Source organism: Micromonospora sp. LZ37, from assembly GCF_059359015.1.
The window spans coordinates 1-55487 of record NZ_JCADBL010000016.1 but is presented as its reverse complement, the minus strand read 5'-3'; the positions used below and the strand labels follow the sequence as shown (position 1 = coordinate 55487).

The following is a 55487-nucleotide window of genomic DNA, read 5'->3' as shown; positions in this document are numbered from 1 at the left end:
TGGACGCCGTGTTCTCCGTACCCGAGCCGCGCAACGAGCCGGTACGCAACTACGAGCCGGGCAGCGCCGACCGGGAGCGGCTCCAGAAGCGGCTGACCGAGCTGGCCGCCGAGCGGATCGACCTGCCGATGACGATCGCCGGCGAGCAGCGGATGGCCGGCGGTGAGTCGATCAACGTGGTCCAGCCGCACAAGCACGCCCACGTGCTCGGCGTCACCGGCCACGCCAACCACGCCGACGCCCGCGCGGCGGTCAAGGCCGCCAAGGACGCCGCCCCGATGTGGCAGGCGCTGCCCTTCGAGGAGCGCGCGGCGATCTTCCTGCGCGCCGCCGAGCTGCTCGCCGGCCCGTGGCGGGACACCCTGAACGCCGCCACCATGCTGGGCCAGTCGAAGACCGTCATCCAGGCGGAGATCGACTCGGCCTGTGAGTTCATCGACTTCCTCCGGTTCAACGTGCACTTCGCCCGGCAGCTGCTGGAGGCGCAGCCGATTTCGTCGGCGGGGGTGTGGAACCGGTTCGACCACCGCCCGCTAGAGGGCTTCGTCTACGCCGTCACGCCGTTCAACTTCACCGCCATCGCCGGCAACCTGCCCTCGGCACCGGCTCTGCTCGGCAACACGGTGGTCTGGAAGCCGGGCCCGACCCAGCAGTTCGCCGCGCACTTCACCATGCGGCTCTTCGAGGCGGCCGGCCTGCCGCCCGGCGTGATCAACATGGTCACCGGGCGTGGCGAGGACGTCTCCGACGTGGTGCTCGCCGACCCGGACCTGGCCGGCATCCACTTCACCGGCTCCACCAAGGTCTTCCAGCACCTGTGGCGGACCGTCGGCGAGAACATCGCCTCCTACCGGGGCTACCCGCGGCTGGTGGGCGAGACCGGCGGCAAGGACTTCGTGGTCGCGCACTCCAGCGCCGACGTCGACGCCCTGCACACCGCGCTGATCCGGGGCGCCTACGAGTACCAGGGCCAGAAGTGCTCGGCCGCCTCGCGGGCGTACGTCCCGCGCTCGCTCTGGGAGGGTGGGCTGCGCGACCGGCTGGCCGCCACCACCGACTCGCTGACCTACGGCGACGTCACCGACTTCGGCAACTTCGGCGGCGCGGTGATCGACGACAAGGCGTTCAGCCGGCACACCGCCGCGCTGGAGCTGATCAACGACGACGACACCTGCCGGGTCCTCGCCGGCGGGACGGCCGACGACTCGGTCGGCTACTTCGTCCGGCCGACCCTGTTCGAGTGCACCGACGCCGCGCACGAGACGTTCACCACCGAGTACTTCGGCCCGATCCTGGGGGTGCACGTCTTCGACGACGCCCGCTTCGACGACGTGGTCCACCAGGCCGAGTCGATCGCCCCGTACGCGCTGACCGGTTCGATCTTCGCCAACGACCGTCGGGTGGTCGAGGCGGTGGCCGAGAAGATGCGCTACGCGGCCGGCAACTTCTACATCAACGACAAGCCGACCGGCGCGGTGGTCGGGCAGCAGCCCTTCGGCGGCGCCCGGGCCAGCGGCACCAACGACAAGGCCGGCTCCTGGCACAACCTGGTCCGCTGGATGTCCCCGCGGACGCTCAAGGAGACCTTCGTCCCGCCGACCGACCACACCTACCCCCACATGGGCTGACGGGCGCGCTCCGGGCCCCTGCCGACGAGGCGGGGGCCCGGGCCGCCGGTGGTCCGTCCCGGGCGGCGGCGCCCCGTCGGGTCGGCTGTGCGGGCCGGTTGGTCGAGCCGTCCGGCGCGCGGGACCCGCCGGACGGTGACCAGGCATCGACGCTCCTGGCACCACTGTCGTCGGCCGACAGTGCACATTGGAAATCCTGCCGGGTGGCAAATCCGGATTTCCTGGACGCTGCGACGGCAAAGTGGCAGCTTAGAGGGCATGGCGGAATCCGGAGTCAACCCCACCGCGGCGGCCCTCCTGGGCCTGCTGCACGAGGGCCCGATGACAGGCGGCCAGTTGATGGCCGCCGCCGAGCGCCGACTGGCGCCGTACTGGTCGATGACGCGCAGCCAGGTCTACCGCGAGTTGCCGGTGCTGGCCGAGCGGGGTTTCGTGCGGCTGGGCAAGCCCGGGCCGCGGATGAGCCAGCCGTACGCGATCACCGCGTCCGGGAAGCGGACGTTCTCCCGCTGGCTGGCGGAGGAGCCGGGGCGGGACACCATCCGCAACCCGATCGCCCTGCGGATCGCCTTCGGCAGCCTGCACTCGGCCAGTCAGCTCAAGAACCTCCAGGCCTCGGCGAACGAGTACCACACCGAGGCCCTGGCGCGGGTGCGGGAGCAGGTCAAGAACGCCAAGAAGGAAGGCGACCCGTACGACGCCAGCGCGCTGGAGTTCGCCGTGGCGTACCACAAGGCCGCCCTGTCCTGGCTGAAATCCGCCCCGGTGGGTTGATCCCGGGCCCTCGGGGAGACTTCTTGGCTCGTGACTGCGGGGCTCGCAAGCTCACTCCTCGCCCTCGCTGAGATTCTTGGCTCGTGACTGCGGGGCTCGCAAGCTCACTCCTCGCCCTCGCAGTACGCTTGTCTGTCGTGACTGCTGCCGATTACGCCGAACAGCTCAAGGACCTCGACGCGACCCTCAAGAACATCGAGGCCGTCCTCAATCTGGACCGGCTGCACGAGGAGAAGGCCCGGCTCGAGGAGCAGGCCTCCGCGCCCGACCTCTGGGACGACCAGGCGAAGGCGCAGCAGGTGACCTCGCAGCTGTCGTACGTCAACGGTGAGATCAGCAAGCTGGGCAGCCTGCGCTCCCGCCTCGACGACGCCGGGGTCCTGCTGGAGCTGGCCGAGGCCGAGTCCGACCCGGGGGTGCTGACCGAGGTCGAGACCGAGATCGCCGGCCTGACCAAGGCCATCCAGGAGATGGAGGTCCGCACCCTGCTCTCCGGCGAGTACGACTCCCGGGAGGCGCTGGTCGCCATCCGGGCCGGCGCCGGGGGCGTGGACGCGGCGGACTTCGCCGAGATGCTGCTGCGGATGTACCTGCGCTGGGCGGAGCGGCACGGCTACCCCACCGAGGTCTACGAGACCTCGTACGCGGAGGAGGCCGGTCTCAAGTCCGCCACCTTCACCGTCAAGGTCCCGTACGCCTACGGCACGCTCAGCGTCGAGTCGGGCACCCACCGGCTGGTCCGGATCAGCCCCTTCGACAACCAGGGGCGCCGGCAGACCAGCTTCGCCGGGGTCGAGGTGCTGCCGGTGGTGGAGCAGACCGACAGCATCGAGATCCCCGAGAACGAGATGCGGATCGACGTCTACCGCTCGTCCGGCCCGGGTGGACAGAGCGTCAACACCACCGACTCGGCGGTGCGGATCACCCACATCCCGACCGGCATCGTGGTGACCTGCCAGAACGAGAAGTCCCAGCTGCAGAACAAGGCCTCCGCGCTGCGGGTGCTCCAGGCCCGGCTGCTGGAGCGCAAGCGCCAGGAGGAGCAGGCCAAGATGGCGGGCCTGAAGACCGACGCCGCCGGCTCGTGGGGCGACCAGATGCGCTCCTACGTCCTGCACCCGTATCAGATGGTGAAGGATCTCCGAACCGAGCAGGAGACCGGCAATCCGTCCTCGGTCTTCGACGGCGAGTTGGACAGCTTCATCGAGGCCGGCATCCGCTGGCGTAAGCAGCAGCAGCTCGCCAACGACGCTGCGTGATCGATTGTGGGCGGAGCGCGTCGTCGGTCCTCCGGTGACCGGGGGAATCGACGACGCGCCTCGCTCAGGTGGGGCGTGGGACTTGGCTCAGCGGTTACACCGCGTAGACTCACCACCCGTGATTCAGCTTGAGCAAGTGACGAAGACGTACCCGAAGGCGTCCCGGCCTTCGCTCGACAACGTGTCCGTCTCGATCGAGAAGGGCGAGTTCGTCTTCTTCATCGGTCCATCCGGCTCCGGCAAGTCCACGATCATCAAGATGCTGCTGCACGAGGTCAGCCCCAACAAGGGCCGGGTCGTCGTGAACGGCAAGGACGTCACCTCGATGCGCTCCTGGAAGCGACCCCACTTCCGGCGTTCGATCGGCTGCGTCTTCCAGGACTTCCGGCTGCTGCCCAACCGCACCGCGTACGAGAACGTGGCGTTCGCCCTCGAGGTGATCGGCAAGACCAAGGCGGTCGCCCGCCGGGTCGTGCCGGAGGTGCTGGAGCTGGTCGGGCTCGGTGGCAAGGAGCACCGCTACCCGCACGAGCTCTCCGGTGGTGAGCAGCAGCGGGTCGCCGTCGCCCGGGCGTTCGTGAACCGCCCGCTGATCCTGCTGGCGGACGAGCCGACCGGAAACCTGGACCCGGACACCTCGATCGAGATCATGCGCCTGCTGGACCGGATCAACCGCACCGGCACGACCGTCGTGATGGTCACGCACGATTCCAACATCGTGAACCAGATGCGCCGCCGCGTCGTCGAGATCGAGAGCGGCCGCATCGTGCGCGACCAGGCCCGCGGCGTCTACGGGTGAGCCGGCGCTCCGCCCCTGCCGTACACCCTGACGAACACCTCATGCCGGAGAGCCGGAGGAACACCCGATGCGGATGAAATACGTCCTGTCCGAGGTACTGGTCGGACTGTGGCGCAACGTCACGATGACCATCGCGATGATCATCACGATGGCGGTGTCGCTGACCATGCTCGGCGCCAGTGGCCTGCTGTACCAGCAGGTCGGCGACATGAAGGACCTCTACTACGAGAACGTCCAGGTCTCCATCTTCCTGGCGACCGACGTCAGCGCCGAGCAGCGTGACGGCCTGGACGCCAAGTTGAAGGGCGACCCCCTGGTCAAGGAGGTCGTGTACGTCAACAAGGACGAGGCGTACAAGCGCTTCCAGGAGATGTACCAGGACGCCCCCGACCTGGTGAACGCCGTCAAGGCCGACCAGCTGCCCGAGTCGTTCCGGATCAAGCTGGTCAATCCCGAGCAGTACCGGGACATCTACAACCAGTACAAGGACACCGAGGGGGTCGACGAGATCGTCGACCAGAGCAAGCTGCTCGACCAGATCTTCAACGTCCTGACCGCGATCCAGAACATCGCGCTGGGTGCCGCCACCGTGATGGCCTTCGCCGCGCTGCTGCTGGTCGCCAACACCATCCAGGTCGCCGCGTACAGCAAGCGGCGTGAGGTGGCGGTCATGAAGCTGGTCGGCGCGTCGAACTGGTTCATCCAGGCGCCGTTCGTGCTGGAGGCCGTGGTCGCCGGTCTGATCGGCTCCCTGCTGGGCCTGGTGGCCCTGATCGGCGCGAAGACGTTCCTGTTCAGCGGGTCGCTGAAGGCCCTGGAGGGGCTGCTCTCGCCGATCGAGTGGTCGGACATCTTCCTGGTGTTCCCGCTGATGGCCGGGGTGGGCTGCCTGATCAGCGCGATCACCGCGTGGATCACGCTTCGCTTCTACCTGCGGGTCTAGTCACGTCGGCTCTCCGCGAGGGCCCTTCCGCGCCAGGAATAAACGGCGCGGGAGGGCCCTTGTCGTTCGGGTAGCATGATCTCCGCCCCGGGCCGGTGACACCGGCTGCGGGTCACACGGAAGGGGGTGGCGCCGATGCCACGGGAAAAGGGTCGCAAGGTGGTCGCCTCCAACAAGAAGGCGCGTCACGACTACGCCATCCTCGACACGTACGAGGCGGGCATGGCGTTGACCGGCACCGAGGTGAAGTCGCTGCGGGCCGGGCGGGCCTCACTGGTCGACGCGTTCGCCCAGGAGCGCGACGGCGAGCTGTACCTGCACGGGATGCACATTCCCGAGTACACCCAGGGCACCTGGACCAACCACGAGCCCCGGCGTACCCGCAAGCTGCTGCTCAAGCGGCTGGAGATCGACCGGCTGATCGGCAAGACCCGCGAGGGTGGCCTCACCATGGTCCCGTTGCAGGTCTACTTCTCCGACGGCTGGGCCAAGGTGGAAATCGCCCTGGCCAAGGGTAAGAAGTCTTACGACAAGCGCCAGGACCTGGCCAAGCGGGACGCGGACCGGGAGATCGCCCGGGTCTCCGGCCGGCGCGGCAAGGGCATGGACGACTGATTTGTCGCATACGTCCTGGTCGGCGCGCCGGCCGGGGGCTCGGGATGAAACCCGTTGCGGCAGGCGTTAGGCTTGTCAGTGCCGCCACAAGGCGGCCCGTCGAGGGGGTGACTGGTTTCGACTTCGTACGCAGCGACAGGGGAAGCGAGCCGAGGAAGCCGACGTCGTCTCGAGAATCGGTCGTCGGAAACCAATAAGCGCCAAGAACAATCGCGCTGACTTCGCTCTCGCCGCCTGAGGCGAGTAGTGAGTCTGTCGGCCTGGGAGCGCCTTCGACCCAGTTAGCCGGCATCAGCTAGAAGGCTGGCCAACCGGACCCGGTCGCGGGGTCCGTGCGGCGAGATCAATCAGCGACTGGGCCCGTCACACCAACTTGCTCGCGTGAGCGGTGGGGCCGAGTAGAGGCACAGCGAGCTGCGCTCGGAGAAGCCCTGACAAACCGGCGAAGGACCCGGGTTCGATTCCCGGCACCTCCACCACCTCGAACTGTGCGCCCCGGTCCACCTGGACCGGGGCGCACAGTGGTTTCCGGCCCCACGTCCGGCCCCGTTGATGCTGGTGGGACCGCTGATGCCAGTGGGGCGAATGAGCCGTCGGCAGCCCCTGGACAGCGACCACCGACGGGTTCACCATCGCTGTACGCGGTAGCTCAGCAGCGCGGGAGGTGCCCATGGCCACCGGTCCGATCCAGCAGCCGTCCGTCGTCCCACCGACGGTCCGCCCGCCCAGGGCCCGCCGGCCCGGCCCCTCGGGCGACCTGTACGCCCTGGTCCGGGCGCTCGCCGTGCCGCCCGGAGAGCCGCGCTGGCGCGAGCGGGTCATCGTCCACCTCACCCCGGTGCGCCGGGGCTTCGCCGAGCACGTCCGGGTCACCGAGGGGCCGGCCGGCCTCTACGCCGAGGTGCTCGCCCAGGCGCCCCGGCTGCACCGCGGCGTACGGCTGCTCACCCGGGAGCACGCGGCCATCATCGCGGCGCTCGCCGACCTGCGGCACGCCGCCGAGGCACCGGGGGTGTGCGCCGAGGAACTGCGCCGGCGCACCGACGAGCTGCTGCGGGCCCTGGCCCGGCACCGGCAGCGCGGCGCGGACCTGCTCTGGCAGGCGTACCAGACCGACCTCGGCGGGGAGACCTGACCGGACGCCGGGAACCGGCCGGCGGTGAGCGGCGTCCAACTGGCATGCGTCGACTCATCGCTCTGCTGGGCCTGCCCCTCGTGCTGATCGCTGCCGGCTGCGCACCCGCCGGTTCCGGCCGGGTCGCGTCCGGGGACGGCGCCGACCACCGCTGGGAGGGCTTCGAGCAGCGGGCCGTGGAGGTGGCCGAGGGCTGGCGCCCCGCCGCCGTCTGGTCGACGGGGTACGTGCCGCTGGAGGCGGCGACGGTGCTGGTCGGCGATCCGGGGTTCAGCGCCGAGACCGAGCAGGCATTCCTGGCCGGGTGGTACCGGGACCAGGTCGGGCTGCCGACCGCCCGGCCGGCCGACGCCGCGATCCGCTTCCCGGACGGCACGCTGACCGTGCCGCTGGCCAGCGCGGCGGAGGCGTACCGGCAGCTCGACCAGGGTGACCCGCCGCCGTGCGAGGGACGGCCGAGCCAGCCCCGCCCGACGGTCGAGCCCGGCCCGGACGGGTCGGTGTCCAGTCCGGTCACCAGCGCCTGCATCCCGCTCACCGTCACCGCCGTGAAGCTGGGCAGCGCCGAGGTGCGTACCAGCCGGGGCGTCGCCGCGGTGCCGGCCTGGCTGTTCACCGTGGCGGAGCTGACCGCTCCGGTGGCCCGGGTCGCGGTGGCGCCGCAGTCGGTCACCCCGCTGCCCGAGCCGACCGCGCCGGCCCGCCCGGGCCCGGACGGCGTGGTGGGCGCCCAGCACATCCAGACGGTGGACGGCGCGAAGCTGACCTACGCGCTCGGCGTCGGCGCCTGCGACACCGGGATCACCCCGCTGGTGCAGGAGCACGACAACGCGGTGGTGGTCGGTGGGGGCGTCGTCCGCGCCACCGGGGCCTGCATCGACCTGCTCAAGATGGAGCCGGTCACGGTCACCCTGAAGGCCCCGCTGGGCGCCCGGCCGGTGCTCGACGTGCTGACCGGCCGGGTCCTCACCCAGCAGCGTCACTGAGCGTCAGAGGATGCGCGGCACGTCGGTGCTGATCGGGGCCGGCAGCACCGTTGGCCCGTCGGCCCGCAACGCGCCGGCCAGCGCGTCCCCCAGCTCCTCGCAACTGGTGACCACCCGGGTCTCGCAGCCGTAGCCACGGGCGATCGCGGTGATGTCCAGCCCGGGCAGCTCCAAGCCGGGCACCCCGGGCGTGTGCTTGAAGTCGGCGAACGACTTGAGGATCGCGTACTGCTGGTTGACCGGCACCAGCACCACCAGCGGCAGGCGCAGCCGCGCGGCGGTCCAGAGCGCCTGCACCGAGTAGTGGAACGAGCCGTCCCCGATCACCGCGACCACCGGCCGGCGTCGCCCGGCGTCCCGCTCGGCCAAGGCGATCCCCACCGCCGCCGGCAGGCCGTACCCGAGGCCACCGCTGGCCATGGTGAAGTACGACGCCGGTCGGGTGATCGGCAGCCGGCGGCGCAGCGCGGCCAGGTTGGACGGCGACTCCTGCACCAGGATCCCGTCGGTCGGCCAGTGCGCGGCCAGCGCGGCGAAGAGCGCGTCCGCGCTCGGTGGCTCCTCCGGCTCCGGCGGGGCCGGTGCCGGCCGTGGTTCGGGTGGCGGCCGGTCGGCCGCCGGCAGCAGGTCCAGCAGGGCGGCCAGGGTGAGCCCCGCGTCGCCGAGCAGGCTGTCGCCGACCGGGGCGCGGGCCGCCTCCTCGGAGTCGTCCGTGACGTGCAGCAGCCGGGCCCCCTCCGGCAGGTGGTCGCCGGGCACGTGCGGGTAGTACCGGAACACCGGCGCGCCCACCACCAGCACGGTGTCGTGCCCGCTCAGCTTCTCCGCCAGCGGGGCCATCGCGAAGGGCAGCACGCCCCGGTAGTGCGGGTGGTGCTCGGGGAAGGCGGCCCGCTCCGGCGCCGGCGCCGACCAGACCGGCGCGGCGAGCCGCTCGGCCACCGCCACCGCCACCGGCCAGGCCCCGGCCCGGTCCACGGCCGCGCCGAGCACCAGCACCGGGGAGCGGCTGCCGGCCAGCACCGCGGCGAACTCCCGCAGCCGCCCCGGGTCGGGGGCGAACCGGGTGGCCACCGTGCGGACCTGAGGTGGCGGGTCCGCCGGCTGGTCCCAGTCGTCCAACGGCAGGGAGAGGAAGACCGGGCCCGTCGGTGGTTGGGCCGCCGTCGCGTACGCCCGCATCACCGCCCCGGGGACGTCCTGCGCGCGGACCGGCTCGTGGGTCCACTTCACGTACGGCTGGGGCAGCTCGGTCGGGTGCCGGCTGGCCAGCCGGGGCTCCATCAGCAGCATCTCCCGGCTCTGCTGGCCGGCGGTGACGATCAGCGGGGTGCGGTTGTGCCAGGCGGTGACGAGGTTGCCCATGCCGTTGCCGGTGCCCGGGGCGGTGTGCAGGTTGACGTGCGCGGGGCGGCCGCTGGCCTGGGCGTACCCGTCGGCCATGGCCACCGCCGACGCCTCGTGCAGGGCGTGGACGTACTGGAAGTCCGCCGGGAAGTCCTGCAGGAACGGCTCCTCGGTCGAGCCGGGATTGCCGAACACGGTGGTCAGATCCAGGGCGCGGAGCAGGTCGTAGGTGGTGTCCCGGACGGTCGCCATCGTCCCCCGCCTCCGTGTCCCGGCCCGTGCTCCGCCGGCACGGCCCGGTGGACCGTTCCCGACCTGCCGAATCTATCGGGGCGGGACGGACGACTCGGGTGCTTTCCGGCTCACCGGGCCAACGGTGCGCCGGTCAGGGCAGCGGGAAGGGCGTCTTGATGCCGTCCAGGGCGTGCCCGCAGGGGCAGTCCCGGTCGGCCGGCAGCGCGGCCAGCGCGTCCAGCAGCACCCCGCGCAGCCGGTCGGTGTTCTCCGCGAAGACCCGGAACACCTCCTCCTGGGTCACCGACTGCCCGGCCTCGACGCCGGCGTCCAGGTCGGTGACGAGCGCGATCGAGGTGTAGCAGAGGGCCAGTTCCCGGGCCAGCACCGCCTCCGGGTGGCCGGTCATGTTGATCACCGTGCCGCCCATCGAGGCGTACCAGCGGGACTCGGCGCGGGTGGAGAAGCGGGGGCCCTCGACCACCACCACCGTGCCGCCGTCCACCGCCGGCACGTCCCGGCCGGCCGCGGCGGTCAGCAGCGTCCGCCGCCCGACCGGGCAGTACGGGTCGCCGAAGGGCACGTGCACCGCGCCCCGGTCGTAGTAGGTCTGGGTGCGCCCGCTGGTGCGGTCGATCAACTGGTCCGGCACCACGAACGTGCCCGGGCCCAGCTCGGGGCGGAGCCCGCCGACCGCACACGGGGCGAGCACCTGGCGCACCCCGAGCGAGCGCAGCGCCCAGAGGTTGGCCCGGTACGGGATCAGGTGCGGCGGGTACCGGTGGTCCCGGCCGTGCCGGGGGAGGAAGGCCACCGGACGACCGCCCACCTCGGCGATGGTGACCGGGTCGGAGGGGGCCCCGTAGGGCGTGTCGACCACGTGTTCGGTGGCCCCGTCGAGGAGCGCGTAGAGCCCCGAGCCGCCGATCACCGCGATGTCCGCCGTCGGACCCATCGTGCCTCCCTCGATCCCGCTCGATCACCCGCCGGACAGACCTTAGCCAGCACCCCGGGTGCAGGCTATGGTGCCAGGCATGGCGGTGACAGCACGGATGGTCGACGGCACCCGGTCCCCGGGCCCGGCGCGCGGCTGACGGTGTCCGACATGCAGGAGGAGGGACAGGCGATCGGCGGTCGAGCCATCGAGTCGATGACCGGGCGGCTGCTGGTCGCGACTCCGGCCCTCAAGGATCCGAATTTCGACCGCACGGTGGTGCTGCTGGTCGCGCACGAAGCCGGTGGAGCGCTCGGCGTCGTGCTCAACCGGGCGACCGAGGTGCCCGTCGCCGACGTGCTGGGCGATTGGAGCGACCTGGCCCGCCATCCCGCGGTGCTCTTCGAGGGCGGCCCGGTGCAGCCGGACTCGGCGATCTGCCTGGCCCGGATGCGGCACCCGATGCGGCGGCTGAAGGGCTTCCAGCAGATCTCCGGCGCGGTGGGCACCGTCGACCTGTCGGTCGACCCGGAGAAGCTGCGCGACGGCATCGGCGGCATCCGGGTCTTCGCCGGCTACTCCGGCTGGGGCACGGGCCAGCTGGAGCAGGAGATCGAGGACGGGTCCTGGTTCGTCTTCGACGCGCTGCCCGGTGACGCCTTCGTCGACCGGCCGGACGACCTCTGGCAGATGGTGCTGCGCCGGCAGGGCGGGATCATGGCGGCGGTGGCGCATTTTCCCCCGGACGTGGCGCTGAACTGACCCCGATCGGGGGGTACCCCCGCGAGATGACCATGCCGACCGGCGTGTGTATAGTTCTCTGCGTGCCCGGGTGACCGGGACGAAGGCAAGGGGCCGTGGCGCAGCTGGTAGCGCACCACACTGGCAGTGTGGGGGTCAGGGGTTCGAGTCCCCTCGGCTCCACCCTTGCGAAGGGCGTCCGTCAGACATGACGGACGCCCTTCGTCGTTCCTGACGGCGGGAGTAGCCGAGCAGGTAGCCGCAGCTACTTGTTCCTCGCCCCACAGCACGTCCCCATCGCGTCGCCGGCCCGGACGGGCTGAGTGGGGATGACGTGGCGGTAGATGTCCGCGATGGCACCGATCTGGGCGGGATGTCCGGGCGGGGGAACTGGTGACCGTGGTTGCTCGTCCAATTGCCTGAGGGTTCGGGCCGATCAACCGCCCGGCGGTCGTTGCGACGGGAGACAGAGATGCGCGGAAGCAGGTACCTGACAGCTGTCGTGGCGGTCGGGATAGTGCTCGGGGGCTGCGGCGAGCGGGTCGGGTCGGAGGCAGCGGCTCCGGGTAGGTCCCAGGCCGCTGGTACGGGACCTGCGTCGGCTGTGTCGCCGCAGGCGGATCCTGTCGCGCTGATCGGCGCCTGGAAGGTGGCGGAGGTCGACGAAGGCGCGGGCGACATTCTGCGGCTCGCACCCGACACGCACGACGGCCTGCTGCTGTTCGGCCGCTGCGGTGTGCTGATGGGAATGTGGCGGGCCAATGTCAACGGCCTGTTCGTCGCCGACACCTCCGGATATTCGGCCTCCCACGACGGCCCGGGATGCCGGCCCGGTGCTGGGGCCACTCCCGCCTGGCTACGTCGGGCCAGCGCCTTCCGTGTGGAGGGCGCTAGCCCCGTTCTGCTCGATGACCGGGGCGGGCCCGTCGCCAGGTTGCTGCCCGGTGCGAAGCCCACCCCCGGGCCGAACCTGTTGCCGTCCCTGGCGGAGCCGCCCATGGTCACCGACGAGGCCCGGCGTGCCTTCGCACCGGCCGCCGCGCTGCCGGCGACCCTGACGCCAGCGCGCCGTGACACCCTGCTCGGTCGATGGGTGCCCATAAACGTTCCGACGAGTAGCCCCAGGCCCGAGCGGCCGTACGTGGAGCTGCGCGACGACGGCGAATGGCGCGGTTCCGACGGCTGCAACGGTGCGGGAGGGCGATGGGTCGCCGGACCGGCGGGCGACCTGCTCGCCACCAGCGGACCCAGCACGTTGATCGGTTGTGACAACATCTCGGTCGGGTTCTGGCTCTCCAATGCCTCGCGGGCAGGGCTGGACGGCGACGTGCTCGTGCTCCTCGACGCCAAGGGCGGGGAGACCGGTCGGCTGCAGCGCGACAGCTGAGGCGGCCGATAGTAGAAACGACGTCTACGCTGCCCGGCGTTCCTGAGCCGAGAGGCGACACCCGACGAGGAGGTCGCGGACGAAGTGCGGGCGGGGCGTCGAACCTTTGCCGGCTTCCGCCCGTACCAGTGCGCGGGAGGTCAAACTCATGACCGTACGCCGAGTGCTCGCCGCCGTCGCGGCCGTCGCCGCGGCCGTCCTGCTCACCCCGGCGCCCGCCGCCGCGCACGGTGCGCCGACCAGCCCGCTGAGCCGCTCGGTGGCCTGCGGTCCGGAGGGTCCGCACGGCGCCACGCCGGTCTGCCGGGCCGCCGTCTCGGCCGGCGCGGCGGTACGCGAGTGGGACAACATCCGGGTCTTCGGCGTCAAGGGCCGGGACCGGGAGCGGATCCCCGACGGGGAGCTGTGCAGTGGCGGGCTGTCGGCGTACCGGGGGTTGGACCTGCCGCGCACGGACTGGCCGGCGACCGAGGTGACCGCCGGGGCGAAGTTCACCTTCCGATACCGGGGCACCATCCCGCACAAGGGCACGTTCCGGCTCTACGCCACGGTCCCGGGCTATGACCCGGAGAGTCGGCTGACCTGGGAGGACATCGCCCCACGGCCGTTTCTGACGGTGACCGACCCGCCGCTGCGCGACGGCTCGTACCAGATCCCGGGGCGGCTGCCGAGCGGGCTGACCGGCCGACACCTGATCTACACGGTGTGGCAGAACTCCGACACCCCGGACAGCTACTACTCCTGCTCCGACGTGGTGTTCCGCCCGTCGGCCGGGTCGGCCGCCGCCACCCCGACCGCGCGCCCCTCCACCACGACGTCGCCGAAGGGGGAGGCGGTGCCGTCCACCGGCGGCGTGCCGGCGCTGACCGCCGCGCCGGTCGAGGCGGCCGGCGTACCCGTGGCGTCGGTGACCCACCTCGGCGGTGACAGCCTGCCGCTGGTGGTGGGCGCGGCGGTCGCGGTGACCGTGCTGCTGGCCACCATGGTCGGGATGCGGCTGCGCCGGGCGGGCGCCGTACCCCCGGGGCGTCCCTGCGAGGTGCGCAACCACCGCGCCGGCCAGCGTCGCGTCTGGTGACGCGGCGCGGCGTCCGGCGGCGGACGCCGCGCCCACGTCACGGCCCGGGGTGGGCGTCAGCCGAGCAGGCGGTCGATCTCGGCCAGCTCGTCGGCGGTGAAGTCGAGGTTGCGCACCGCGGCGACGTTCCCCTCCAACTGGGCGACGCTGCTCGCCCCGATGATCAGGCTGGTCATCCGGGGGTCGCGCAGCGCCCAGGCGAGCGCGAGCTGGGCCAGCGTCTGGCCGCGCCCCTCGGCGATCTTGCCCAGCCCCCGGATGGTGGCGAGCTTCTCCTCGGTCACGTCGCTCTCGTCGAGGAAGATGCTGGTGCGCACCCGGGAGTCCTCCGGGATGCCGCCGAGGTAGCGGTCGGTGAGCAGGCCCTGGGCGAGCGGGCTGTACGCGATGCAGCCCGCGCCGACCTCCGCCAGCGTGTCCAGCAGGCCGTCCTCCTCGGTCCAGCGGTTGAGCATCGAGTACGACGGCTGGTTGATCAGCAGCGGCGTGCCCAGGTCCCGCAGGATCGCCGCGGCCCGGGCGGTCTGCTCCGAGTCGTAGTTGGAGACGCCCACGTAGAGCGCCCGGCCGGAGCGGACGATGGCGTCGAGCGCGCCCATCGTCTCCTCCAGCGGGGTGTCCGGGTCGAACCGGTGCGAGTAGAAGACGTCGACGTAGTCCAGGCCCATCCGGCGCAGCGACTGGTCCAGCGAGGAGATCAGGTACTTGCGCGAACCCCACTCGCCGTACGGGCCGGGCCACATCAGGTAGCCGGCCTTGCTGGAGATGACCAGCTCGTCCCGGTACGGCTTCAGGTCCGTCGCCAGCAGCCGGCCGAAGTTCTCCTCGGCGCTGCCGGGGGGCGGCCCGTAGTTGTTGGCCAGATCGAAGTGGGTGACCCCGAGGTCGAAGGCGCGTCGGACGATGTCCCGCTGCCGGTCGAAGGGCCGGTCCGGCCCGAAGTTGTGCCACAGGCCGAGCGAGATGGCGGGCAGCCGCAGCCCGCTGCGCCCGCTGCGTCGGTAGGTCATCTGGTCGTAGCGGTCGTCCGCGGCGAGGTAGGTCACGATCATGAGCCTAACGCCGGTCGGGCGCGAACCGGCGTGCACCGCGGACGCCGGGGGTAGCTTCGAGCCCATGCGCTTCGTCCCGCTCGACACCCCCAAGCCCGTTTCGAAGATCGGCCTCGGCACCTGGCAGTTCGGCTCGAAGGAGTGGGGTTACGGCCCGGACTACGAGCGCCGGGCCGCGGAGATCGTCCGGCGCGCGCTCGACCTCGGCGTCACCCTCTTCGACACCGCCGAGGTGTACGGCTTCGGCCGCAGCGAGCGGATCCTCGGCGCCGCGCTCGGTGACGACCGGGAGAAGGTCGTCGTCGCCAGCAAGGTCTTCCCCGTGCTGCCGATCGCCCCGGTGGTGCAGCAGCGGGCGGTCGCCTCGGCGGCCCGGCTCGGCGTCACCAACATCGACCTCTACCAGGTGCACCAGGCCAACCCGGTGGTGGCCGACACCCACACCATGCGCGGCATGCGGGCCCTGCAGGACGTCGGCCTGGTCGCCGAGGTCGGGGTCAGCAACTACCCGCTGCGCCGCTGGCGCTTCGCCGAGGCCGCGCTGGGCCGCCGGGTGCTCAGCAACCAGGTCCGCTACAGCCTGGTCGACCGCGCCCCGGAGGAGGACCTGATCCCGTACGCGGAGCGGGCCGGCCGGATCGTCATCGCGTACAGCCCGCTCGCGCAGGGTTTCCTCTCCGGCCGGTACGACGCCGCGCACCCGCCGAGCGGGGCGGTGCGCCGGGCCAACCCGTACTTCCTGCCGGAGAACCTGGAACGCGGCGCCGCGCTCCTCGGCACGCTGCGCGAGGTGGCCGACGCGCACGCCGCCACCCCCAGCCAGGTCGCCCTGGCCTACCTGTTGCACCGCCCGAACGTGGTGGCCATCCCCGGCGCGTCCAGCGTGGAACAGATGGAACGCAACGCGGCCGCCGCCGAGATCGACCTGACCGACGACGAGTACGCCGCCCTGGCCGGCGCGACCCGGCGGTTCCGCCCGGTCACCGGCCTGGCCGCGGTGCCGAAGCTGATCCGCGCCCGGACGAGAAGGTGAGCACATGGACGACATCACCGCACTGATCATGGACGACCACGCCGCCTTCCGGCGCGGCTTCGCCCGGCTCGACGACGCCCGCGACGAGGCGGAGCTGCTGGCCGTCTGGGAGGCGCTCGCCCTGCACCTGGACATCCACGCCGAGGCGGAGGAGGCGATCCTCTACCCGCACCTGGTCCGGCACGGCGACGACGGCGAGGAGGAGACCGAGGACGCGATCGGCGACCACAACAAGATCCGGGACGCCATCGCCACCTCCAAGCTGCACCCGGTCGGCTCCGACGAGTGGTGGGCCGCGGTGTGGCAGGCCCGCCGGGAGAACAGCGAACACCTCGCCGAGGAGGAGGACGAGGCGCTGCCGGACTTCCGCCGGCACGCCAGCGTCGAGCTCCGCGCCGAGCTGGGGGCGCGCTGGCTGACCTTCTACGGCGAGCACAAGAACGGCCGCAACCTGCGCTTCGCCGACAAGGACCCGCGGAAGTACGTCGAGGAGCACCGCTGAGGCGGGGTCGGGGCCGCCGGGTCCGGGCATGATCCGGTACGAAGCGGGCCGCCGGTCACCCGACCGCGCTAGCGTGGGTCGGGTGACTGCGCCCAACCAGGTTCACCCGGTCCCGCCCGCCGACCTGCCCGGCACGCTCGGCGAGCTGCGCGTGGCCGGCCACCGGTACCGCACCGTCAAGCAGGAACTCCGCGACAACCTCCTGGCCCGGATGCGCTCCGGCGCCGACCGCTTCCCCGGCATCGTCGGCTACGACGACACCGTCCTGCCGGAGGTCGAGCGGGCGCTGCTCGCCGGCCACGACATGGTGCTGCTCGGTGAGCGGGGCCAGGGCAAGACCCGGCTGATCCGGTCGCTGGTGGCGCTGCTCGACGAGTGGACCCCGGTGATCCCCGGCTCGGTGCTCAACGAGCACCCGCTGCATCCGCTCACCCCGGCGTCGCGCGCGCTGGTCGCCGAGGCCGGTGACGACCTCGCGGTCGGCTGGCTGCACCGGTCGATGCGCTACGGCGAGAAGCTGGCTACCCCGGACACCAGCGTCGGGGACCTGATCGGCGACGTCGACCCGATCCGGCTGGCCCAGGGGCGCACCCTCGGCGACCCGGAGACCATCCACTTCGGGCTGGTGCCGCGCACCAACCGGGGCGTCTTCGCGGTCAACGAGCTGCCCGACCTGGCCGAGCGGATCCAGGTGGCGCTGCTCAACGTGCTGGAGGAGCGGGACATCCAGGTCCGCGGCTACCAGCTGCGGCTGCCCCTGGACCTGCTCCTGGTGGCCAGCGCCAACCCGGAGGACTACACCAACCGGGGCCGGATCATCACCCCGCTCAAGGACCGGTTCGGCGCGGAGATCCGTACCCACTACCCGGCCGACCTCGACCTGGAGCTGGCGCTGATCCGGCAGGAGGCCGACCTGGTCGCCGAGGTGCCGGAGCACGTGCTGGAGGTCCTCGCGCGGTTCGCCCGCGCGGTGCGGGAGTCCCCGTCGGTGGACCCGCGCTCCGGGGTCTCCGCTCGCTTCGCCATCGCCGCCGCCGAGACCGTCGCCGCCGCCGCGTTGCGCCGCGCCGGCCTGCTCGCCGCCGAGGGCGTCGCCGACGGCCCGGCACCGACCGGGGGCCCCCGTGCCGACGGGGAGCCCTTCCTCGCCACCGCCGTGGCCCGGGTGGGCGACGCGGTGTCGGTCACGTCGACGCTGCGGGGGAAGGTCGAGTTCGAGAGCGGCGAGGAGGGGCGGGAGAGCGAGATCCTCGCCCACCTGCTGCGCACGGCCACCGCCGAGACCTTCCGCGCCCGGCTGGCCGGGCTGGACCTCTCCGGCTTCACCGAGCTGGTCGCCGAGGGCACCGTGATCGAGACCGGTGAGCTGGTCTCCTCCGCCGAACTGATGCGTCAGGTCGGCACGGTGCCGGGGCTGGCCAAGGTGCTCGACCGGCTCGGCATGGGCGACGCGCCCACCCCCGACGAGGCGGCCGCCGGCGTCGAGTTCGTCCTGGAGGGGCTGCACCTGACCCGCCGGCTCGGCAAGGACGTCACCGATTCGGGTCGCACGGTCTACGGCGGCCGGGGCTGACGATGGCCGGCAACCGGTTCCGCTACGGCCAGTGGCGCGGCGGCCCCGACCCGCTGGCCCCGCCGTACGACGTGCGCGCCGCCGTCGACGCGGTCGGCGCGGAGGTGCTGGCCGGCGGCAGCCTGCGGGAGGCGCTGCGCGACCTGCTGCGCCGTGGCCCGCAGGGCCGCGGCGGCCTGGACGACCTGGCCGCCCGGGCCCGCCGGCTGCGCCGCGAGGCGCTGCGCCGGGGTGACCTGGACGGCGCGGTGACCCGGTCCCGGGCCCTGCTCGACCAGGCCCTGGCGGCCGAACGGGACGAGCTGCGGGGGCGCGACGGCGACGACGCGCGCTTCGCCGAGGCGGTGCTGGACAACCTGCCCCGCTCCACCGCCCGCGCCGTGGAGGAGCTGGCCGGGTACCGGTGGGCCAGCGACGAGGCGCGGCGGACGTACCAGCGGATCCTCGACGGCCTCCGCGGCGAGGTGCTCGAACAGCGCTTCGCCGGGCTGCGGGACGCCGCCCGCGCGACCGCCGACCCGGCCGTCCAGCGCCAGCTCGGCGAGATGATGCGCGACCTCAACGACCTGCTGGCCCGGCACGCCCGCGCCGAGGACACCACCGACGCGTTCGCCGAGTTCATGCGCCGCCACGGCGAGTTCTTCCCGGAGCAGCCGCGCAGCGTCGACGAACTGGTCGACGTGCTGGCCCGGCGGGCGGCGGCCGGGGAGCGGCTGATGCGGTCCCTGTCCGACCGGCAGCGCGCGGAGCTGGCCGGGCTGATGCGGCAGTCGCTCGGCGAGCGGCTGGCCGGTGAGCTGTCGGCGCTCGACGCGCACCTGCGGTCCCTCCGCCCCGACCTGGGCTGGCAGCGGGGCGAGCGGGTCCGGGGTGACCAGCCGCTCGGCTACGGCGAGGCGACCGCCGCGCTGGGCGAGATCGCCGAGCTGGACGAGCTGCTGGACGCCCTCGACCAGGAACACCCGGGCGCCACGCTGGACGACGTGGACGTCGACGCGGTGGCCCGGACGCTGGGCCGCGACGCCGCCGACGACGTACGCCGGCTGCGGGAGCTGGAGCGGGAGCTGCGCCGGCAGGGTTGGGTTAGCCGGGACGCGGACGGGCTGACGCTGAGCCCGAAGGCGCTGCGCCGGCTCGCCAGCACCGCCCTCCGGCGGGTCTTCGCGGATCTGACCGCCGGACCGCGCGGCCAGCACGACCTGCGTACGGCGGGTGCGGCGGGCGAGGTCAGCGGCGGGTCACGACCCTGGGAGTACGGCGACGAGCAGCCCCTCGACGTGGTCCGCACCCTCACCCGGGCGGTGCGTCGGGCCGGTCCGACGGTCCCGCTCCAGCTCGCCGTCGAGGACTTCGAGGTGGTGGAGACCGAGCGGAGGGCGTCGGCGGCGGTGGTGCTCTGCGTCGACCTGTCGTACTCGATGATCTCGCAGGGTCGGTGGGGGCCGATGAAGCAGACGGCGCTCGCGCTGTCGCACCTGGTGGCGACCCGGTTCCCGCAGGACGCCCTGCAGATCGTCGGCTTCGGCCGGGAGGCGATGCCGCTGACCCAGCAGGAGTTGGCGGCGGTGGAGCCGGACCTTCAGCAGGGCACCAACCTCCAGCACGCGCTGCGGCTCGCCGGCCGGCACCTGCGTCGGCATCCGGACGCCGAGCCGGTGGTGCTGGTGGTCACCGACGGGGAGCCGACCGCGCACCTCGACCCGGACGGCGGGGAGTCCCTCTTCCACTGGCCGCCGCTGCCGGAGACGATCGAGGCGACCATCCGTGAGGTCGACCGCCTGACCCGGCACGGCGCCATGCTCAACCTCTTCATGCTCGGCGACGACCCCGGCCTGCGCCGCTTCGTCGACGCCGTGGCCCGCCGCTCCAAGGGCCGCATGTTCACCCCCGACCCGTCCGACCTCGGCGAGTACGTGGTCAGCGACTACCTCCGCACCCGCACCTCCCGCTGACTCCCGCCCACCCGCGCCGATCATGCGGTTGTGGTGGGGGAGGAAAGCCGCCCATCCGGGTGAGCCGGGCACCATAACTCCATGACCGACGCCGGTGGGCGGGGTTGACTGGGGGGATGGAGAGTGGGGAGTTGCGGCGGGTCTACGAGGAGCTGCTCGCCGAGGTGGAGGCGGGTGGGTTCGGGCCGCCGGGGACGGGGCAGCTCAGTGCCGAGCAGCTCGTGGCGCACCTCGCCGTGAACGACGAGCTGATGAGCGAGGCCACCGAGGCCGTGCTCGCCGGCTCGCCGTACGCCTTCTACGACCTGGCCGGCGTCCACCGGCCGGAGCTGGACGCGCTGGTTGACGAGTGCGGCGGGCTGGCCGGGCTGGCCACCCTGCTGCGCGCCACCAGCCAGAAGCTCTGCGCGCTGGTCGACCGCCTCGGCCCGGCGGCGGACACCTCGGTGGAGACCCACCTGCGGGAGGGCTACGACCTGGTGGTCGACGGGCCGCTGCCCTGGTCCCGCACGCTCGACCTGCACACCCGCGTCCACCTGCCCAAGCACCTGGCCCAGCTGCGGGTCATGCGATCCGCCGAGCCGGCCACCGCCGACCGTCCGGCCGTCGACCGGTCCCTGCCGGCGTGAGCCGACCGGTCCGGTGAATCTGCGCCGCTGGGCCGAGGCCCGCCGGTCCGAGTTGGACATGGCCGGACCGGGCCTGTTCCGGCACCGGATGCGGGTGGCGGCGCCGATGATCGCCCAGTCCGCGCTGCTCGCCGGCGCGGCGTGGTGGATCGCCCAGACGGTCTTCGACCATGAGAGCCCGATCTTCGCCGCCACCGCCTCGCTGATCTGCCTGACCGCGGGAATGGGCGGACGGGCGCGGCAGGCCCTCGACCTGTTCGTCGGGGTGCTGAGCGGTGTCCTGGTCGGAACGGGGGTGCGCGCCCTGGACGTGGGCAACGAGGTCTGGCTGATCGCGCCGGCGATCGCCCTGTCCATGACCCTGGCCGCGCTCGTCGACCCGCGGCCGTTGACCTACATCCAGTCCGGTGGGGCCGTGCTGATCGTGGTGGCGGTGGGGTCGGCGAGTTCGCCCACGGACTACGTCCTCGACGCCGCGGTCGGTGGTGCGATCGGTCTGGTCGGCAGTCAGGTGCTCTTCACGCCCGACCCGGTGAAGCTGGTCACCGCCCCGGTCCGGGAGATCCTGCGGGATTTCGGTGCGGCGCTGCGCATCGCGGCCGAGTCGCTGCGGACGGGCGCACCGGAGCGGGCGGACACCGCCTGCGAGGACGCGCGCGACGCGCACGCCCGGCTCGGCGCCCTCACCCAGGCGCGGATGGCGGCCCGGCGGGTGAGCGGTCGGACCGTGCGCGGGCGCCGCAGGGCCGCCCATCTACGGCGGGTCAACCGGCCCCTCGACGACATCGACGTGCTCGGCGCCGCCGTCCTGCTGCTCTGCGACGACGTGCAGGCCCTGCTCGCGTCCGACCCCACGCCCATGCCGGGGCGGCTGCAGACCCGGTTGACCGAGCTGGCCGACGGGTTGACGGAGCTGGCCGATCATCCCCTGCTGTCGATGTCCGGCGAACCGAGCGACCAGCCCGGAGGCCGGCCGCATCCCGGCATCTCGCCCCGCCCCGAGCCGTCCCCGGCGACCGAGGTCCACCTCGGCGACGCGCTCGCCGCGCTGCACCGCCTGCACACCGCCGCCTCCGCCTCCGCCGCCGACCCGTCGCCCTGACCCCGGGCCGGCTCGCCTGCTCACCATCGGGCTGCACGACCCGACGGCACGCGACGGACGGGCGACCCCCGCGGGTGAGCGCCGCGCGGCCCCGTCCGGGACAGGGGGCGGGTGTCCGGTGCGTCAGGCGCGGCGGAAGGTGCGGCGGTAGGTCGAGGGGGAGACGCCGATGCGGGAGTGCAGTTGCTGGCGCAGCGCGGCGGCGGTGCCGAAACCGCACCGGTGGGCGACCTGGTCCACGGTCAGGTCGGTGCTCTCCAGCAGCAGCCGGGCGTGGTCGGTGCGCTGCTGGAGCAGCCACTGGGCGGGGCTGAGCCCGGTCTCGGAGCGGAAGTGCCGGGTGAAGGTGCGCACGCTCATCCGCGCGTGCGCGGCCAGGTCCCGCAGCGCCACCGGTTCGTGCAGCCGCTGCCGGGCCCACTCCCGGGTGGCGGCGGTGCCGGACTCGGCCGCCCGGGGGACGGGCCGCTCGATGTACTGGGCCTGGCCGCCGTCGCGCCACGGCGGCATCACGCAGCGCCGGGCCGCGCGGTTGGCCACCTCGCTGCCGTGGTCGGTGCGGATGACGTGCAGGCACAGGTCGATGCCGGCGGCCACCCCGGCCGAGGTGGGAACCCGGTCGTCGGCGATGAAGAGCACGTCCGGGTCCAGGTCGACGGCCGGGTGCAGCCGGCGGAACCGGTCCGCGTACGCCCAGTGGGTGGTGGCCCGGCGACCGTCGAGCAGCCCGGCGGCGGCCAGCACGAACGCGCCGGTGCAGATCGACATGACCCGCGCGCCGCGCTCGTGGGCCGCCCGCAACGCCGTGGCCACCTGCTCGTCGAGGGTGCCGTCGGCCAGCGCCGGGCCGCCGTGGATGCCGGGGACGACCACGGTGTCGGCCGCCGCGACCAGCTCCAGCCCGTGGTCGGGAAGCACCTGGAAGCCGGCGGTGCTGCGGACGGGGCGACCGCCCGGGGTGCAGGTGTCGACGGCGTAGAGGGGTGTCCCCGCGCCGGTCCGGGCGGTGCCGAAGACCTGGTCGGGGGTGCCGAGGTCGAGGCCGACCACCTCGTCGAGGGCGAGCACGGCGACCCGGTGCGGTGTCACGGTCATGGCCCGATTGTTGCGCATGATGGCTATCCGGCCACTCGTCGGTCGTCGCGCCGCCGCCGAGACTCACTACCGTGATCCGACCCCGCCGCCTCCACCCGGCCTGGACCGTCGCCGCCGTCGCCTTCGTGGCGCTGGTCGGCGCGGCCGGCTTCCGCGCCACCCCCTCGGTGCTGCTGCACCCGCTGCACGCCGAGTTCCGCTGGCCGTTGGCCACCATCTCCGCCGCCGTCTCGGTCAACCTGCTGCTCTACGGGCTGACCGCGCCGTTCGCCGCCGCGCTGATGGACCGGTTCGGCATCCGCCGGGTGGTGGCCTCCGCGCTGGCGCTGGTCGCGCTCGGCAGCGGGCTCACCGTGTTCATGACCGCCAGCTGGCAGCTCATCCTCTGCTGGGGGGTACTGGTCGGGCTCGGCACCGGCTCGATGGCGCTGGCCTTCGTCGCCACCGTCACCGGGCGCTGGTTCGTGCACCGCCGGGGGTTGGTGACCGGGGTGCTGACCGCCGGTGGGGCGGCCGGCCAACTGGTCTTCCTGCCGCTGCTGGCCGTACTCGTCCGCGACCACGGCTGGCGCACGGCGGCGCTCGTCGTCGCCGCGACCGCGCTGGCGGTCGTACCCCTGGTGGGGTGGCTGCTGCGCGAGCACCCGGCGGATCTGGGCCTGCCCGCCTACGGCGCGGCCGAGGTCTCCCCGCCCACGCCGCCGGCCGGCGGCGCGGCGTCCCGGGCGGTGGGCGCGCTGGCCTCCGCCGCGCGGACCCGGCCGTTCTGGCTGCTCGCCGGGGGGTTCGCCATCTGCGGGGCGACCACCAACGGCCTGGTGGGTACGCACTTCGTGCCGGCCGCGCACGACCACGGCATGCCGCAGACCACCGCCGCCGGGCTGCTCGCCCTGGTCGGGCTCTTCGACATCGTCGGCACCATCGCCTCCGGCTGGCTCACCGACCGGGTGGACAGCCGGCTGCTGCTCGGCGCCTACTACGCGCTGCGGGGCGGGTCGCTGCTGGTGCTGCCCAGCCTCTTCGCCGGCACCGCCGAGCCGAGCATGCTGGTCTTCATCGTCTTCTACGGGCTGGACTGGGTGGCCACCGTGCCGCCGACCGTCGCGCTGTGCCGGGAATACTTCGGCGCCTCCGCCGCGGTGGTCTTCGGCTGGGTCTTCGCCGCCCACCAGCTCGGCGCGGCGGTCGCCGCGACCGGGGCGGGCCTGGTCCGCGACTCGCTCGGCGACTACGCGCTGGCCTGGTACGCCGCCGGTGCGCTCTCGATCGGCGCCGCCGGGCTCTCCCTGCTGCTGCGCCGGCGGGAACCGGTGCCGCTGCCGGCGGCGGCGCCCACCGCGCGGGCCTGGAGCTACCGGGGCTGACCGGTCAGCCGACGGTCCACTGCTGCTGGGCCGCGCCGGTGCAGGGGACCTGCCACAACTCGTCGCCCGCCTCGGTGCCGCCGTCCTTGACCTCGGCGCACTTGCCGGAGTGCACCGCGACGAGCAGCACCGGGCCGGTGCCGACCGGGGTCAGCCGCCACTGCTGGTTGGCCTGCCCGTGGCAGCCGAACTGCTGGAGCTTCGCCCCGTCGTCGGTGCCGCCGCCCTCGACGTCCAGGCACTGCCGGTACGCGGTGTTGGTGAGGGTGAACAGGTCCGGGGCGACCGGGTTGGCCACCCACTGCTGCTCCGGGCCGCCGGTGCAGGCGGCCAGCTCCGCCTTGGCCTTCTCGTCCTCGTCGTCGGTGCCCAGGCAGAGGCCGGAGACGACCGCGCGGAACACCTTCGGCCCCGCCGCCGGCGCGGGCGGCGTGGTGGGCGCCGCGGTCGGCGAGGGAGTCGCCGGGACGGTCGGGACCACCTCGGGCACCTCGGGCACCGGCTCCTCGGTGGGCGGCGCGGCCCCGGCCGCCGCCGGCACCACCGGCTGGTCCTCGCCGCCACCGAGCACCCCGGTCGCGAAGAAGACCCCCAGGAGTACGCCGACCAGGCCGGTGGCGAGCGCGACGCGCATCAGCGGGTCGCGGGGCAGCCGGGAGCGGGGGGTGCGGCCGGAGCCGTAGACGGTGCCGGCTGGATCGTGGCGTGCGTCGGGGACGGACATGTGGGCATCCTGACCCACGAACCGGGCGGACGGCCAGCCGCCCCGGGCCCGAGGTGACTCAGTCGACGACCGTGACGTCCTTCCAGAACGCCACCCGGTCGCGGACCATCTCCGCCTCGGGCTTCGGCTCCGGGTAGTACCAGACGGCGTCCGGGCTGGTCCGGCCGTCGTGCTCCAGGGTGTAGTAGGAGGCGGTGCCCTTCCACGGGCAGAACGTGTGGGTGCCGGACTCGGTGATCAGGTCGTTGCGCAGGGCGGACCGGGGGAAGTAGTGGTTGCCCTCCACCACGATGGTGTCGTCGCTCTCGGCGATGATCAGGTCGTTCCAGACGGCTTTCGGCATGGGTCCCACGCTATGCCGCGCGCGCCGCCGCGACCACCGAACGGCCGGCGGCTCAGCGGGACGGCTCCGGGTCGGTCACGTCGGCGACGGTCGCCCCGAGCGTCGTGATCGCCGCGTCGGCGGCCAGCGCGACGGCGGTGCCGGGTTCGCCCGCGCCGAGGGTGATCTCCCGGCCGCGCAGCCGCTCGTCGGCGACGACCGGCCAGGCGGTGCTGGCGCCGAACGGGGTGATGGTGCCCCGCTCGTAGCCCGTGGCCGCGCGGGCCGCCTCGGCGTCGGGCATGGAGAGCCGGTTGACGCCGAGCAGCGCCCGCAGCCGGGGCCACGAGATCACCCGGTCGCCGGGGGTGAGGACGAAGACGTGGTCGTCCGGGGCGCGGCGGACCACGATCGTCTTGACCACGTCGGGGACCGCCACGCCGCGAGCGGCGGCCGCCTCGGCGAGGCTGCGCACCGGCCCGTGCCGGATCACCCGGTACGGCAGGCCGGCGGCGTCCAGGGCGGCGAGAGCGGGCGACGACATGCCCGCCACGGTAACGCGGAGTGTCGGATCCTGGATGCGAAAAGGCCACCGTGGACATCCCACGAGAAGCGGCTCCGGCGCGTAAAGTGATCGCATGCGCGCGCTGCGTGATCATGAACAGGCGGTGGACACGCTACGGCGGTCGTACTCCGCCGTGCCCCCGGGCCAACCCGTCCGCCTCGCCAAGCGCACCTCCAATCTGTTCCGTCCCCGGACAGCCACCGGCTCGCCGGGGCTGGACGTCTCCGGCCTCGACGGCGTGCTGGCCGTCGACCCGCACGCCCGCACCGCCGACGTGCAGGGCATGTGCACCTACGAGGACCTCGTCGACGCCACCCTCCGGCACGGACTGATGCCGCTGGTGGTGCCGCAGCTGCGGACGATCACCCTGGGCGGTGCGGTCACCGGGCTCGGCATCGAGTCCACCTCGTTCCACAGCGGCCTGCCGCACGAGTCGGTGCGCGAACTCGACGTGCTCACCGGCGCCAACGAGATCGTCACCGCCCGGCCCGACGGCCCGCACGCCGACCTCTTCGTCACCTTCCCCAACTCGCTGGGCAGCCTCGGCTACGCCACCCGGCTGCGCATCGAGCTCCAACCGGTGTGCCACGCGGTGGCCCTGCGCAACGTCCGCTTCACCCGGCTGGAGGAGCTCACCGACGCGATCGGCGAGGTGATCGCCAAGGGCCGGTGGGACGGGCAGCCCGTCGACGCCATGGACGGGGTGATGTTCAGCCCCGGCGAGGCGTACCTGGTGCTCGGCACCTTCACCGACGACGCGCCGCCGCTGAGCGACTACACCGGCCAGGCGATCTACTACCGCTCGCTGCGCGAGCGCACCCACGACGCGTTGAGCACCTACCACTACCTCTGGCGCTGGGACACCGACTGGTTCTGGTGCTCGTCGGCGTTCGGCGTGCAGCATCCGGTGGTCCGCCGGCTCTGGCCGGCCCGCTGGCGGCGCAGCGACGTCTACCACCGCCTGGTCCGGTTCGAGCACCGACACCAGGTGGCCGCCCGGGTGGACCGCTGGCGGGGCCGACCGGCCCGGGAGCGGGTGGTGCAGGACGTGGAGATCCCGCTGGACGGGACGGCCGACTTCCTGCGCTGGTTCGCCGAGCACATCGGGATGACCCCGGTCTGGCTCTGCCCGCTGCGGCTGCGTGAGCCGTCCGGCCCCGGCTCGGCGCGGACCTGGCCGCTGTATCCGCTCCGGCCGGGGCAGAGCTACGTCAACATCGGCTTCTGGGGCAGCGTGCCGACCGCCGAGGGCGCGGCGGACGGCGACGTGAACCGCTCGATCGAGCGGGCGGTGTCGGAGGCGGGCGGGCACAAGTCGCTCTACTCGGACGCGTACTACGACCGGGCGGCCTTCGACCGGCTCTACGGCGGGGAGACCTGGCGTGCCGTCAAGGACCGCTACGACCCGGATCACCGGCTCACCGGACTCTACGAGAAGGCGGTTGCACGGAAATGAGCCTGACCGACCGAGAACAGGGGGCGAGCAGTTCCCCCGCCACACCACCGCCGGGGGGCCGGCGTACGGGCCCGACCGTCGCGGACGTCGTCCGCGCGCTGACCACCGGCGACCTCCCGGTGCGGGTCACCGGGTACGACGGCAGCGTGCTCGGCCCGGCCGACAGCGGCATCACGCTCTCCATCTGCTCCGAGCGTGGCCTGACGTACCTGCTCACCGCCCCGGGTGACCTGGGCATGGCCCGGGCGTACGTCAGCGGCGACCTCCGGCTGGACGGGGTGCCCCCCGGCGACCCGTACGAGGCGTTGCGGGTGCTCAAGGACGAGATGCGACTGCGTACGCCGTCGATGGCCGAGGGGCTCAACCTGGTGCGGGGGCTGGGCTGGGAGCGGTTGCTGCCGCCGCCGCCCCCGCCGCAGGAGGCGCAGCCGCGCTGGCGGCGGGTGATGAACGGGCTGCGGCACTCCCGGTCGCGGGACAGCACCGCCATCTCGCACCACTACGACGTCTCGAACGCCTTCTACGAGAAGGTGCTCGGCCCGTCGATGACGTACACCTGCGCGGTCTACCGCACCCCGGACGACACCCTGGAGCAGGCCCAGGCCGCCAAGTACGACCTGGTCGCCGGCAAGCTCGCGCTCCGGCCGGGGATGCGGCTGCTCGACGTCGGCTGCGGCTGGGGCGGCATGGTCCGGCACGCGGCCCGGGAGTACGGCGTGCGGGCGCTCGGGGTGACCCTGTCGAGGGCGCAGGCGCAGTGGGCGCAGGCGGCGATCGAGCGGGAGGGGTTGACCGGGCTGGCCGAGGTGCGCCACCTGGACTACCGGGACGCCCCGCGGCAGCACTTCGACGCGATCTCCTCGATCGGGTTGACCGAGCACATCGGGGTGCGCAACTACCCGGCCTACTTCCGGGCGCTGCGCGACCGGCTGCGCCCGGGCGGTCGGCTGCTCAACCACTGCATCACCCGGGCCGACAACCGGGCGCCGCACCGCTCCGGCGCGTTCATCGACCGGTACGTCTTCCCCGACGGCGAGCTGGCCGGGCCGGGGCGGCTGATCGGCGAGGTGCACGACGCCGGGCTGGAGGTGCACCACGAGGAGAACCTGCGCCAGCACTACGCGCTGACCCTGGCCGCCTGGTGCCGCAACCTGGTGGAGCACTGGGACTTCTGCGTCCGTGAGGTGGGGCAGGGGACGGCGCGCGTCTGGGGCCTCTACATGGCCGGGTCGCGGATGGCGTTCGAGCGCAACGGCATCCAGTTGCACCAGGTGCTGGCGACCCACAACGGACCGGACGGGGCGGCGTCGTACCCGCTGCGGCCGGACTGGACGCCCTGACCCGCGATCTTCCGACGAAGGCCGCGCCGCACCGGCGCGGCCTTCGTCGAACCCATTGACAAAGAAGTTTTGTACGTACAAAACTTGTTTTTGCCATGAGAGACGTCCTGTACCTGGAGCAGATCGAGCAGGCCGAAGCCCTGCTCAAGCCGCAGCGTGTCGAGGTGCTGCGGCAACTGGCCGACCCCCGCACCTGCACCGAGGTCGCCGCCCGGCTGGAGCAGACCCCGCAACGGGTCTACTACCACGTCAAGTAGCTGGTCGCGGCCGGCCTGGTCGAGCGGGTGTCCGAGCGCCGGGTGCGCGGCATCAGCGAGGGCATCTACCAGGCCGCCGCCCGGTCGTACTGGCTCTCGCCGCGGCTGGTCGGGCGGATCGGCGGGCTGCGCCGGGCCCGCGACGAGCTGAGCCTGGGCTACCTGCTCGACCTGATGGAGGAGGTCCAGGCGGACGTCGCGGCGCTCGACCGGAGCGCGCCGGAGCTGCCCTCGATCGGGGTCTCCGGTGAGATCCGCGTGCCGGCCGAGCGCCGGCAGGAGTTCCTGCACGACCTGCAGTCGACGCTGCAGGACCTGTTCACCCGCTACGGGGGTGCCGAGGGAGACGCCTTCAAGCTCGCCGTGGCCTGTTATCCCAAGGGGAATGACCGTGACTGAACCGATGAAGCTGGCTGTCCGGCTCGCCGCGCCGATCGACGCCGTCCGCCGGGCGCTGACCGACCCGGTCGAACTGCGCGCGTGGTTCGCCGAGCACGCCGAGGTCGAGCTGCCGAACCGGTACGAGTTCTGGGGGCGCTTCACCCCGGAAGGCGACGCGCCGCACCAGCGCCTGCTGCACGTCGACGACGAGACGCTGCGCTTCGCCTGGCTGCTCGACGGCGTGGAGACCACCAACGAGATACGGCTGACGCCCGACGGACCGGAGTCGACCGTGCTGACCCTCACCCAGAGCCACTTCGACTTTGCCGAGGCGATGAGCGGCAGCAGCATCCGCGGCGTGCTCCAGACCTGGTGGAGCCTCTCCCTCGCCAACCTCGCCTCCCACCTGGACGGTCGCCCGCTGCTGCCGAAGACCGACTTCACCGCCACCGAACTGCGTGGTGAGCTGCTGATCGGCGCCCCGGCGAACAAGGTCTGGCAGTCGCTGACCGACTCCGAGCAGGCCAGCGCCTGGTTCGGCTACCCGATCGGGATCGAGCCCTGGGTCGGCGGCCGCTACGCCATGGGCGGATTCGAGGCCGGCAACGCGGCCAAGGTCGTCGACCTGGAGCCTGGCCGCAAGCTCGCCGTCGACTGGGGACCCATCGGCGTCAGCACCTGGGAGCTGGCCGAGTCGGACGGGAAGACGAAGCTGACCTTCGTGCAGAGCGGCTTCGACGAGGGCAACCCGCCGTACGGCGCGTGGAGCGGCGTGGTGTCGGGCCTCTACGAGCTGCGTCGCTTCAACGAGGAGGCCGACTGGCAGCCGATCTGGCTGCCGGTCGAGATTCCGTCCGGAGCCTGACCGCACCGGTCCTCGCCGGCACCGGTCCTCGCCGGTGCCGGCGGCCCGGCCTGACTGGGCCTGGCTGCTGGCTCGGCCCGGCTCGGCCCGGCTCGGCCCGGCCTGGTTGGGCTCGGCCCGGTTCCGTCCGGCTGGTTCGGGCTGACTGTTGTTGAGCACCCTTTAGAGCTGATGACGCAAACGATTCAGCCACCAGCGGTCCGGCTCGGCGCGGTCGGTCTGATTCGTTTTCGCCATCAGCTCTAAAGGGCCGACACCGGCCCTTGGCCCCGGAAGTCCACGGCAACCCGGACCAGGGAGCCGGGGTTCAAACGGTGTGGCGATTTCTCGCCCCAGCGCTGCTCTGATGCGAGGCACCCACCGGCCCGAGCCACCGCCCCGGGCCGCCGACCTGGCTGCCGACCCGGGCCGCCGACCGGCCCGCCGACCCGGTCCGCCGACCGGCCCGCCGCCCCGGGCCGCCGACCGGTTCGCCGGGCCGGGGCAGCCCGGTCCCGGTTCGCCGGCCCGGCCGCCGGCCCGGCCGCGGGGCCGGTCGGCCCGGCACCCGCCGGCGCCCGAGCCGGCAAGGGGCACGGACGCGTCAGCGGTTCAGCTCGTCGGCGCGTCGGAGCAGCGCCCGCCGTTCCGGCTCGGAGGTCACGGCCGACGCGGCGGCCCGGAAGAGCACTGCGGCGCGGACCGGATCACCGTGGCGGGCGGTCAGCTCGGCCTCGGCGGCCAGCGCCGGCGGGTAGCCGTCGAGCGCGCCGCCGGAGCGGGCCTCGGCGATCAGGGCCAGGCCGGCGGGCGGGTGAAGAGCAGGTAGAGCACGGCCAGGACGCCCGGCAGCCGCTCGACCAGCGCGGACCCGGTCGGCACCCGGTACGGGATGCCGGCGGCGGCGATCCGCGCCTTGGCGCGGGTGAGCCGGCGGGTCATGGTGGACTCGGTGACCAGGAAGGCGCGGGCGATGTCGGCCGTCGGCACGCCCGCTACGGTGCGCAGGGTCAACGCCACCCGTGCCTCCGGGGCCAGCGCCGGATGGCAGCAGGTGAAGATGAGCCGCAGCCGATCGTCCACCACGTCCCCCTCGGTCTCGGGCGCCCCCGGCTCCGGGTCGGTGAGCAGCGCCAGCTCGCCTAGCTTCCGGCGTTCCACGGAGGCCCGGCGCAGCACGTCCACGGCCCGGTTCCGAGCGGCCGTCATCAGCCAGCCGCCCGGATTGCCCGGTACGCCGTCGCGCGGCCAGCGCTCCAGCGCCGACGCCAGGGCCTCCTGGGCGCAGTCCTCGGCGAGCGTCCAGTCGCCGGTGACCCGGATCAGGGCGGCCACGATCCGCGGGTACGCCTCCGCACCCGCGACGGCGACCGCCCCGGCCGTGTCCGTCACCGGCGTCAGTGCAGGTCGACGAAGGGGCGCAGCTCGATCCGCCCGTGGTACGCCATCGGGTGGGCCCGCGCCACCTCGACCGCCTCGTCCAGGTCGGCGCACTCGAGGATGTCGAAGCCGGCGATGACCTCCTTGGTCTCGGCGAACGGGCCGTCGGTCAGCAGCAGCTCGCCGCCACGCACCCGGACGGTGGTGGCCGCCGACGGCGGGGCCAGCGCGCTGCCCTGCACCCGCTGGCCACTGGCGTCCCGCTCGGCCACCCACTGCTCGACGTCGGGGGCGGCGGTCGGGTCGGTGTCCGGCTCGGTGTCGGTGCAGACGAACATCAGGTACTTCATCGGTGGGTGCCTCTCCATCTCGTGGTCTTCAGCAGCATGACGAACGGACGGCCGGGTTCCGGACATTCGCGGGCCGAAAATCTTTCCGATCGCGGCCCGTGCGGGTGGAAAAGGCGTTCGAAGGTGATTAACCGCGTCCGGTTGGGTACTGCCGGTCGATGTTCTTCATCTTTGGCCTCCGCACCAAGGTCGACCGGTCGGGCGTGGTCACCGCGGTCTGCCGCAACTGTCGCAACCAGGCCGCGCAGGTGATCACCCGCCGGTCGACGAAGTTCACCCTCTTCTTCATCCCCCTCATCCCGGTGCGAACCCGCTACGTGCAGCAGTGCTCGTTCTGCGGCGCGGAGTACGGGATCTCCTCCGACGAGGCCCGTCGCCTCCCGATCGGCTGATCCGCCGGTGGCCCGTTTCCTCTGCTGGCTGATCGGCCGGCAACCGGTCGCCCCGGCCCCGGCCCCCGTGCACACCGTGCCCCGCCCGCCGTGCGCCCCGGGTCGGCGCCGGCACCGCCGTCGCCGGCGGCCGCTCGCCGGGGCACAGTCGCCCCGCTCCCCCTGGAACCGGTCCGCGGACCGCTGAGCTTCCACCCCGGATCCGACCCGTCCCCACCGGCGCGCTCCCGGCTGGGGCCGCCGTCCGCACGGGGCAGCCGCACCGGCCGACGCGGCGCCGCCGGCCGCGCCGTTGTCGGGCGGCCGACTATCGTGGCCTGTCGTGACGAGCACCGCGCAGCGCCTGGCCCAGATCCGCGGCGACGTCCCGCCGAAGCGGCACAACGCCCGGACCATCGCCGCGCTGACCGGTAACCCCGGCTGCACCCGGCGGGCCGTGCTGGACGGCGCGGGCGTGGACAAGCCGAGGCTGGCCGAGCGGATCGGCTTCCCGGCCCGCTTCGGGCAGTCCCGGTTCGCCATCGGCCGGGGCAACGCGTTCGAGGCGCGGGTGAAGGCCGACGGCGGGGTGGAGCTGCTGCGGCTGGTCGCCGAGCGGTTGGGCGTACCGGTGCCGGAGCGGGCGAGCTGGACCGACCTGGGGGGCGCGGACGACCTGCCGGACCGGCACGAGCGGTCCCGGGCCGCGCTGACCGCCGGCGGGCCGGAGGCGGCGCTCTTCGACCATCCACTGCTCGGGTTGGACGTCGCCGGGCAGCGGGTGCACCTGGAACCGGACCTGGTCGCCGCCCGGCTCGCCGGCCGCTTCCACGTCGTGGAGATCAAGTCGTTCCCGGTGATCGACGGCCAGGCCGACCCGGCGAAGGTCGCCGCCGCCGCCATCCAGTCCGCCGTCTACGTGCTGGCGCTGCGCGAGCTGCTGGCAGCCGAGGGCCACCCGGAGGAACTGGTCTCGCACGACGTGGTGCTGGTCTGCCCGCGCGACTTCGCCAACCAGCCGGTGGCCAGCCTGATCGACGTGCGCAAGCAACTGCTGGCGCTGCGCCGCCAGCTGGACCGGATGGCCCGGCTGGACGGCCTGCTCGACGCCGTCGCAGCGGACTTCACCGCCGACCCGACGGCCGACCCGGCGACGCTGGTCGCCGCGCTGCGCCGGGTCGAGGCCCGCTACGCCCCGGAGTGCCTGGCCAGCTGCGAGCTGGCGTACTTCTGCCGGGACGAGGCGCGGGACCGGACCGGGGCGCTGGGCCGGCCGGTCCGGGAGGCGCTCGGCGGCATCGACGCCGTGGACGAGGTGCTGGCGCTGGCCGCCGGCGAGCGCGCGCCCGCGCCGGAGCAGGCGGAGGCCGCCGCGCTGTTGCGGGCCGCGGCCCGCCTGCGCGCCGACGCCCTCACCGGCGACCCCGAATGAGTACGCTCCGCGCGCCCCGCCGCGCGCCGGCCGCACCGATCCGGAGGCCCGCATGACCACCCTCCGCGCGCTGGCGAAGGCGCAGGCGCTCGCCGTCGGGGTGGCCCAGCCGGTGGCGACCGTTCGTCACCTGCACCTGTCGGAGCGGCCGCTGGTGCTGGTGCCGCTGGCCATGGCCGGCGAGGCCAACGCCCCGCTCGCCGCGCTGGTGGGCGCCGCGCCCGACGAGGCGCGGCTGCTGATCGTGCCGCAGCCCCGCAACCGGGACCAGCGCTACCGCTTCGCCGCCGAGCTGGCCGCGATCGTGCTGCCGTACCTGGAGGGGTTCCGGGGCGTCGCCGAGGCGGTGCCGGTGGACCGGGGCAGGGACGTCCGCCACCGGTACGTCGACGCGCCGCAGCTGCTGGTGCCGAACCCGGCCGGGGTCGGCTTCCTGCGGCTGCTCGGGCGCTCCACCCGGTTCCGCCGGCCGGACGGCGACCATCCGGTGCACCCGTCGGTGCCGCTGCTCGGGCGGTGGCTGACGTTCTTCGCCGAGCGGGCCGAACACCCCGGCTCGGCGGCGCTGGTGGCGATGACCGACGCGCTGACCCTGCACTGGGCCACCGGGCAGAGCGCGGTGGAGGACCTGCACCTGCCCGCCCTGCTCGGCTGGATCGACCCGCCGCCCGGGCTGACCGGTATCGAGGCGGCGGCCCGGGCCGAGGACCCGACGCGCTGCCCGCCGGCCGGACCGGCCACCGACCCGGACTTCGACAACCGGGTGCTCGCCCCGGCCATCGCCGCGTACGCCGACAGCGCCGACGACCCGGAGGCGCGCGCCGGGGCGTACGCGGAGCTGGAGAGGGTGCTGCGCGACCAGCTCGCGCCCACCTGGGAGCTGATGTGGCGCGGCGTCGGGCTGCTGCGGGCCCTGCGGCCCGGTGCCCGGGTGGCCGGCCGGTGGGACGGCGACAAGGACGCGTTCACCGGTCACGCCGAGCACGTGGACTCCGGCGGCGGGCCGCAGCCGCGACGGGACGGGGCGGTGGCCGCCGCCCAGCGGCTGCACCGGCTGGAACGCGCCCTGACCTCGTACGCGGTGCAGCGCGCCTACGACGATCCCCTGGTCATGGCGGAGCACCGGCTGACCGGGGAGGCGTTCGTCGGTGAGGTGACCCTGGCCGACCCGAAGCGGGTCGACGACAGCGGCCGGCGGCCGGTGCTGCGGCCCCGGATCCAGGTGGTCACCACCGAGCCGGTGCTGGTGCCGGTCGGTGCGACGCTGTGGTCGCCGACCCGGCCGGCGCAGAAGGCGAAGGTGGTCTTCCTGACCCCGGCCGCCGACGGGAAGACCGAGGTGGTGCTGGAGCTCTCCGGCGGGATGGGCCGGGGGCTGACCGCGCCGCCGGGCAGCGTCCCCGAGGTGGGGGAGCGGCTCTGCTGGACCACCCTGTCGGACGCGTTCATGCCGGCGGGGGCGTTTCCCGCGCCGGAGGAGACCCCGTGGACGCACGGGGGCCCGCCGCCGGCGCGAGCCGACGACGCGCCGGCCGCGGTCGACGGCGACCCGGTCGAGGAGTGGGCCTGACGCCAGGGGCGATCGGCCCTGGCGGGGTGCGGGAGCGCTGACTAGGCTCTGATGGTTGTCGTCCGTGACCGGTCCACACCCGTCGAGGTGCGCCCAGCAGAGAAGCCGGAGCGATCACCGTGCTGCCCCAGGCCGTCCGCCGTGAGGTCGTCGTGCCGCCCCGGCCGTCGCGTACCCGTCGGGTGGCCGCGGTCGCCGCGGCGCTGGTGGTCCTCGCCGAGGCGGTCTGGCTGGTCGCGGAGCTGCCCGACGCGGCCCTGGCCAGCGATCTCGGCGCGGTCGCGGTGGCGGCCTGGGCGACGGTCACCTGCGCCGACGCGGCCCGGCGGCAGCCCGTGGCGGTGCGCCGGTTCTGGACGCTGCTCGCGCTGACCATGGGCCTCGCCGCCGTGGGCCGCACCCTCTGGACGGTCGACCGGCTCGACGGGCACGAGTTGCCGCACACCCCGCTGGTCGTGGTCGTCTTCACCGCCGGCATCGTCACCGGCACCGCCGCGCTGCTCTGCTCGCTCTCCGCGCCGCGCAGCGCGGTCGGCCGGGCCCGGACGCTCCTCGACGGGGTGATCGTCGCCCTGGCCCTCATCCCGATCGGCTGGGTGGTGGTGTTCCGGGACGTCGCCGCCGCCGACCTCGCCGACCCGCTGCGCACCTACGGCCTGCTCTACCCGATGCTCGACCTGATGCAGCTGACCATCCTGGTGGCGGTAGCCGGACCGGCGCGCCCGGTGTGGCGGCCGCTGACCCTGATCGGGGCGAGCCTGGCGATCCGCGCCGGGGCCGACACGGTCTACGTCTCGCTCGTCGCGCACGGCGGCTACGCCCCGGGCCACCCGATCGACGTCTGCTGGCCGCTGAGCTACCTGCTGATCGGCGTCGCCGCCACCCGACCGCCCCCGCCCGGCCACGACGAGGCCGACGAGCCCGCCGACCCGCCGCCGCTGCCCTGGTGGCGGGGGGCGCTGCCGTACCTGCCGGTCGGTGGCGCGATCGTCGCGGTGGTGCTGGCCCGCCGGCCCACCGGGCAGACCCCGCACCTGGTCTTCGTCGGCATGATGACGCTGCTGGGCGTGCTCGCGCTGCGCCAGGGGCTCGCCGCGAACGAGAACCTGCGGCTGGTCGCCCGACTGCGCCGGCTGGCGTACGCCGACCAGCTCACCGGGCTGCCGAACCGGCTGATGTTCAACCGGCAGCTGCGCCGGGCGCTGCGCGACGGCCCGCCGGTCGCCGTGCTGCTGCTCGACCTGGACGGCTTCAAGCAGGTCAACGACCGGTTCGGGCACGCCACCGGGGACAGCCTGCTGACCAGCATCGCCGAGCGGATGCGCCGGGCCGTCGGCCGCGACGGGACGATCGCCCGGCTCGGCGGCGACGAGTTCGCCGTGCTGGTCGACAACCGGCCGGTTCCGCCGGAACGGCTGGCCCAGCGACTGCTGGCCGCCCTGCAACCGCTGCCCGGCGAGGACGACCTGGGGGTGCGCCCGTCGGCCAGCATCGGCATCGCCGAGTACGGCCCGCAGCACAGCTCCCACACCGACCTGCTCCGCGACGCCGACATCGCCATGTACGCGGCCAAGGCCGCCGGCAAGTCCGCGTACCGGACCTGCACGCCGGCGCTGCGCGAGTCGGCGGTGAGCCGGGCCGAGCTGATCGCCGAGCTGCGCCGGGCGGTCGACGAGGGCCAGCTGCTCCTGGAGTACCAACCCATCGTCGACCTGGCCACCGGGGCGGTGCGCAGCGCCGAGGCCCTGGTGCGCTGGCGGCATCCCCGGCTGGGCACCCTGCGACCGGCGGCGTTCCTGCCGCTGGCCGAGGAGACCGGGCTGATCGTCCCGATCGACCGCTGGGTGATCCACGAGGCGTGCCGGGCCGCCGCGACGTGGCGGCAGTGGGCGCCGGATGCGACCGTGGCGGTGAACATCGCCGCCGCGCACCTGCGCCGTCCCGACCTGATCGCCACGGTCTCCGAGGCCGTCGCCGGCGCCGGCCTGGCGCCCCGGGCGCTGACCCTGGAGCTGACCGAGTCGGCCCTGATCGACGGCACCGAGGCGGTGCTGGAGCGGCTGCGCCAGCTGCGCGAGCTGGGCATCCGGATCGCCATCGACGACTTCGGCACCGGCTACTCGTCGTTGAGCTACCTGCACCGCATCCCGGCCACCGAGCTGAAGGTCGACCGCTCGTTCGTGTCCCGGATCGAGGCCGATCCGCGGGCGTACGCGACGGTGGAGATGGTGACCCGGCTGGCCGCCGCGTTCGACCTGCTGGTGGTGGCCGAGGGGGTGGAGACCGAGGGGCAGCACGCGGCGGTCACCGCGATCGGCTGCCGGCACGGCCAGGGCTACCGGTACGGCCGCCCCGGCGACCTGGCCGCGCTGCGCCCGGCCTCCGCCCCGGTCTGACCCCCCACCCCGGTCGGGGCGTGCGGGATCGCTGCGGGCGGGGTGGCCGGGGTCGCAGAATCGGGCTTGACCCTCACGCAACGGCAGGCGGGAGCCTTGGTCGCGGAAGGGAGGGAACCATGGCGTACACGGTGGGACAGGTGGCGAAGGCGGGCCGGGTGACGGTCCGGACGCTGCACCACTACGACGAGATCGGGTTGCTCTCGCCGAGTGGCCGCACCGCGGCGGGCTACCGCCGCTACGACGACGCGGACCTGGAGCGGTTGCAGTTGATCCGCTACTACCGGGAGCTGGGGTTCCCGCTGGATGAGATCGCGGCGATCCTCGACGACCCGGCCGCCGACCCGGCGGCGCACCTGCGCCGGCAGCGCGAGCTGCTGACCGGGCGGATCGGGAAGTTGCAGGAGATGGTCGCGGCGATCGAGCTCGCGATGGAGGCGAGAAGGATGGGTGTTCAACTGACCCCGGAGGAGCGGTTCGAGGTCTTCGGCGACTTCGACCCGGACGCGCACGCCGAGGAGGCCGAGCAGCGTTGGGGTGACACCGACGCGTACCGGGAGTCGAACCGGCGGGCGGCCAGCTACTCGAAGGAGGACTGGCTGCGGATGAAGGCGGAGAACGAGGACTGGGGGCGCCGTCTCACCGCGGTGCTGGCCTCCGGTGCGCCGGCCGACTCGCCGGAGGCGATGGCGCTGGCCGAGGAGCACCGGCAGATCATCGTCCGCTGGTTCTACGACTGCTCGTACGAGATGCACACCGGGCTGGCCGACATGTACCTGGCCGACCCGCGGTTCACCGAGCACTACGAGCAGATGGCGCCGGGGCTGGCGGCGTACCTGAGCGAGGCGATCCACGCCAACGCGATCAGCCGCGCCTGACCCGGTTGTCGGCATCGGGTGGTATGCCTGACAGGCGCGTCCGTCCTGTCAGGCATCCCCCGGGAGGTCACCAGTGCTCATCGTCGCCGGCAGTCTCTACGTCGACCCGGCCGGGCGGGACGCCTACCTGGCCTCCTGTGTGGAGGTCATCCGGCAGGCCCGGTCCGCGCCGGGCTGCGTCGACTTCGCGATCGGCCCGGACCTGGTCGAGCCGGGCCGGATCAACGTCTACGAGCGCTGGGAGTCCGAACCCCAGCTGCTCGACTTCCGTGGCGCCGGCCCGGCCGACGAGCAGGCTGCGGCCATCCGCGGCGCCGAGGTGCACCGGTACCTGATCTCCGACGTGCAGGCGCCCTGACCGGTGCCCGCCGCGCCGGGACACCCGCGGGTGGTCCGACTAGGCTGGCCGGACCGTACTGTCATCAGCGTCGATCGGCTCGGCCGGCGGGCGCACCCCACGCCGGGAGAAGTCCGTGAAGCATCCGAAGCTGACCGTGACCGGCGTGTTCCTCGCCGCCGTCCTCGCCGCCACCGGCGGCTGCACGGCGAAGGGCGGCGCCGAGCCCACGCCGAGCCCGACCGGTCCGGCCGCCGACGCCGACCCGGCCACCGTCCTGGCCGACGCGGCGGCGAAGCTCGACCAGCAGAGCTACCGGCTGAAACTCGGCTCCGGCAGCGCCGGGGACGGCACCACCCTGGTCTGGGACCCGAAGGGCCGCAAGGGCCTGGAAACCACCGTGCTGGCGGTGCCGAACGGCACGGTGACCATCGAACGGCTGACCACCGGCCCGGAGGTCTACGTGAAGGTCACCGCCCCGGACCGTCGGGTGCCGGCCTGGGACGGGCGCACCTGGTGGCACGTCGGCGCGGCGGCGACGGCCGGGCGCAACGGCCTGGACACCACCCGGGTGGCGAGCACGCTGCGCGCGTCGGCCGACGTCCGACGCTCCGGCGAGCGCGCGTACGCCGGCACCCTCGACCTGCGTGACAGCGCCGCCGTCCTGGGTGCGGGCGTCGGTGGGGTGCTCGGCGCCGGCGCGGGCGCCGTGCCGTTCACCGCCCGCGTGGACGAGCAGGGTCGGCTGGTGCACTACCGGATCGAGCTGCCCGACGAGCAGGGTCGGGCCTCGGCGCTCGACCTGGCGTACGCCGACTTCGGCCTGCCGGTGCCGGCGGAGCAGCCGCCGGCGGAGCTGATTGGCGAGGACCCGCCGGCCAACATCCCCGGCGCCTGACCCGTCGGGCCCGGCGTGCGGGCTACAGGATCAGGTCCAGCGCCAGCACGCCGAGGAAGCCGACCACCGAGATGATCGTTTCCATCACCGACCAGCTCTTGATGGTCTGCCCGACGGTCAGCCCGAAGTACTCCTTGACCAGCCAGAAGCCGGCGTCGTTGACGTGCGAGAAGAAGAGCGACCCGCAGCCGATGGCCAGCGCCAGCAGCGCCACCTCCGGCCCCTGGAGGGTCGCCGCGAGCGGCGCGACGATGCCCGCCGCGGTGATGGTGGCGACGGTCGCCGAGCCGGTCGCCACCCGGATGCCGACGGCCACCAACCAGCCCAGCAGCAGCGGCGAGAGGTTCGCGCCCTCGGCGGCGTCCGCCACCAGGTTCCCCACGCCGGCGTCGACCAGCACCTGCTTGAAGCCGCCACCGGCCGCGACGATCAGCAGGATGCCGGCGATGGGCGGCAGCGACCCGCCGAGGAAACCGGAGACCTGGGTACGACCGAACCCGGTCCGGTAGCCGAGGAAGATCATCGCGAAGATGACCCCGGCCAGCAGGGCGACGATCGGGGTGCCGACGATGTCCAGGGCCTTGCGTCCCCCGGTGCCCTCGGCCAGGAACAGCTCGCCGATCGCCCGCAGCAGCATCAGCACCACCGGCAGCAGGACGGTGACGACCGCGGCCCACAGGGCGGGGGCGCGGCGCGCCCGCACCGCCTCGGTGGCGGCCTCGTCGATCGGCGCGCCGGGGCGGCCGGTGCCCGGGTTGGCCAGGTCGTCGGCGTTGACCAGGTCGCCGTCGGCGTCGGCCGGGCCGCGTCCGGTGCCCGCCGGCCCCCGCCCGCCGGCGACCGAGATCGGCCGGCGGGTCGGCAGCAGCGCCTCCGGCACGGTGGCGGGCACGTAGCGGGCGATGAGGTTGCCGAAGACCGGACCGGCGACGATCACCGTCGGGATGGCGACCAGCAGGCCCAGCGCGAGGGTCTGGCCGAGGTCGGCGCCGAGGGCGTCGATCGCGACCAGCGGGCCGGGGTGCGGCGGCACGAGACCGTGCAGCACCGACAGGCCGGCCAGCGCCGGGATGCCGATCTTCATCAGCGGTACGTCCACCCGCAGCGAGACCAGCAGCACGATCGGCACCAGCAGCACCACGCCGACCTCGAAGAAGAGCGGCAGGCCGATCAGCGAGGCCACTCCCGCCATCGCCCAGGGCAGGGCCCGGCCGGAGACCCGGCCGACCACCCGTTCGACGATGCTGTCCGCGCCCCCGCTCTCGGCGAGCAGGCCGCCGATCATGGCGCCGAGCGCGATCAGCAGGCCGACCCCGCCCACGGTGGAGCCCACCCCGCCGCTGAACGACGTGACGATCTTTTCGGGGGCCACGCCGGCGACCACGCCGAGCACGGCCGCGCCGAGGATCAGCGACAGGAACGGGTGGACCTTTCCCCAGGCGATGAGGAGCACCACCGCGGCGATGCCCAGCAGCGCCGCGACGATCAGTTGGGCGTCACCGGCGTCGGTGAGCGGTTCGGCCGGTGCGGCGAGCAGAGTGACCACGGCTATCACGACCTTCGGTAGGCGTACGTGACGGGGGGCGGGCGATCACATGGGGGAGGCGCGGGGGGTCGGCTCCGGCGGCAGGCCGGGGGCCAGCCGCCGCAGCGAGATGAACGTGGGGACCAGGGCGTCGTACAGCTCGGAGAAGAGCGGGAGCAGGGCGGCGTAGGTGGCGGCGGCGGCCGGGTCGGGGTGGATCGTCTCGTCGATCTCCACCAGGTCGGCGGCGACCTCGATGGAGGAGATCAGGCCGAGCGCCTGCATGCCGAGCAGCGCCGCCCCGAAGCTGGAACCCTCGTGCCCGGCGGGGAAGCGCACCGGCATGCCGAGCGCGTCGGCGAGCATCTGCCGCCACAGCCGACTGCGGGCGAAGCCGCCGCTGGCCCGGATCTCGCGCACCTCGTTGCCGGCCGCCCGGACCGACGCCAGCACCAGGGCGAGCTGCTGGCACACCCCCTCCAGCGCCGCCCGGACCAGGTGCTCACGCCGGTGGCCGTGGGTCAACCCGACGTACGCCCCGCGGGGCAGCGCGCTCCAGTGCGGCGCCCGCTCGCTGAGCAGGTACGGCAGCATGATCAGCCCGCCGGAGCCGACCGGGGCGCGTTCGGCCAGGGCGAGCAGCTCCTCCTCGGGGTGCTCACCCAGCTCCGGGGCGAGCGCGTCGCCCGCCCACTGGAGCACGATGCCGCCGTTGTTGATCGCCCCGCCGACCACCCAACGGTCCTCGGTCAGGGCGTAGCAGAACACCCCGCCGAGCGGGTCGACGGCGGGGCGTTCCACGGCCACCCGCATCGCGCCGGAGGTGCCGATCGAGCAGGCCACCACGCCGGGCTTCACCGCGCCGAGACCCAGGTTGGCCAGCGGCCCGTCGCCCGCGCCGACCACCACCGGGATGTCGGCGGGCAGCCCGGTCGCCGCGGCGGCCGCCGGAGTCAGGCCGGGCAGCACGGTGGTGGTGGTGACCAGTCGGGGCAGCTGCTCCGCGGTGATCCCGGCGATGCCCAGCGCCTCGGCGTCCCAGGCCAGCCGCTGGATGTCCATCAGCCCGGTGGCGGAGGCCACCGAGTGGTCGGTGACCAGCGCGCCGGTCAGCCGCAGCAGCACCCAGTCCTTGATGCCGACCCATTGCGCGACCCGCGCGAAGAGCATCGGCTCCTGCTCGGCGTACCAGACCAGCTTCGGCAGCGGCGCCATCGGATGCACCGGGGTGCCGGTGCGCCGGTGCAGGGCCAGCCCCGACGGCATGGCGCGCAGCCGCTCCGCCTGCGCGCTGGACCGGGAGTCGGCCCAGGTCAACGACGGGGTCAGCGGCACGCCGTCGGGGTCCAGGCCGATCAGGCTGTGCATCGCGGTGCTGAACGACAGCCCGGCCACCGGGCCGGGCAGCTCGCCGGCCACGGTACGCAGGCACTCGACGACCGCGTCGAAGATCAGCTGCGGGTCCTGCTCGGCCCAGCCCGGGTGCGGATCCTCCAGCGGATAGCCGACCGAGTGGTGGGCGAGCCGGTCACCTCCGGTGTCGTACGCGACGACCTTGGTGCTGGTGGTGCCGATGTCGACGCCGAGCACGACGGGCTCGTCCACCGGTGCACCTCCTCGGTCCGCGCCGAGCCGCCTCGTCGCTCTCGGCTGCGGCTGACGTTACCCAGGGTTCCCGTACCCCGCACGGCGCACGGGGCGATCCCTCGCCGCCACCGGCGCCGAAGGTGAATCGACGCAGCGATATAGGACTATCGTCCGAATCAGTCCGCCGATCGGGTGGTTCGCCCGGTTCGGCGTGTCCGCCGGACTCGCCGCCGCCGTTGAACGGGTGACACCCCGGTTGGTGGCTCGCGCGACGGAGGAGTCGGCGTGGCAGAAACTGATTCGACGGGTTCCACCTGGCGCTACACCTGGGCACGCAAGCAGAACGAGCGGCGACAGCGGACGTACCGCGACGCCGAGCGGGCCTGGCGACGACGAGACGACGAACTGCGGCGGCTACGTGCCCTCGCCGTCGACCTGCACGGGTCGGTGGCCGCGGGCGACGGACTGCCGCTGGAGCTCACCCCCGGCGAGCTGGTCCTCTGGACCCTGCCCGCCGCGCAACTGGTCGAGGTCCGGCACACCGCGGTGCTGCCCGCCCCGGACCTGACCGTCGAGGCCGACGGGGCGCCGCTGCACCACCGTCTCCCCGACGGGGTCAAGGCCACCGACGCCGGCATCGCCATGGTCACCAACCGCCGCCTCGTGCTGCTCGGCGGGCGCGGCCGGCGCGACTGGGCGTACGGGAAGATGACCGGCCTGTCCCACGACCCGGCGGCGCCGGTGACGCTGATCCAGGTCCTGGACCGGCGGCAGGCCTCCGGGCTGCTGCTGCCGGCCACCGCCGCCGCCGAGTTCCGCTTCATCCTCACCCTGGCCTTCGCCGACGCCATCGAGCAGCGCGCCACGGTCGTCGCGCAGCTCGACGAGCTGATCGCCGAACACGCCCAGACCCGGCCGTTCCGGCCGGCGATCGCCACCCCCGCCCAGGCCCGGTTCGTCACCCGGCTGCCCGGCGGACGGCGCACCGTCGCCGTCGCCGCCGCGCTGGCCCTGGTCGTGCCGGCGGTGCTCCTCGAATCCGACCCACCGGTCACCACCGCCGCGGAGGTCGCGTCCGCGGCCACCCCCGCCGCCGCGCCGGTGCAGCTCGTCGCGCCCCGCCCGAAACCCGCGCCGTCGGCGTCGCCGGCGCCCCGGCAGGCGTCGGCCGCGTCGCCGGCACCGCGACGACCGACGTCCCAGCCCGCCCCGGACCGCGACCGGCTCTGCGGCGCGCCGGCCAACCCCCTGGGGTACGACTACTGCGCCGAGGGCCGACGGGTCCGCCAGCCCGACCACCGGATCTGCGACTTCTTCGACTGCGCGCAGGACTTCTGGGCCGGCCGCGGCTACCTGGTGCAGTGCCGCGACGGGCAGGTCAGCCTGACCGGCGGACGCCCGGCCGCGTGCGCCGGCCACCGGGGCGTGCGCCGCATCGTGCACACCGCACCGGGTCGGTGACTCAGGCGGCGAAGTCGGGCAGCGTGAGCGTGCCGTCGTCGGCGAGCGGGAAGCCCGGGTTGAAGGCGATCTCCCAGACGTGCCCGTCCGGGTCGGTGAAGCAGCCGGCGTACCCGCCGTAGAAGGTCTCCGCCGCCGGCCGGGTGACCCGCGCGCCCGCCCCCGCCGCGAGGGCCATGATCTGGTCGACCTCGGCGGGGGACCGGACGTTCTGCGCCAGGGTCGTCCCGCCGGGATCGGTGTCCGGCACGCCGGCGTCGGCGGCCATTTTGTCCCGGCCCCACAGCACCAGGGCCAGGCCGCCGGCCTGGAAGAAGACGGTCTCCTCGACCTCCTGCCCGCGCCAGCCGAGCGCCTCGTAGAAGGCGCGGGCGCGGGGGAGGTCGGCGACCCCGAGGGTGACCAGGCTGATCCGCTGCTCCATGCCCGGACCGTACCGCCGGGGTGGGTCACGTCGCCTGCCCCTACCCGGGTCGGTCCGCTCAGCGGCCTCGGCGGACGCCGCGGGCCAGCGGGAGCAGGCCGACGGCGACGAGCACCGCGCCCACCGGCAGCAGGTCCAGGTCGACGGCGAGGGCGACGAAGCCGACCAGGACCAGCACCGGCGCCCAGGCCGGCAGCAGCCGTACCGTGACCGCTCGCACCAGCAGCGTGAGCAGGCCGAGCTGGAACAGCACCGGCCCGACGGCGAACACCGGTTCCGGCACGGTGTCGGCCACCGCCTCGAACAGGTCGCCGACAATCACCCATCCGAACGCGGCGGCTCCCAGCAGCGTCGCCGCGGTCGCCACCTCGACGGCGACCCGCCCCCCGCCGGACTGCCGGACTGCCGTCGACAGGAACACCCGGCGCAATGCGACCGCCAGCACGGCGAAGCCGACGATGCCGAGCAGGAACAGGGTGTGCCCGATGTCCCAGGCCGGGCCGTTGTGGCGGTCGCCGTCGAAGCCGTCGATCCACCGGCAGATGCCGTAGGCGAGCAGGAGGAGGGGGGCGGCGAGCGCGGCGGCCCGCACGGTCGGGGTCGCGGTCGCGGTCGTGCGGGTATCGGTGGCGGTCATTCGCTCAGGCTGGCAGGGTCCGGGCCCTCATTCATCGGGGTCTCCCCGTAGCCGTCCCCGGACGTCGCCCCCACCACCACCGGGGTCGCCGCCGGGCCGCGTGTCGGGGTGCGGCGGCCGTCGGGTTGCGGAGCTGCTCCACCATGTACGGCGTGTTCGGGCTGAAGCGCAAGCGGCGCAAGAAGAAGCGGGACCACTGCGACAACTGCACCTTCGACTGCGACTTCTGCGACGGGCCGGACTGCTGCGACTTCGGGCTCTTCTCCTTCCTGCTCACCCTCGGCGCGACCACCGCCCGGGTCAGCCGGGCACCGGTCGTCGACCGGGCCGGCCGGGCGGCGATCCTCGGCTACCGTCGCTGGCTGTCGCACCGCTGGCCCGGCCAGTGCCGCTACACCCCCACGTGCAGCGCGTACGGCCTCACCGCCGTGGAGCGGTACGGGCTGGCGGTCGGTGGGCGGATGGCGGCGGACCGGCTGCGCCGCTGCAAGCCGTGGGTGCCCCGGGGCACCCACGACCCGGTGCGATAACCGGTCGCCGCGCACCGGCCCCGGCGCTACCGTGCCGGGCGTGCCCCGCACCGTGACCCTGGTCCTCGTCGACCCCGCCGGCCGGCTGCTCGGCGCCCTGCCCCCGTACGAGGTGCCGACCCCCTGGTGGCCGGAGGCCGCGGAGGTCGTGGCGGGTGCGCCCTTCGAGGTGACGGTGCTGCGGCTGCTCACCAGCGAGCTGCCCCGGCAACCCGGGGGCGCGGTCACCTACCTGGCGGAGGCGGCCGGGCCGGTCCGCGTACCCCTGGTGCCGGTGGCGGCGGACCTTGCGCCGCATCCGCTGCGCGCGCCCTGGGCGCAGCCGGGCGGACCGGCGGCGAGCCTGGCCTGGGCCACGGCGCAGCTCGACCGGCTCGACCGGCCGACGACCCGGGTGACGCAGCAGCGCACCTGGAACCTGTCGGCGATCTGGCGGCTCGACGGGCCGGGCGGCCCGACCTGGCTCAAGCAGGTACCGGCGTTCTTCCGGCACGAGGCGGCGGTGCTGCGCCGACTCGCCGCGATCCTGCCCGGACGGACGCCGACGCTGCTCGCCGACGACGGGGACGGGCGGATGCTGCTGGCGCACGTGCCGGGGGAGGACCGCTACGGCGCCGACCCGGCCGAGCGGCAGGCCATCGCCGCCGACCACCACACCCTCCAGGTACGCGCCGCACCCGCTGTCGCCGAGCTGGTGGCGGCGGGGGTGCCGGACCGGCGCGGCGCTGCTCTCGCCGCATGGATCCGTTCCGCGCTCGCTTCCCACGCCGCCGGCGCTGTGCTCGACGGGCTGGAGGCGCTGCTGGCGGAGGTGGCGCGGTGCGGGCTGCCGGACACCCTCGTGCACGGGGACCTGCACCCCGGCAACGTCCGGGGCGACGGGGAACGGCGGGTGATCATCGACTGGGGAGACTCGTTCGTCGGGCACCCCGCCTTCGACATCCTGAAACTGACCCTCGGCCTGGACTCCACCTCCGCTTCCGCACTGGTGAAGGCGTGGTCCGCGCGGTGGCGGGCCAGTGCGCCGGGGTGCGAGCCGGAGCGGGCCGCTGAGCTGCTGCGACCGGTCGCGTGGTTGCGGCTGGCGGCGGTGTACGCGACGTTCCTGGCGGGAATCGAGCCGAGCGAGCGGGTCTACCACGCCGCGGACGTGCCGGAGTGCCTGGAGCGGGCGGCAGCCGAGCTCTCCCGCACCTGACACGGCACGGCGACCCACGACGGGGAGATGGACCCGCGCATCGTGCTCTTCCGACAGTACGACGGCCGGCCTGTGCACCCACCGCCCCGGAGTAGCTCGCTTTTATCGAGGCGACGTGACACGCAGGGCGAGGAATATCGGGCCTGACTTGGCAGAGTTATAGCATCGATGCTATGGCCTGGGGTAGCGTCGAGCTTGAACCAGAAGTCCGAGACTGGCTGGAGGGGCTGCCGAGCACCGATTTCGCCCGAGCGGCGTTCTACATCGATCTTCTTGCCGATCGAGGTGTGCTCCTCGCTGAGCCGTACACGAAGCAACTTGACGGCAAGTTGCGGGAGTTGCGCTTCTATCTGGAGCGTGAGGCGGTCCGCGTGACGTACTGGATAGCCTCCGACCGAAGGATCATCATGCTGACCGTGTTCCGCAAGACGCGAATGCGGGAGGACCGAGAGGTCGAGCGTGCTCGCCGGGCGCTCGACCGGTGCGTGGCGGAGCGGCACATCGTGCACGAGGAGGCAGAGCGATGAGTGACCGCGTCGACTGGAACGACCTGCGCGACCGCCGGATGGCCGAACCGGGTGCGGCGGAGTCCTACGAGGCGACCCGCATCGCCTTCGAACTCGGCCAGGAGGTGCGCCACCTGCGGGAGCACATCGGCTGGAGCCAGAGTGAGCTGGCGCGAGCTGCCGGCATGACGCAGTCCGCCGTGGCGCGGTTCGAGGCCGGTGGCACGGTGCCGACCCTGCCGGTCCTGGAACGCCTTGCCCGAGCCCTCAACATGAGGCTCGACGTCCGCTTCACCCCCGACGCAGACGCGGCCTGAGCCCTGCCCCCACTCACCGCCAGCCGTCGCCACGTCCCCGGACGGGTGCACCCACATCAACAGAGCCCGGTGCCGAGGCGAAGGGCCGCGATGAGGTCCTCCCCGGCGAGCGGGATCTCGGGCAGGTCAGGACGGGCGATGGGCGGCAGCACCCGCGGGGCGCGCTCGCACCGAGACCGCCGACGGCATGCCGGCGAGCTGGCTGCCCCGGTATGACAACCGGCCCGGCGGCATCGGCCCGCTGGTCACTCAGGGGCGTGGCAGACCGCCTCTACGTTGTTGCCGTCCGGGTCGCGGACGAACGCGCCGTAGTAGGTCGGGTGGTACTCCGGCCAGAGCCGGGGCGCGTGCAACACCTCCGCGCCGGCCTCCACCGCGGCATCGTGGAAGGCGTGCACGGCGGCCCGGTCCGGCGCGGCGAAGGCGATGTGCGACTCGCGGGCGTTGCCGGGGGACGTCGTGGGGCTGAGCCAGAAGTCCGGCCGGTCGACGCCGTAGCCGATCACGTCGCCGAACTGCATCAGCCGGCGCGCGCCCAACGGCGTCAGGACCCGGTCGTAGAAGGTGCTGCTGCTGGGGATGTCGCGGGCTTGGATGCCCAGGTGGTCGAGCATGGGAGCGGCCTCCTTCGATTGCGGTCAGCGCAAGGCTATTGATGGGCGGTGACATTTTCCGCGACGCGCTTCGAGTTCGACCCGGTGCGTCACCGGCGTCCGGGGGAGGTGGCGACGCTCTGCACCAGCGTCGGCTCCGGGCTGGCGCGTCGGCGCCAGCCCGGAGGAGCGTTCGCGTCAGCGCAGGGCCAGCACGGCGAGGTAGCCGAGATGGTCCGACGCCCACCGGCCGTCGGGGGTCTGCCGCTCGGCCCCGAAGACGAGGCTCGAGACCGGCACGACCGCCCCCCGGAACAGGACCATGTCGATGCGGTGTTCGACGTCGTCGGCGGGTTGGTTGAGGTCATCGCCCAGACCCGCGGTGTAGCCGGGCTCGTCCGGATGCAGGATCTCCCACGTGTCGCGCATCCCACCGGCCACCAGCGCCGCGTAGGCGAGCCGGTTTGCGGCGACGGGAAGGTCGGGGCCCGTGTTGAGGTCACCGGCGAGGACGACGTCACCCGGCGCCGTGGCCAGCGGGCCGGCGAGCAGCTCATGCGCCTGCAGCACCCGGATACCGGGGTGGAACGCCTCCAGGTGGGTGTTCACGAACCGGAACGGGCGTCGCCCGTGCACGACGTCCACCGCGGTCCAACCACGGGTGCTGGTCACGGCCCCGTTGGTTGCCGCGAGCGAGAACGTGAGGTTGTTGACGAAGTTGCCGGACGAGGAGTCGGTCACCTTCACCCGGCCGCCGTGGCGCACCAGGATGACGTCGCGCATCGTGAGCCGTACGTCCAGGAAGTGCGGGGCGCCCGCCGGCGCCTCCAGGTCGGCCTCGTCCTGGACCACTGCGACGTCGTACGGGTGGCCGGAGCGGCTCAGCTCGCCCATGAGCAGCGCCAGGTAGTCGTACCGGACCTCGGTGGCCGGTGCGGGGTCACCGATGGCGCCCGTGCGCCACAGGGCTACCTCCTGCAGTCCGACCAGGTCCGGCTTGTTCTCGGTGATCTCCCGAGCGAGCAGTTTCGCCCGGGCGGGAAAGTCGACCAGGTCGACGTGGCTCATCAGCGCGGAGTTCGCGGCCAGGAACGCCCCCACTGTCGGCGCGCCGATGGACGGCGTCAGATCGCCACCCAGATAGAGGTTCCGGGTCATCACGGTGACTTTGGACTGTCCCTGGGCCTGAACGGGCGCGCCAACGACGCCGAGGCTGACCAGTGCGATGGCGGCCGCGAGAGCCACTCGCGCCGCTCGCCGACGGGGAATGGCAGGTGTCGGAAACATCCTCTTCGATCCTCTCTCCCGGCGGCTCTGCCGGTGTCGGACGTGAGATCGATCCGGTGATGCGGGTGGGACCCGCGGGGCGGCGTCGCGACCTGTCGGCGGGGCGCGGCCCGAGGCGGTGCGTGCACCGTATCGCCGCGCGGGCGTCACGGACAGCCGCAGCTGCCGGCGGTTCGGTCCCACCCGCCAACCGGTACGGCTACTCGCCGATGACCACGGCCAGCGAGAGCCTCTGGCGGCGGCGCAGGACAACGCGGTACGGGTCGCCGTCCGCAGCGTCCGACCCCGGTGGACCTCTGCGGCGCACCGGAGAACCCGTACGGCTGCAACTACTGCGGCGGCTCCTACATCGACGACCCGGCCCCGGACGTCTGCGACTGGTTCGACTGCCTGGCCACCCTCCGGAACGGCAAGGGCTACCTGGTGCAGTGCGAGGACAGCCTGGTCAGCATGACCGGCGTACCGGGCGGGCCGTGCGTCGACCACGGCGGCACCCGACGCCCGGGCCATGTCTGACCGGGGGCGGTGGCCCGGTCGGCTCACGGCGGCGGGAACCTCGACGGGGCGGCGGCCGTCGAAGGAGTCCGGAGGTGAGCGGGGATGGGCGGACGACACTGGCTGGTGCGGGTGACCGCGGTGGCGGTCCTGGGTGGGTGCGGCACGACCGGCAGCGGCCCGGGCGGGGATGACCTGGACCGGTTGCGCCTGCAGGCGCGCGACGCCCTGACCCGATATGACGAGGCGGTCCTCGCCGCCGGTGGGGCACAGGGCTTCGTGCCGGTCGGGGAGCTGACCGGCCAGCTCGGCGACTGGGAACCGGCGAACGGCGACAACAACAAGCAGGCGCTGCTGGCCGGCCGGGTCGTCCCCGCCACAGCGCTGCCCGCCTCCGGGCCACCGACGGGGAAGGTGGCCTGGGAGAACGGCAGTACGCAATCCGTTCCCCTGGCGTCGGCCGAGGAGACACTCGTCCAGCTGAGAGCGGCGGGGGCCGGGGACTGCTCCGGGTGCGTACCCCTGGAGGTCACCGCCGCGCGCCTGACCACGGTGCGGATCCCCACCACGCGCGGCCCGGCGACGGCCCCGGCCTGGGAATACACCTTGAAAGGCACGGCGGTGCGGCTGACCCGGATCGCGGTCGCCCGCGCGGGTGCCGTCGTGGTGACGCCGCCGCCCTGGGATGACGACCACCCGCATGGCGGGCTGAGGATCGAGTCGGCGACCGGGAGCACCACCAGCCAGCGGCTGACCGTCGCCTTCACCGGCTCCCCCGGCCCGGGAAGCCAGCCGTGCGGCGCCGACTACCGTGCGGAGGCCGCCGAGTCGACCAACGCCGTCGTTGTGATCGTCATCGAGCATCCCCACGCTGGCGGCGAGGCGTGCGGGGCTGTCGGAGCACCCCGCACCGCGATCGTCGAGCTGGCACGACCGCTGGGGGAGCGGGCGGTCCTCGAGGTGCAGCAGGGCCTGCCGGTCGCCGTCACGCTCACCAGTTGACCCGCTCCGCGCCCCGCACGCCGATGTGCTGGTGTGCGCCGGACATTCCCCGGGATCTGCGTCTCCGCAGCAGGTCATCCCGCTGGGCGACTCCGGTAGTGGTTCGCCTCGCCGCGTGCGTAGCGGTCGACGGTGAAGTGGGTGAAGTCGCCGGTCTGCTCGCAGCCGGTCAGCCACTCCAGCGCGTCGGCGGCGTCGTCGGAACCCTCGGCTGCCAGGTATGCCTTCGTCTCAGCGAGGCCGGCACCGCAGAGGAGTTGGACGTCGATGGTGCAGTGGGCGTCGAAACTGGACCCCTTGGCCTCCCAGATCAGCAGGACGTCGCGGAGGTCGCCGGCGTGGAAGAGCTGGGAGCAGCAGAGGCGCATCAGCTCCCGGTCGCCTTCGTCGTCGTACTCCCGCTCGATCTGCTCGGCCAGGAGGGCGCGGATGGCGTCGAGGTCGGCGGGGGCGGGGTGGAGGCCGTAGCGGCGGAGAGATTCGTCGCGGTTCATGCTGTCGCCTCCGTTGCGGACCTTCCGCACGCGGCAGCCCCGCCCGGCGCGGTGGTCGGCGGACCCACCGCGATCATCGCGGACATCAACTCGACGGACAACCGCGACCCGTCGGTGATCCTGCCGGTGCCGGCCGGCCTGATCGCGCTCATCCTCGCGCCGCTGCTGCGCAGCCTGGTCGCGCCGATGTGGAGCACCTGCCACCGTCTGGGCCGGGACCGCCAACACCAGCGGGACCGGTCAGCGGGTGATCCGCCGGGGCCGGCCGGGCGGGCCGCCCGGCTTCGGCCGGTAGGCGTGTAGCCCGATGGCGACGGCGAGCATGCAGGCCGCACGGGTGTCGAACGCATCCGAGACGTCCTGGTCGCAGAACGTCAGGCCGGTGCCCCCGTGATGGAGGGCGAAGGCGGCCAGTTGCAGGCGGCCTGCGGCCACCCCCGCCTCGAACTGGGCGACCCGGTACCCGCGCTCGCCGTACCCGTCGAGCACCTGGTCGAGATCGGCGCAGGCGAAGTCGGTGTACGCCGAGTCGCCGCCGAGCGGCTGGTCGAGGCAGAGCCCCTGGCTCAACGTTCGTACCTCGGGCTCCGGCGCCGGCCGGCGCAGCTGCGGCGGGCCGTCGACACGCTGGTACAGGCCCGGTGCCGTGCCGTGCACCGCGTGAACCGCGACCTCGTGGGAGAGCAGGGTGGTCCCGCTCGGGATCGCGTCGGCGGGGACCGCTCGGGTCGCCGCAGCCATCGCCCACTGCAGCAGCTCGGCGGGGGCGAGTTGGCGGCGCATGCGCCGGGCGGAGCCGCGGCGAAGGATGACCGACTCGATCGGCTCGCTGCCGGCCCCAATCGGTGCGTCGACGGTGTCGGTGGCGCGGGGCAGGCCCGCGACGGCGGCCGCCCGCCACGCCGTCACGTCGTCGCCCGTGGTGAGTTCACCGGCCTGCTGCACCCGGATGACCAGCGGAAAGTCGACCGGCGCGGAGGAGAGCGGCGTCGGCGGGAACCGCGGCGGAGATAGCGCGACCGGTTCGGCGGCGGCGGTCGCGGTGGGCCGCCCGCAGGTGATCACCGCCACCGGGAACTCCGTCACGCCGTCGACGCCGAGCAGGCGAGACACGGCGGCGTCGACGAAGCCCAGCCGTACCCGCACGGGTAGCCCGTGGCCTTCGGCGACGGCGAGCAGATTCGCCAGCATCGTCCCGGCGTCCCAGTAGACGTGCCGCCAGCCCCGTTCGGCGTACTTCCACGCGGTGCGCCACGGGAGGCCGGTGACGACGAGGGCGAGCGGGCTGGCCGCGACGTCCGGGTCGGCGGTGGCGTCGGCCAGCGCCCGGCGGTGGTCCCCGGCGGCGAGTGCCTCCAGGCCGAACACCTCCGGCGCGAAGTGGTACAGCCCGGCATCGAGCCCGGCCACCTCGCCGGCCACCACGTACATCTCGAGGGGGTGGAGGTTGCCGGCGGAGGGGGCGGCCCGGAACCAGAGGTCGTCCCCGGCGGTTCGGGTGACGCCGGCCGAGTGGAACAGCAGCCGGGCGAGGAGTTCGCCGTCGATGGCCGGGTCGGTCGGCGGTACCCGTCCGGACAGGGTCGCCGCGGCCGGCGCCCCGGTCGGCGGCAGGTCGCGGGGGAGGGGGTGCACCGGCGCCCCGAGGTGGCGTTTGAAGGGCTCAGGACGGTTGCTCGGGTCCATCGGGACGAACCCCGGGACCCCCGGCGGCCTGTCGCCGCGACACTGGTTCGTCTGGTGGTGGTAGAGCCGGGTCACCTCGCCGGTGTGCATCAGCCGCCCATACCCGCCGGCGCCCGGCGTAGGCCCTGCCGTTCCCACCGTCGCCCTCGACAGTCTGATCGGTCAGGAGTGAGCGGACCCCGGCGAGGCGGCCGGCCGGCTTGTTCACCGCCGTCAGGTGTACCGGCGACCGGAAGGGGTATCCGCGCCCAACTGCTGTTCGCGGTGTGCTGGCTCGGGCGTCCGCGCGGCCCGTCGACCGTGCTCAGTGCCGATGGAGGAACCGTGACCGGGCTGCGTACCGACCTGTACGAGCTGCGGATGGCGGCCAGCTACCTGCGCCGGAACATGGTGGAGCGCGCGACGTTCAGCCTGTTCGTCCGCCGCCTACCGCCGCAGCGTGGCTTCCTGGTGGCCGCCGGGCTGGCCGAGGCGCTGGCGTTCCTGGAGGGCTTCGCGTTCGACGAGGGCGAACTCGGCTATCTGCGCGACACCGTCGGGCTCGACGAGGCGACGCTGGCGGCGTTGGCGGGGCTGCGGTTCACCGGTGACGTCTGGGCCGTACCGGAGGGCCGCGTGGTGTTCGCCGACGAACCGCTGCTGGAGGTCACCGCGCCGATCGCCGAGGCGCAGCTGGTGGAGACCGGCGTGCTGAACCTGATCACCTTTCACACCACGGTGGCCAGCAAGGCCGCCCGATGCCGCCTCGCCGCCGGCGACGCGCAGTTGGTCGACTTCGCGTTCCGTCGCACGCACGGTATCGAGGCCGGCGCGGTCGTGGCCCGGGCGTCCGCGATCGCCGGCTTCACCGCGACCAGCGACGTCGAGGCCGCTCGACGCTACGGACTGCCGCCGTCCGGGACGATGGCCCACTCGTACGTCGAGGCGTTCCCCGACGAGCGCGCCGCGTTCCGCGCGTTCGCGACCGACTTCCCCACGAACCCGGTGTTCCTCGTCGACACCTACGACACGCCCGCCGGAGTACGCGCCGCCGTCGAGGTCATCGCGCAGCTGGGACTGACCGGCCCAGTGGGCGTGCGGCTCGACTCCGGAGATCTCGCCGCGCTGGCCGTGCAGACCCGCGCGATCCTCGACGGCGCCGGGCTCACCCAGGCCCAGATCGTGGCCAGCGGCAGCCTCGACGAGGACGCCATCGCGGCGCTCGTCGCCGCGGGCGCACCGATCGACGCGTACGGCGTCGGCACCCGGATGGGCGTCTCCTTCGACGCGCCGTCCCTGGACAGCGCCTACAAGCTGGTGGCCGTCGGCGACCGGCCGGTGCTCAAGCTGTCGCCCGGCAAGGCCACCCTGCCCGGTCCCAAGCAGGTCTTTCGTGATCCCACCAGTGCCGGCGCCGACGTGGTGGGGCTGCGCGACGAACCCCCACCGGGCGGCCACGAGCCGCTGCTCGTGCCGGTCATGCGCGGCGGCCGTCGCCTGGACGCCGCCGACCCGGCCGGTGAGGTACGCGCCGCGCGGGGCCGGTTCGACGCGGACCTAGCCTGGCTACCGGAGCCGGCGCGCCGGCTGGCGGACCCGGCGCCGCTCACCGCCACCGTCAGCCCGGCCCTCGCCGCGCTGCATGAGCGGGTGGCCGCGCAGGTGGCGCGGGGCGCGACCTACTGACAGCCGCGCTGGCCGGACTCGTCGGGCCGGTGGCCAACGCAGCAGTTGGACACGGCACCGGCGCCTGTTCATTTTTGAATTTTAGGGCGCGGCGAAGGTGTGGCTGCGGAGGGTGGCGCGCGCCGGGCGGGGGTGACTCGCCCCAGATCAGGTCGACGACCCGGGCCGCCGGTACGGCCGAGCCGGCACTGAGGAGCAGGATCGCCAGCAGCTCGATGAGCTTTGGGCCGAGCCGTACGGGTTGGTCGCTCACGGGATTCATGACTGTGCGTGGTTCCGTCTGTCGACTTCGGAATGCGGTCAGCACTGCGCGGCTGGTTCTCCCGGGTGACGTCCTAGGTGTTCTGTCCATGGACGTTGGTGACGCGTCCGGGATGTTGAAAGGGTGAGGACCTCCCGAGTAGGTGTGGAGCTACC

55 protein-coding genes, 1 tRNA gene, 1 other RNA gene and 1 pseudogene (1 of these 58 running past the window's edge) are annotated in these 55487 nt (G+C 73.5%); 41 read left to right on the top strand and 17 right to left on the bottom strand.

Features of this window, described 5'->3' with window-relative positions:
- The 9 genes from pruA to AC5L3Z_RS26900 all read left to right on the top strand — a co-directional run.
- A protein-coding gene (gene pruA, locus AC5L3Z_RS26940; protein ID WP_494845940.1) for an L-glutamate gamma-semialdehyde dehydrogenase crosses the window boundary here: on the top strand, window positions 1-1628 show its 3' portion. Its footprint begins 1 nt before the window's first position; 1628 of the gene's 1629 nt are visible here — the last part of the coding sequence; its start codon straddles the left edge of the window (only 2 of its three bases are visible, at window positions 1-2); it ends in the stop codon at window positions 1626-1628.
- A 258-nt stretch (window positions 1629-1886) separates the two neighbouring features.
- On the top strand, window positions 1887-2402 hold the full coding sequence (locus AC5L3Z_RS26935; RefSeq protein ID WP_494845939.1) for a PadR family transcriptional regulator: 516 nt from the start codon (window positions 1887-1889) through the stop codon (window positions 2400-2402).
- 137 nt (window positions 2403-2539) lie between these two features.
- A complete protein-coding gene (gene prfB, locus AC5L3Z_RS26930) occupies window positions 2540-3661 on the top strand; it encodes a peptide chain release factor 2 (RefSeq protein WP_334519626.1) in 1122 nt (373 codons plus the stop codon).
- A gap of 118 nt (window positions 3662-3779) precedes the next feature.
- Complete coding sequence (gene ftsE / locus AC5L3Z_RS26925) at window positions 3780-4460, top strand: cell division ATP-binding protein FtsE (RefSeq protein WP_109802316.1); 681 nt, start codon at window positions 3780-3782, stop codon at window positions 4458-4460.
- A 67-nt stretch (window positions 4461-4527) separates the two neighbouring features.
- Window positions 4528-5403, top strand: a complete 876-nt coding sequence (ftsX, locus tag AC5L3Z_RS26920; protein ID WP_334519619.1) for a permease-like cell division protein FtsX — start codon at window positions 4528-4530, stop codon at window positions 5401-5403.
- Window positions 5404-5538: 135 nt separating this feature from the next.
- Window positions 5539-6018 (top strand): SsrA-binding protein SmpB, encoded by a 480-nt coding sequence (gene smpB, locus AC5L3Z_RS26915; RefSeq protein ID WP_494845937.1) that lies wholly within the window; start codon window positions 5539-5541, stop codon window positions 6016-6018.
- Window positions 6019-6121: 103 nt separating this feature from the next.
- Window positions 6122-6497: a transfer-messenger RNA gene (gene ssrA, locus AC5L3Z_RS26910) on the top strand.
- Between the two features lie 191 nt (window positions 6498-6688).
- Window positions 6689-7153 carry a hypothetical protein gene (locus AC5L3Z_RS26905; RefSeq protein ID WP_494845936.1) on the top strand — a complete coding sequence of 155 codons (465 nt, stop codon included), beginning with the start codon at window positions 6689-6691 and terminating at the stop codon, window positions 7151-7153.
- A 44-nt stretch (window positions 7154-7197) separates the two neighbouring features.
- Window positions 7198-8139: a hypothetical protein gene (locus AC5L3Z_RS26900; RefSeq protein ID WP_494845935.1), complete on the top strand. Its 942-nt coding sequence runs from the start codon at window positions 7198-7200 to the stop codon at window positions 8137-8139.
- A gap of 3 nt (window positions 8140-8142) precedes the next feature.
- On the opposite strand, the gene mdlC is transcribed toward AC5L3Z_RS26900, so the two are convergent.
- The gene (mdlC, locus tag AC5L3Z_RS26895) at window positions 8143-9738 is read right to left on the bottom strand and encodes a benzoylformate decarboxylase (protein WP_494845933.1); all 1596 of its coding nucleotides are present in this window, start codon (window positions 9736-9738) and stop codon (window positions 8143-8145) included.
- 133 nt (window positions 9739-9871) lie between these two features.
- The gene (locus tag AC5L3Z_RS26890; protein WP_494845932.1) at window positions 9872-10675 is read right to left on the bottom strand and encodes an S-methyl-5'-thioadenosine phosphorylase; all 804 of its coding nucleotides are present in this window, start codon (window positions 10673-10675) and stop codon (window positions 9872-9874) included.
- A 150-nt stretch (window positions 10676-10825) separates the two neighbouring features.
- Between AC5L3Z_RS26890 and AC5L3Z_RS26885 the strand changes: the two genes are divergently transcribed.
- From AC5L3Z_RS26885 to AC5L3Z_RS26870, 4 genes are all read left to right on the top strand, one after another.
- Window positions 10826-11416 (top strand): YqgE/AlgH family protein, encoded by a 591-nt coding sequence (locus tag AC5L3Z_RS26885; RefSeq protein ID WP_494845930.1) that lies wholly within the window; start codon window positions 10826-10828, stop codon window positions 11414-11416.
- Between the two features lie 89 nt (window positions 11417-11505).
- Window positions 11506-11578, top strand: a tRNA-Ala gene (locus AC5L3Z_RS26880).
- A gap of 421 nt (window positions 11579-11999) precedes the next feature.
- Window positions 12000-12782 carry an META domain-containing protein gene (locus AC5L3Z_RS26875; protein ID WP_494845928.1) on the top strand — a complete coding sequence of 261 codons (783 nt, stop codon included), beginning with the start codon at window positions 12000-12002 and terminating at the stop codon, window positions 12780-12782.
- Between the two features lie 148 nt (window positions 12783-12930).
- Window positions 12931-13860: a lytic polysaccharide monooxygenase auxiliary activity family 9 protein gene (locus AC5L3Z_RS26870; protein ID WP_494845927.1), complete on the top strand. Its 930-nt coding sequence runs from the start codon at window positions 12931-12933 to the stop codon at window positions 13858-13860.
- Window positions 13861-13916: 56 nt separating this feature from the next.
- On the opposite strand, the gene mgrA is transcribed toward AC5L3Z_RS26870, so the two are convergent.
- A complete protein-coding gene (mgrA, locus tag AC5L3Z_RS26865) occupies window positions 13917-14912 on the bottom strand; it encodes an L-glyceraldehyde 3-phosphate reductase (protein WP_494845926.1) in 996 nt (331 codons plus the stop codon).
- A gap of 64 nt (window positions 14913-14976) precedes the next feature.
- Here mgrA and AC5L3Z_RS26860 point away from each other — a divergent pair, with 64 nt between their 5' ends.
- From AC5L3Z_RS26860 to AC5L3Z_RS26835, 6 genes are all read left to right on the top strand, one after another.
- Window positions 14977-15945: an aldo/keto reductase gene (locus AC5L3Z_RS26860; RefSeq protein ID WP_494845925.1), complete on the top strand. Its 969-nt coding sequence runs from the start codon at window positions 14977-14979 to the stop codon at window positions 15943-15945.
- Window positions 15946-15949: 4 nt separating this feature from the next.
- Window positions 15950-16447 (top strand): hemerythrin domain-containing protein, encoded by a 498-nt coding sequence (locus AC5L3Z_RS26855; RefSeq protein WP_494845923.1) that lies wholly within the window; start codon window positions 15950-15952, stop codon window positions 16445-16447.
- Between the two features lie 73 nt (window positions 16448-16520).
- Window positions 16521-18020, top strand: a complete 1500-nt coding sequence (locus tag AC5L3Z_RS26850) for a magnesium chelatase ATPase subunit I (protein WP_494845922.1) — start codon at window positions 16521-16523, stop codon at window positions 18018-18020.
- A 2-nt stretch (window positions 18021-18022) separates the two neighbouring features.
- Window positions 18023-19972: a VWA domain-containing protein gene (locus AC5L3Z_RS26845; RefSeq protein ID WP_494845921.1), complete on the top strand. Its 1950-nt coding sequence runs from the start codon at window positions 18023-18025 to the stop codon at window positions 19970-19972.
- 116 nt (window positions 19973-20088) lie between these two features.
- Window positions 20089-20601, top strand: a complete 513-nt coding sequence (locus AC5L3Z_RS26840) for a hypothetical protein (RefSeq protein ID WP_494845919.1) — start codon at window positions 20089-20091, stop codon at window positions 20599-20601.
- Between the two features lie 13 nt (window positions 20602-20614).
- On the top strand, window positions 20615-21703 hold the full coding sequence (locus AC5L3Z_RS26835) for an FUSC family protein (protein ID WP_494845918.1): 1089 nt from the start codon (window positions 20615-20617) through the stop codon (window positions 21701-21703).
- A 123-nt stretch (window positions 21704-21826) separates the two neighbouring features.
- Here the strand turns inward: AC5L3Z_RS26835 and AC5L3Z_RS26830 are convergent, their stop codons facing one another.
- A complete protein-coding gene (locus AC5L3Z_RS26830) occupies window positions 21827-22816 on the bottom strand; it encodes a GlxA family transcriptional regulator (protein ID WP_494845917.1) in 990 nt (329 codons plus the stop codon).
- 56 nt (window positions 22817-22872) lie between these two features.
- On the opposite strand from AC5L3Z_RS26830, the gene AC5L3Z_RS26825 reads away from it, so the two are divergent.
- Complete coding sequence (locus AC5L3Z_RS26825; protein ID WP_494846084.1) at window positions 22873-24162, top strand: MFS transporter; 1290 nt, start codon at window positions 22873-22875, stop codon at window positions 24160-24162.
- Window positions 24163-24166: 4 nt separating this feature from the next.
- On the opposite strand, the gene AC5L3Z_RS26820 is transcribed toward AC5L3Z_RS26825, so the two are convergent.
- Genes AC5L3Z_RS26820 through AC5L3Z_RS26810 form a run of 3 tightly spaced genes read right to left on the bottom strand, consistent with a single transcriptional unit; the run spans window position 24167 to window position 25752 of the window.
- Window positions 24167-24886 carry an RICIN domain-containing protein gene (locus AC5L3Z_RS26820; RefSeq protein WP_494845916.1) on the bottom strand — a complete coding sequence of 240 codons (720 nt, stop codon included), beginning with the start codon at window positions 24884-24886 and terminating at the stop codon, window positions 24167-24169.
- A 58-nt stretch (window positions 24887-24944) separates the two neighbouring features.
- Window positions 24945-25229: a DUF427 domain-containing protein gene (locus tag AC5L3Z_RS26815; protein WP_334613081.1), complete on the bottom strand. Its 285-nt coding sequence runs from the start codon at window positions 25227-25229 to the stop codon at window positions 24945-24947.
- Window positions 25230-25281: 52 nt separating this feature from the next.
- A complete protein-coding gene (locus tag AC5L3Z_RS26810; RefSeq protein ID WP_494845914.1) occupies window positions 25282-25752 on the bottom strand; it encodes an aminoacyl-tRNA deacylase in 471 nt (156 codons plus the stop codon).
- Window positions 25753-25846: 94 nt separating this feature from the next.
- On the opposite strand from AC5L3Z_RS26810, the gene AC5L3Z_RS26805 reads away from it, so the two are divergent.
- The 5 genes from AC5L3Z_RS26805 to AC5L3Z_RS26785 all read left to right on the top strand — a co-directional run bounded on the left by AC5L3Z_RS26805 (window position 25847) and on the right by AC5L3Z_RS26785 (window position 30072).
- Window positions 25847-27229 (top strand): FAD-binding oxidoreductase, encoded by a 1383-nt coding sequence (locus AC5L3Z_RS26805; protein WP_494845913.1) that lies wholly within the window; start codon window positions 25847-25849, stop codon window positions 27227-27229.
- Complete coding sequence (locus AC5L3Z_RS26800; RefSeq protein ID WP_494845911.1) at window positions 27226-28569, top strand: class I SAM-dependent methyltransferase; 1344 nt, start codon at window positions 27226-27228, stop codon at window positions 28567-28569. Before AC5L3Z_RS26805 ends, AC5L3Z_RS26800 begins: the two co-directional genes overlap by 4 nt.
- A 95-nt stretch (window positions 28570-28664) precedes the next feature.
- On the top strand, window positions 28665-28826 hold the full coding sequence (locus AC5L3Z_RS26795) for a winged helix-turn-helix domain-containing protein (RefSeq protein ID WP_494845910.1): 162 nt from the start codon (window positions 28665-28667) through the stop codon (window positions 28824-28826).
- 27 nt (window positions 28827-28853) lie between these two features.
- Window positions 28854-29225 carry a hypothetical protein gene (locus AC5L3Z_RS26790; protein WP_494845908.1) on the top strand — a complete coding sequence of 124 codons (372 nt, stop codon included), beginning with the start codon at window positions 28854-28856 and terminating at the stop codon, window positions 29223-29225.
- A complete protein-coding gene (locus tag AC5L3Z_RS26785) occupies window positions 29218-30072 on the top strand; it encodes an SRPBCC family protein (RefSeq protein WP_494845907.1) in 855 nt (284 codons plus the stop codon). Before AC5L3Z_RS26790 ends, AC5L3Z_RS26785 begins: the two co-directional genes overlap by 8 nt.
- A gap of 795 nt (window positions 30073-30867) precedes the next feature.
- On the opposite strand, the pseudogene AC5L3Z_RS26780 reads toward AC5L3Z_RS26785, so the two are convergent.
- Both AC5L3Z_RS26780 and AC5L3Z_RS26775 read right to left on the bottom strand, forming a co-directional pair.
- A pseudogene (locus AC5L3Z_RS26780) lies at window positions 30868-31443 on the bottom strand (RNA polymerase sigma factor); the annotation flags it as partial.
- Between the two features lie 5 nt (window positions 31444-31448).
- Entirely contained in the window at window positions 31449-31781 is a 333-nt protein-coding gene (locus tag AC5L3Z_RS26775; protein WP_494846082.1) for a YciI family protein, read from the bottom strand.
- A gap of 158 nt (window positions 31782-31939) precedes the next feature.
- Here AC5L3Z_RS26775 and AC5L3Z_RS26770 point away from each other — a divergent pair, with 158 nt between their 5' ends.
- The 7 genes from AC5L3Z_RS26770 to AC5L3Z_RS26740 all read left to right on the top strand — a co-directional run bounded on the left by AC5L3Z_RS26770 (window position 31940) and on the right by AC5L3Z_RS26740 (window position 39663).
- A complete protein-coding gene (locus tag AC5L3Z_RS26770; RefSeq protein ID WP_494845906.1) occupies window positions 31940-32173 on the top strand; it encodes a zinc-ribbon domain-containing protein in 234 nt (77 codons plus the stop codon).
- A gap of 322 nt (window positions 32174-32495) precedes the next feature.
- A complete protein-coding gene (locus AC5L3Z_RS26765) occupies window positions 32496-33584 on the top strand; it encodes a hypothetical protein (protein ID WP_494845905.1) in 1089 nt (362 codons plus the stop codon).
- Window positions 33585-33636: 52 nt separating this feature from the next.
- Window positions 33637-35154, top strand: a complete 1518-nt coding sequence (locus tag AC5L3Z_RS26760; protein ID WP_494845904.1) for a hypothetical protein — start codon at window positions 33637-33639, stop codon at window positions 35152-35154.
- Window positions 35155-35273: 119 nt separating this feature from the next.
- Window positions 35274-37550, top strand: a complete 2277-nt coding sequence (locus AC5L3Z_RS26755) for a putative bifunctional diguanylate cyclase/phosphodiesterase (RefSeq protein WP_494845902.1) — start codon at window positions 35274-35276, stop codon at window positions 37548-37550.
- Window positions 37551-37669: 119 nt separating this feature from the next.
- The gene (locus tag AC5L3Z_RS26750) at window positions 37670-38428 is read left to right on the top strand and encodes a MerR family transcriptional regulator (RefSeq protein WP_494845901.1); all 759 of its coding nucleotides are present in this window, start codon (window positions 37670-37672) and stop codon (window positions 38426-38428) included.
- A gap of 73 nt (window positions 38429-38501) precedes the next feature.
- Window positions 38502-38786, top strand: a complete 285-nt coding sequence (locus tag AC5L3Z_RS26745) for a putative quinol monooxygenase (protein WP_494845899.1) — start codon at window positions 38502-38504, stop codon at window positions 38784-38786.
- Between the two features lie 115 nt (window positions 38787-38901).
- Complete coding sequence (locus AC5L3Z_RS26740) at window positions 38902-39663, top strand: hypothetical protein (protein ID WP_494845898.1); 762 nt, start codon at window positions 38902-38904, stop codon at window positions 39661-39663.
- Between the two features lie 22 nt (window positions 39664-39685).
- Here AC5L3Z_RS26740 and AC5L3Z_RS26735 read toward each other — a convergent pair whose 3' ends face one another.
- On the bottom strand, window positions 39686-41209 hold the full coding sequence (locus AC5L3Z_RS26735) for a GntP family permease (protein ID WP_494845896.1): 1524 nt from the start codon (window positions 41207-41209) through the stop codon (window positions 39686-39688).
- Between the two features lie 45 nt (window positions 41210-41254).
- Window positions 41255-42793, bottom strand: coding sequence for a gluconokinase (locus AC5L3Z_RS26730; RefSeq protein ID WP_494845894.1), 1539 nt, complete (start codon window positions 42791-42793; stop codon window positions 41255-41257).
- Window positions 42794-43060: 267 nt separating this feature from the next.
- On the opposite strand from AC5L3Z_RS26730, the gene AC5L3Z_RS26725 reads away from it, so the two are divergent.
- Window positions 43061-44236, top strand: a complete 1176-nt coding sequence (locus AC5L3Z_RS26725) for a hypothetical protein (RefSeq protein WP_494845893.1) — start codon at window positions 43061-43063, stop codon at window positions 44234-44236.
- A 1-nt stretch (window position 44237) separates the two neighbouring features.
- Here the strand turns inward: AC5L3Z_RS26725 and AC5L3Z_RS26720 are convergent, their stop codons facing one another.
- Together AC5L3Z_RS26720 and AC5L3Z_RS26715 are read right to left on the bottom strand one after the other, a co-directional pair.
- Window positions 44238-44660, bottom strand: a complete 423-nt coding sequence (locus tag AC5L3Z_RS26720) for a VOC family protein (RefSeq protein ID WP_494845891.1) — start codon at window positions 44658-44660, stop codon at window positions 44238-44240.
- Between the two features lie 58 nt (window positions 44661-44718).
- Window positions 44719-45297: a hypothetical protein gene (locus AC5L3Z_RS26715; protein ID WP_494845890.1), complete on the bottom strand. Its 579-nt coding sequence runs from the start codon at window positions 45295-45297 to the stop codon at window positions 44719-44721.
- Between the two features lie 143 nt (window positions 45298-45440).
- On the opposite strand from AC5L3Z_RS26715, the gene yidD reads away from it, so the two are divergent.
- From yidD to AC5L3Z_RS26695, 4 genes are all read left to right on the top strand, one after another.
- The gene (gene yidD / locus AC5L3Z_RS26710) at window positions 45441-45827 is read left to right on the top strand and encodes a membrane protein insertion efficiency factor YidD (protein WP_494845889.1); all 387 of its coding nucleotides are present in this window, start codon (window positions 45441-45443) and stop codon (window positions 45825-45827) included.
- Window positions 45828-45867: 40 nt separating this feature from the next.
- Window positions 45868-47025, top strand: a complete 1158-nt coding sequence (locus AC5L3Z_RS26705) for a phosphotransferase family protein (RefSeq protein ID WP_494845887.1) — start codon at window positions 45868-45870, stop codon at window positions 47023-47025.
- 173 nt (window positions 47026-47198) lie between these two features.
- Window positions 47199-47552: a type II toxin-antitoxin system RelE/ParE family toxin gene (locus AC5L3Z_RS26700; RefSeq protein ID WP_494845886.1), complete on the top strand. Its 354-nt coding sequence runs from the start codon at window positions 47199-47201 to the stop codon at window positions 47550-47552.
- Window positions 47549-47848: a helix-turn-helix domain-containing protein gene (locus tag AC5L3Z_RS26695; RefSeq protein ID WP_334519514.1), complete on the top strand. Its 300-nt coding sequence runs from the start codon at window positions 47549-47551 to the stop codon at window positions 47846-47848. Before AC5L3Z_RS26700 ends, AC5L3Z_RS26695 begins: the two co-directional genes overlap by 4 nt.
- A gap of 245 nt (window positions 47849-48093) precedes the next feature.
- Here the strand turns inward: AC5L3Z_RS26695 and AC5L3Z_RS26690 are convergent, their stop codons facing one another.
- Window positions 48094-48462, bottom strand: a complete 369-nt coding sequence (locus AC5L3Z_RS26690) for a VOC family protein (RefSeq protein ID WP_494845885.1) — start codon at window positions 48460-48462, stop codon at window positions 48094-48096.
- Between the two features lie 177 nt (window positions 48463-48639).
- Complete coding sequence (locus tag AC5L3Z_RS26685; protein WP_494845883.1) at window positions 48640-49599, bottom strand: endonuclease/exonuclease/phosphatase family protein; 960 nt, start codon at window positions 49597-49599, stop codon at window positions 48640-48642.
- A gap of 417 nt (window positions 49600-50016) precedes the next feature.
- Here AC5L3Z_RS26685 and AC5L3Z_RS26680 point away from each other — a divergent pair, with 417 nt between their 5' ends.
- Both AC5L3Z_RS26680 and AC5L3Z_RS26675 read left to right on the top strand, forming a co-directional pair.
- The gene (locus AC5L3Z_RS26680) at window positions 50017-50244 is read left to right on the top strand and encodes a hypothetical protein (protein WP_494845882.1); all 228 of its coding nucleotides are present in this window, start codon (window positions 50017-50019) and stop codon (window positions 50242-50244) included.
- Between the two features lie 84 nt (window positions 50245-50328).
- The gene (locus tag AC5L3Z_RS26675; RefSeq protein WP_494845881.1) at window positions 50329-51225 is read left to right on the top strand and encodes a hypothetical protein; all 897 of its coding nucleotides are present in this window, start codon (window positions 50329-50331) and stop codon (window positions 51223-51225) included.
- 74 nt (window positions 51226-51299) lie between these two features.
- Here AC5L3Z_RS26675 and AC5L3Z_RS26670 read toward each other — a convergent pair whose 3' ends face one another.
- Window positions 51300-51719 carry a hypothetical protein gene (locus AC5L3Z_RS26670; protein WP_494845880.1) on the bottom strand — a complete coding sequence of 140 codons (420 nt, stop codon included), beginning with the start codon at window positions 51717-51719 and terminating at the stop codon, window positions 51300-51302.
- Between AC5L3Z_RS26670 and AC5L3Z_RS26665 the strand changes: the two genes are divergently transcribed.
- Window positions 51681-52022: an MMPL family transporter gene (locus AC5L3Z_RS26665; RefSeq protein WP_494845878.1), complete on the top strand. Its 342-nt coding sequence runs from the start codon at window positions 51681-51683 to the stop codon at window positions 52020-52022. The genes AC5L3Z_RS26670 and AC5L3Z_RS26665 overlap by 39 nt on opposite strands.
- Here AC5L3Z_RS26665 and AC5L3Z_RS26660 read toward each other — a convergent pair.
- Entirely contained in the window at window positions 51960-53405 is a 1446-nt protein-coding gene (locus AC5L3Z_RS26660) for a SagB family peptide dehydrogenase (RefSeq protein WP_494845877.1), read from the bottom strand. The genes AC5L3Z_RS26665 and AC5L3Z_RS26660 overlap by 63 nt on opposite strands.
- 324 nt (window positions 53406-53729) lie before the next feature.
- Between AC5L3Z_RS26660 and AC5L3Z_RS26655 the strand changes: the two genes are divergently transcribed.
- On the top strand, window positions 53730-55070 hold the full coding sequence (locus tag AC5L3Z_RS26655) for a nicotinate phosphoribosyltransferase (protein WP_494845876.1): 1341 nt from the start codon (window positions 53730-53732) through the stop codon (window positions 55068-55070).
- Window positions 55071-55487 lie beyond the last annotated feature (417 nt).

What these genes read in the sequence shown, in the direction of transcription:
- AC5L3Z_RS26935 (WP_494845939.1), top strand. Translation starts at nt 1,887, where the DNA reads ATGGCGGAATCCGGAGTCAACCCCACCGCGGCGGCCCTCCTGGGCCTG.
- ftsX (WP_334519619.1), top strand. Translation starts at nt 4,528, where the DNA reads ATGCGGATGAAATACGTCCTGTCCGAGGTACTGGTCGGACTGTGGCGC.
- smpB (WP_494845937.1), top strand. Translation starts at nt 5,539, where the DNA reads ATGCCACGGGAAAAGGGTCGCAAGGTGGTCGCCTCCAACAAGAAGGCG.
- AC5L3Z_RS26905 (WP_494845936.1), top strand. Translation starts at nt 6,689, where the DNA reads ATGGCCACCGGTCCGATCCAGCAGCCGTCCGTCGTCCCACCGACGGTC.
- AC5L3Z_RS26900 (WP_494845935.1), top strand. Translation starts at nt 7,198, where the DNA reads ATGCGTCGACTCATCGCTCTGCTGGGCCTGCCCCTCGTGCTGATCGCT.
- mdlC (WP_494845933.1), bottom strand. Translation starts at nt 9,738, where the DNA reads ATGGCGACCGTCCGGGACACCACCTACGACCTGCTCCGCGCCCTGGAT.
- AC5L3Z_RS26890 (WP_494845932.1), bottom strand. Translation starts at nt 10,675, where the DNA reads ATGGGTCCGACGGCGGACATCGCGGTGATCGGCGGCTCGGGGCTCTAC.
- AC5L3Z_RS26885 (WP_494845930.1), top strand. Translation starts at nt 10,826, where the DNA reads ATGCAGGAGGAGGGACAGGCGATCGGCGGTCGAGCCATCGAGTCGATG.
- AC5L3Z_RS26870 (WP_494845927.1), top strand. Translation starts at nt 12,931, where the DNA reads ATGACCGTACGCCGAGTGCTCGCCGCCGTCGCGGCCGTCGCCGCGGCC.
- mgrA (WP_494845926.1), bottom strand. Translation starts at nt 14,912, where the DNA reads ATGATCGTGACCTACCTCGCCGCGGACGACCGCTACGACCAGATGACC.
- AC5L3Z_RS26860 (WP_494845925.1), top strand. Translation starts at nt 14,977, where the DNA reads ATGCGCTTCGTCCCGCTCGACACCCCCAAGCCCGTTTCGAAGATCGGC.
- AC5L3Z_RS26855 (WP_494845923.1), top strand. Translation starts at nt 15,950, where the DNA reads ATGGACGACATCACCGCACTGATCATGGACGACCACGCCGCCTTCCGG.
- AC5L3Z_RS26845 (WP_494845921.1), top strand. Translation starts at nt 18,023, where the DNA reads ATGGCCGGCAACCGGTTCCGCTACGGCCAGTGGCGCGGCGGCCCCGAC.
- AC5L3Z_RS26840 (WP_494845919.1), top strand. Translation starts at nt 20,089, where the DNA reads ATGGAGAGTGGGGAGTTGCGGCGGGTCTACGAGGAGCTGCTCGCCGAG.
- AC5L3Z_RS26830 (WP_494845917.1), bottom strand. Translation starts at nt 22,816, where the DNA reads ATGCGCAACAATCGGGCCATGACCGTGACACCGCACCGGGTCGCCGTG.
- AC5L3Z_RS26820 (WP_494845916.1), bottom strand. Translation starts at nt 24,886, where the DNA reads ATGTCCGTCCCCGACGCACGCCACGATCCAGCCGGCACCGTCTACGGC.
- AC5L3Z_RS26815 (WP_334613081.1), bottom strand. Translation starts at nt 25,229, where the DNA reads ATGCCGAAAGCCGTCTGGAACGACCTGATCATCGCCGAGAGCGACGAC.
- AC5L3Z_RS26810 (WP_494845914.1), bottom strand. Translation starts at nt 25,752, where the DNA reads ATGTCGTCGCCCGCTCTCGCCGCCCTGGACGCCGCCGGCCTGCCGTAC.
- AC5L3Z_RS26805 (WP_494845913.1), top strand. Translation starts at nt 25,847, where the DNA reads ATGCGCGCGCTGCGTGATCATGAACAGGCGGTGGACACGCTACGGCGG.
- AC5L3Z_RS26800 (WP_494845911.1), top strand. Translation starts at nt 27,226, where the DNA reads ATGAGCCTGACCGACCGAGAACAGGGGGCGAGCAGTTCCCCCGCCACA.
- AC5L3Z_RS26795 (WP_494845910.1), top strand. Translation starts at nt 28,665, where the DNA reads ATGAGAGACGTCCTGTACCTGGAGCAGATCGAGCAGGCCGAAGCCCTG.
- AC5L3Z_RS26775 (WP_494846082.1), bottom strand. Translation starts at nt 31,781, where the DNA reads ATGAAGTACCTGATGTTCGTCTGCACCGACACCGAGCCGGACACCGAC.
- AC5L3Z_RS26770 (WP_494845906.1), top strand. Translation starts at nt 31,940, where the DNA reads ATGTTCTTCATCTTTGGCCTCCGCACCAAGGTCGACCGGTCGGGCGTG.
- AC5L3Z_RS26760 (WP_494845904.1), top strand. Translation starts at nt 33,637, where the DNA reads ATGACCACCCTCCGCGCGCTGGCGAAGGCGCAGGCGCTCGCCGTCGGG.
- AC5L3Z_RS26750 (WP_494845901.1), top strand. Translation starts at nt 37,670, where the DNA reads ATGGCGTACACGGTGGGACAGGTGGCGAAGGCGGGCCGGGTGACGGTC.
- AC5L3Z_RS26720 (WP_494845891.1), bottom strand. Translation starts at nt 44,660, where the DNA reads ATGGAGCAGCGGATCAGCCTGGTCACCCTCGGGGTCGCCGACCTCCCC.
- AC5L3Z_RS26715 (WP_494845890.1), bottom strand. Translation starts at nt 45,297, where the DNA reads ATGACCGCCACCGATACCCGCACGACCGCGACCGCGACCCCGACCGTG.
- yidD (WP_494845889.1), top strand. Translation starts at nt 45,441, where the DNA reads ATGTACGGCGTGTTCGGGCTGAAGCGCAAGCGGCGCAAGAAGAAGCGG.
- AC5L3Z_RS26700 (WP_494845886.1), top strand. Translation starts at nt 47,199, where the DNA reads ATGGCCTGGGGTAGCGTCGAGCTTGAACCAGAAGTCCGAGACTGGCTG.
- AC5L3Z_RS26695 (WP_334519514.1), top strand. Translation starts at nt 47,549, where the DNA reads ATGAGTGACCGCGTCGACTGGAACGACCTGCGCGACCGCCGGATGGCC.
- AC5L3Z_RS26690 (WP_494845885.1), bottom strand. Translation starts at nt 48,462, where the DNA reads ATGCTCGACCACCTGGGCATCCAAGCCCGCGACATCCCCAGCAGCAGC.
- AC5L3Z_RS26685 (WP_494845883.1), bottom strand. Translation starts at nt 49,599, where the DNA reads ATGACCCGGAACCTCTATCTGGGTGGCGATCTGACGCCGTCCATCGGC.
- AC5L3Z_RS26675 (WP_494845881.1), top strand. Translation starts at nt 50,329, where the DNA reads ATGGGCGGACGACACTGGCTGGTGCGGGTGACCGCGGTGGCGGTCCTG.
- AC5L3Z_RS26670 (WP_494845880.1), bottom strand. Translation starts at nt 51,719, where the DNA reads ATGAACCGCGACGAATCTCTCCGCCGCTACGGCCTCCACCCCGCCCCC.
- AC5L3Z_RS26660 (WP_494845877.1), bottom strand. Translation starts at nt 53,405, where the DNA reads ATGGACCCGAGCAACCGTCCTGAGCCCTTCAAACGCCACCTCGGGGCG.